The organism is Bacillus cereus group sp. BfR-BA-01380 (assembly GCF_022663535.1).
GTDB classification, from domain to species: Bacteria; Bacillota; Bacilli; order Bacillales; family Bacillaceae_G; genus Bacillus_A; species Bacillus_A cereus_BB.
Genome location: NZ_JAKUFS010000017.1, coordinates 1 through 57671 on the forward strand (window position 1 = coordinate 1; position 57671 = coordinate 57671).

The window sequence follows — 57671 nt, forward strand, 5'->3', positions numbered from 1 at the left end:
AAAAATGAAACCCATTAGGGTTTATTTCGTATGCGAATTTTTAAATAATCTACACCGATCCCTTATAAAAAGTAAAAAAACTCCCCTGGAAAATTCCTAATGAAGTCTTAGCTTGATAGCAATGTGGCGAGACCCCCCATAATGAAAATTTTGCTTTTTTAAGTTGTAGTCTTTTTAATTCTGGAAAAGCTGGCGTCTATTTTACAAGTTCAGGATTGTATTGGAAAAATAGTTTTTTATCTAATGGAAATATAAAGTGGGATCAATTATCTCGAGTACAAAAAATCGAGTGTACTAAGGGGACATTTCTTTCTTTTGACTCTCAAGAGATGTTTAGTATTGAGGGAAGTGACTATCCAATAACATTATTTAAAGAATTAATTGAGGCCATTAGAGATTCATTCCATCATTCAAAATGATTATGATATCCAGCCTATAATACCAGTCAATCATGTGAAAGAAACATGTATACTTTTTGAAACATATGGTGAATTATTAGAAGAAGATAATGGTTTATATATAAATAATCATATACCTTCAAAAAAACTTAAAAGTATTCTGGACAGGTATGTTCTTCCGAATGATGAAGAAACCATTGCTTTTTTAGATACCTCTCTATTGGGTAATTTTGGTAGGAGCGCGACTGGCATTCTGATATGTAAATCAGGAATAGATTTTAGAGAAGACTTTGTAAGCCTATACTTTCCTTGGCATATTTTCCGCAATATCCCTATTACCTTAATCTCATATGAATTAGAAATTGGAAAAGGGAATAGATTTCACATTAGAGATTGTGGCATGCCTAGTAAAGAAATTTTATTATTCCTCAAAAAATTACAACAACAAATTAACAATGTATGCGACAAGGGTACTAATCAATTGAATGCATAGTTCCTATTTTTAAAACATTAATACCTAAAGGCATAGTATCAGTGTTGTTGTAACCAGGAGCAAAGTAGAAAATCTGTTAGATATATATGTATTTTGTAGTAGTAAAAATATCTTCAATTAGTAATGTTACGAATTATTTTTGATACAGTATTCTGTTACAACGATTTCAACAATTATAAAAAACTGGTTGGCTAACAAAACAAGATTCCCTCTAAAATGAAAAAATACGCTATTCTTTCTATAGAATCATAGGAAAGGATGGCGTTTTTAGAGGAACATGGATACAAATTTATCTTGTTTTTAAGAGGATATATTACTACATCATAAAAAATAAATAAGGAAAAATTAATTTTCAAACGTCTTTTTTAATAAAATCCTCAGATTATTATTTATTTGTATAACACCCATAAATAAAATATATCCTATTGATGCACCTAACATATTAATGGTTATCCGTCCCACATCAAAGACATCTGATAAAGTTAATAAGTGTAAAACTTCCCAAACAATAAAGGTTATAATATACCACTTACAAGCTGTCTTATAGTTGGTTATTTTATTAAAAAATACTGGAATAAAGAATCCGAATGGAATCAAGAATATTATATGCTGTAAGACCATTAGCCAATATGTTGAATTGCCCCATGGGCCTGGATGTGAAATAAAGTCCTTAATTTCAAAAAGAGATATTCCAAAAAATTGTAACAAAGTGCCTACATCAGATATATGTAAAAATTGTGTCCAAAATTCCATGGGATGATAGACATTTCCGCCTACTAAACTACGAAGAGAGTCAAATGTAGATGCTGAAATAAAGGTTCCTACAAATACGGCGAAACACATAATTATATAGGGAATACATAGAATTTTTGATAGTATCTTTAACGATTTAGGAAATTCGTATACTGATTGATGAATTTCCAAACCAATTGTTTTCGATTCTCCAAAACTTTGAATTGCTTTATCGATTGCTTCTTTTTCAGTCATATCTTGCGCCATATATTCTTCTTTCAAGCTGGTCAAATGATCATAAATTTCTAGAAATAACTCATCATGTTCAATATTGTTAAGTTCTGAAAAAGATAAAATAGACCTGATATACTCGTCAAATTCACTCATAAATAACTCCTTTCTGGCATACTTGAATTAGTGACGTTACACGTTCCCAAGCATTAACTTTTTTCTGCAATTCCTTTTTCCCCTTATCTGTAATTGTATAAAATTTTCTTTTCATACCACTCTCAGATTCATTCCAATAGGATTGAAGAAGCTCTTTTTTTTCTAATCGTTTTAATGCAGGATACAAAGTACCCTGCCCCATGCTATACAAATCTTCACTTTCCTGTTTTAGACTTTGAGCTATTTCATATCCATATGTATCATGTTTTGCAATGATAGAAAGTAACAAAATATCTATACTCCCTTTTAAAATTTCTTTATCCACTATTATCACTCCTCTACATACATAGTATAACAACATATGTCGTAATGCAACACACAAAATAAGGTACTCCATAATCAGCACCTTAAGAAACAAATGATTATTCGACAAAAAATAAGCATTATTTTTTGTTTTGGGGGTATTTACATTTGTTAGCTTGATGGCGATGGGGTCCCGCCCACATTTTAACGAAAATATACGCTAAGCAAATTCCGACATAAAATGAGCCTATTTTGAGTTTAGAAGTCTATTCGTTAAAAAGAGTATATACAAAGTATTGCCCTATGTAGCCTGCTCACGCCTTCTTTTATCTCTTCATTTGTTAAATGTCCATAACCCAAAATAATTCGGTTATGATGTTTTCCTTTTTCAATGGTGTGGTCTTCCACAGGATATACTTTCACTCCAAGTTGTTGGATTTCCGCAAGTAATTCTTTTGTGAATTGAAACTGATTGAATTCAACAATCAGGTGTAACCCTGTAGAATAACCGAAAATATTGATCTTATTCGAGAATGCTGATTTTAATTGATGGATAAGGAAGTCTCTTCGATTTTTATAGATTTTCTTCATCTTCATAATATGCCGTTCCAAATAACCTTCGGCAATAAATTTAGCAAGGACAAGCTGATCTAAAGAAGGGGTATGTAGATCCGAAAACCATTTTAACCTGCGACATTTTTCAATAAGGTGTGAGGGAAGAACTAAATATCCCATTCTAAGGGCCGGTGATAAGATTTTACTAAATGAACCTATATATAACACACGCTCCGGGTCCAATCCCTGTAATGAACTTACAGGTGAGCCTTCATATCGAAACTCACTGTCATAATCATCCTCAACAAGATAACAATTTGTTTTTCTCGAGTAGTTAATCAATTGAACCCGTCGTTGAATCGGTAACGTTCCACCTAAAGGAAACTGATGAGAAGGAGTAATAAAGATGAGCTTTGGATTTTTATTTAAAGGCAGCAAAGATGTATCCATTCCATTATCATCAACTGGTATAGGATAAAGGAAGGCTCCTGAAGTTTTAAAAATCGTTTGAATGTCATTGGTGATAGGATCTTCCATTAGCACTTCGTCACCCGTTGACAAAAGCAACTTAGAAACAAGTGTTAAAGCTTGGGTTGCACCGGAAGTAATCACCAATTGTTCTGGATGACAAAAAACCCCTCTTGTTTTCAGTAAATAGCGTGATAAAACCTCTCTTAATTCCGGACGCCCTTCGGGAATATCGTATCCAAACGTAGAAGGAGACGTTTCATTCCATATGGTGTGAGACAACTTTGCCCATGCCTTACGTGGAAATAAGTCCAATGCTGGTATACCTGAACGAAAATTAATGATGTTACTGTCTTTGTTTGTTTTTTCGCACCAAGATAAAGAATCAAATAGCGGTGATTTTTTATGTTGTTCTAAATACGTTCCTTCGGCAATAAATGTCCCTGAACCCTGTCGAGCAACCAAAAAACCTTCGGAAAATAATTGATCATAAGCTTCTAAAATTACATTCCTAGACACGTTTAACTCAGAAGATAGTTCCCGTGTTGATGGTAGTTTTTCTCCGGATTGTAGCTCTCCATTTAATATTCGTTCCCGTATTTGGTGATAAACCTGTCGAATTAAAGATATATCTAACGACCGATCAATAGGTATCCAAAGCATATAAATGTTCCCTTCATCAAAAATGGTACCATAAAAGTTTGTATGAAATGGTACTGATACAAACTATTTTAGCATGCTACAGTTGGATCAAACAGTTCTAAAGGAGATGAAAATGTGATGACTAAACCAGAATTTCAAGTAGCTCAGGCACTTAAATCGATTGCACGAAATGAACATATAAAATCCTATGTACAACAATCCACTGAACTCTATGCGTTATTATTACAAGCTGCGAAACTTCAACTTGTAGAACAATTAGTTGAAACCAATCATCCTGTATCTATAGCTACACATGATGAAATTCTTATCAAAGAAATGGAGCAACATCAATATCTTAGTCAACCTAATATAGAAATAGAAATGCTATATGGAATTCGTCCGGATATGTTAAGTGATTTAAAAAATAAAGGATATAACTCTAGAGTATATTTGACTTACGGGAAGGAGTGGTACTTGTATTTATGTCATCGGATAGCTGAATATCCGGGAAATCTATATCATGCAGTGACAGATATAATACATTCATCTTCAGCAGAGCGGAGTAGGGAATATTGAATAAACATTTAATCCCAAATGTGAAAATTATTTTGGCTATGGTTATTGTGGGGAGTTCAGTCGTAGCAGGTAAGTTAATTATTCAAAGTTTTCCTGTATTCGTAGCATCCGAACTAAGATTTCTTGTCGCAACCCTTATTCTGATTCCCTTATTGATAAAATTTGAGGGGATTCCTCCTATTAGTAAAAGAGATTTTTTTATCCTTTTTTTACAGGCATTATTTGGTGTGTTTTTATTTAATATTTTTATGTTATATGGACTGAAATTAACCACAGCCATTGAAGGTGGAATTATTACAAGTATAATTCCGGCTGTCACTGGGGGGCTTGCCTTCCTTCTCCTTAAGGAAAAATTAACAAAAAACATCGGTATAGGAATTATGTTAGCCATTTTAGGGACATTAGCAATCAATGTTTTCGGATCATCTTCAAATGTGGCACGTGGTTCCTCTCACGTATTAGGGAATTTGCTCATTTTCGGTGCTGTTATTGGCGAAGCATTATTTATCATATTAGGGAAACTTGTAGCACAACAAGTGAGTTCTCTTGCCATTTCAACGATTGTCAGTGCTTTTGGTGCTGTGTTATTTTTACCGTTTTCTCTCTACGAGGGCAGTCGGTTTCATTTGGAAAAAGTATCTATTTCGGAGTGGGGACTGATATTCTATTTTAGTATCGTTGTAACGGTTATTGCTTTTATTCTTATGTACCAAGGCGTCTCAAAAGTTCCTGCAAGTACGGCTGGAGTATTAACAGGTGTTTTGCCAATTAGCAGTATTATTCTTTCTATACTCATATTAGGTGAAGAAATCTCCTTGTTCCACCTTGTAGGAATAGGATTGGTATTAATGGCCATTTATTTGATTTCAAAACAACCGTCAGAGAATACACAAACTCAAAGCTTAGGAAAAGAAGTTGAGGAAGAGATAAGGAAAGAGTATTGAGGTGAACATATTAAGTCGCGTTATTCGGTCTCAAAAATCTCCGTTTTTGAGACTTTTTGATGCTTTCCATTTGATATTGAAATAATGCTATGTTATCCGTCTCAAAACTTGTCTTAAAATCAAAATCTTATTATTCCTTTATTTTATGACTTTCTGAACGAGCAAAAAGCCGATACTTTCCTTAGCCTCAAGGAATTATCGGCTTGTCCATATTAGTTTAGCTTATTTTTATTGGAACCCTTTTCAATTTTAGTCCCATATCATGGGTCTTTCCAAACCAACCATTCGTAAGTATTGTAAAAATTGACCTGCATGGACCGCATCATGGTAAGCAATCCGTAAAAGCATATCGCCTAAATATCGCTGGTAACCAACATCACTTCTATCAATAAGTCTTGACTCTAAATCCTCTATGGTTAGGGATTGAACATACTCTATAAAATCACCAAAATATAATTCAGATAATTCTATCTCTTTTTCTATAGAAATGATAGGTTCTTGATCATATGGGGTAGTTATTTCTGTTTTAACAGATCCATTGTTTCTTAAGACCATATGATAATCGAAACTTGCACTCCATACATGACGGATCATTTCCCCGAAGGACAACGCCTCTTTGTCGGGTCTCCAAGTAATCCAGCTATCGGGAAGTGATTCCCACAATTTTATAGAGCGTCGACGAGTTTCTTTTAAGTTCAATATAGTAAGATCAATTGCATTCATAATTAATTCCTCCTTATTGTTAGATTCAAGGTAATTGTATCAATAATACATTTAGGGTATCATCGAAATATGAATGTATACCCGAATATCTCATATATTGCAAAACTAATTGCTGAACCAACAAGAGCAATAATCTTGGATTGTTTAATGAATGGTCAAGCGCTACCAGCTAGTGAATTAGCCTATATGGCAAAAGTTTCTCACCCAACCAACTTTTCTCTTCTTCAATCCAAAAGAAGGCAGTGCTTTCATCACACCAAGCAAGCTTCAATCCTAATTTCCGGTAAAATTCAATTGAATTTTGTAAATTACTAATTGGTAAGTAGGCTTCATACAATCCTTTAATCATATGGTTTCCCTCCTACTCTCTATTCTTGAATATTAACTATATACATATAAGTTAAAAAAACGACATAAAAACCCCTTTCTTTTTGGGAGGGCGAGAGGATCTGGCCGTGTATAGAAGCGGTCAGGGCCTTTTCCTGCCACATACGAAGTTTAAAACAAAAGGAGCAAGCGAGTACAGGTCATGTTGTATTCTGCATAGCAGCGACTTATATGTCGGAAAATTAAAATGTATTTATATATATCAATGTAAAAACAATATTAAATCCAACGAAAGTATTAACATTCTATATATCTTTAGAGATAATGTACTAGGGACATTCACCAATAATACAAATCTTGCATTCTAATAAAATGAAATCTCCATCAGCAGGGCTTCACCCCCACCCTTCCCCAAACATCCCATACTCCTTCAAAAACCGCAACTTCACCAATCCAACAGGTCCATTCCGATGCTTTGCCACATGAATTTCTGTAACATCCTTGTTCTCCGTCTCCTAATCATAATAATTCTCCTGATACATGAGCATAATCAAGTCCGCATCTTTCTCAACTTATACCGTTCCCCTATATGTCGAACCATCTGAAATGAACTGTAAAATATCTAGACAAAATCCCATATTGCATTCTCAAAACTAAAAAGGTACGGTAACAAATTTATCGTGAATTTGTTACCGTACCTTTTTACCACCAAATATTCTTTATAATTTACCTTTTTTTAGAGTACTAGTATCAATATGTCCAAGATTCAGAGATTAATTGCAATTATCTTGGGGTTTTTGCACCAAAACCAAGCGCTGCTTTTTCCTATTATTGGTGTTTATCGTATAAACATTGTATGAAAGTTTGTTATCCCTATTAAATAGAAACTTGCTATATAGAATAATTTTTTTATATGATAAAGTGGGCTTATGCTTAAATGAAAAAAGGAGAGTGACTCAGATGACAAACCAAAATGAAACGAACGCTTTACCGCCAAAAACATGTACGATTGAACGTCTCATCACAATTCAAGAGGACATTGAAAAAGTGCTTGCAGGACAGAAAACGGCTACTCGCCGCAACGGGAGATATGCGGATGTCGGGGAAGTGATGGAGCTTCAAGGTCACCAGTATGTTGTGGAGAAGGTCTATTCGCAGTCACTTGGCGAATTGACTGATGAGCATGCCCGTCAAGAAGGCTATGCGAATGTGGAGGAATATAAGCAATCTATCCTGTCTCTTCACCCTGGCATGCCATGGCTGCCAAATATGAGAGTTTGGGTTCATGAGTTCCGTCCCGTCGAAGGTTAATGTGATATAAGGATGGACATGTTGTATCGACTGCTTCTGTATGTACATATTTTCAGTGCAATCTTATCCATCGGCCCGTTTTTTGTATTGCTTCCGCTCATCAAAAAACTGCGGGCTTCAGAGGCCCACGCGCGGCAGGCTTATCTGGATGTATTCCGATTTTCGGTCAGGCTGGCCAAGCATGCCGGGCATGTGCTGGTTGCATCCGGGGTTCTGCTTGTACTGGCGGGCCCTTGGACTTGGAAGACCCCTTGGATAGTGATGACCCTTATTCTCATGGCGAGTTCATTATTTTTCCTAGCCCGCGCCTTTTCGCCAACCATTCGGAAATTCAGCGAAACGGGCCAAGACAAGGACGCCTTGATTCAATTGTTGCGGCGTTCTGTTTGGATTTACATTGTTCTTTTAATGGCGATGTTATGGTTCATGGTGACAAAGCCTGCGTTGTGGCAGGGGTGATAGATCTAAGGCGAATAACGACTTTGTATGATTGCCGTTTGAATTCGCCGGGCGGCATGGAACAAGGACAAGCCAAAACTGGCTTGTCCTTATTGTAGTTACGCTTTGAAGAGGTGATGGAATGGCCTTTTACGATCTGGGCCTATTATCCCAAAACGAAAAAATGAGCTTTTTTATTACAAGTTAGGACAAAATCTCGTTCTGGGGGAGGTGTATTTTTTTAGCTTGATAGCGATGTGGCGAGACCCCCCTAAAAAGAAAATTGTACGTTAAGAAATTGGTTGTCTGTAAAGATTGTATTCTATACGATATATAAGAACTAACGTTTGTGATAAACTAAGATATGAATAAAGGGGGAATTCGCATGAACAATTTTAATAATATAATCAAAAATTTAGATAATATAGTTTACAAACCTAATAACTTAATGATCACTAATCTAAAAGAAGAAAAACAAAATTCAGAATATGCAGGAGGAATATTCCAGTTAAATAACAAAACCATACGTTTTAGGGTATCAAAAATTACTCCTAATAAAATTGGCCAATTTGTTTCTTTTTGGGAGAAAAATGAAAACATGCAAAATCAAGCCTTCTCTTATGACTCTTCTCCTGACTTATTAGTTATCACTTGTATTGATGATAATAAACTAGGACAATTTATTTTCCCCAAAGAGATTCTTCTAAAAGAAAAAATATTGAAAACTCAAAGTCAAAAAGGAAAGATGGCTATGAGAATTTATCCTATTTGGGATAATCCTGTTAGCACTCAAGCTAAGAAGAGCCAGATGTGGCAACTTCAATATTTTGTTGATTTAAGTGAGACTAATAATTTATCCATAAATAAATTATTAAATTTATATTTGTAGCTTCTTGTTTTAGTTTTGTAAGTGGCTCCAAAAAGAAGGAATCGTTGTCGAACCCCAAAAACGCCATCCTTTCCCATGGTTCTACAGAAAGAATAGCGTATTTTTTCATTTTTTTGGGGAAATTGATTTGACTGGGCCTATTCATTAATAGAATCTTATCCTAAGTTCAGCTTACGTTCTTCAAAAATTCGTTTTGCTACAAAGATTGCATTAAGGACTCGTGGAAAGCCCGTGTAAGGGATGCAGTGCATGATTGCTTCTACTATCTCATCTGGTGAGAGACCAACATTAAGTGCTGCGTTAATGTGAACATTAAGCTGTGGTTCACAGCCACCCTGTGTAGTTAGTGATGCGATTGTAACTAATTGACGTTGTTTGATGTCTAATCCTTCTCGAGGATAGATATCACCAAAAGCGAATTCAACAACATATTTACCGAGATCAGGAGCAATATCTTTTAGTGAATCTATAACACGTTGCCCACCTTCTCCATCTACTTCCATTAGTTTTTTCCAGCCACGCTGATAACGTTCATTATTCATTGCATTTGCCTCCTAAGAATTTATCAATTTTAATTTTTTAATCATTTAGTACGTCTATGATGCGTAGTATCGATTGATTAAAAAGTACTCTTAACTAAACGTTACACCTTAGAGTGCGCTCTAAGGCAACCCCTTTTCTTTGTGTTATAATGAATTTTATGGAAAAGATATTTACTATTAAACAAATTTCAAAAGTAACAGGACTTACTGTGCACACTTTGCGTTACTACGAAAAAATTGGGTTACTTAACGAGGTGAACCGAGATATCAATGGCTATCGTCAATATTCGGAAGCTGATATTTCTTGGATCAATTTCTTAATCCGTTTAAGAGTAACAGGAATGCCAGTCACAGACATGAAACTTTTTTCTGATTTACGAAGTCAAGGTGAAACTACAATAAGTGCTAGACGAGAATTGTTAGAAATACATCAAAATAAAATCCTTAAAGAAATGAAAGATTTGAAGGATAATCTGGTGAAAATTGAAGAAAAGATTGATTACTATAAGAGGATGGAGGAACATAGGAAATAACCATTTTACATTATCATTTATGTCAAAAGTTTAAGGAAGTATCTACTGAAAAAACGCCATTCTTTTGAAAGAATGGCGTTTTTTTGTTTTAGGGTATTAATTTTTTCTTAGCTTGATAGCGATGTTGTGCTACCCCTACCGTAGTACACCCCCACTTACTAACGGGCCAGTTAACTATATCAAAAGTTTTTCCTTAACGTCAACTAAGTTGACAATAGTTTTTTATCGATGTATAGTTAACTTAGTTAACAATATATATCTGGAGTGATTAAATGTTTACTATTGGAGATTTAATTATTTATTCCACACATGGCATTTGCCGAGTTGATGATATTTGTGAAAAAACAGTTTCAGGTATTACAAGACCGTATTATGTGTTACATCCGATGGAAAATAATCATCAATTAACAATTAGTACTCCTGTTAATAATGATAAAGTGGTCATGCTTGCACTAATTCATCAAGAGGAAGCCAATGAAATCCTTGAATCGTTTAGATATCCAGGAATAAAATGGGATGACAATCATAACATACGTTTCAAGCTATATTCCGATATTATAAATACAGGTGATCGAAAAAAAATTGCTTTAGTTATAAATACACTGATGCGAAAAAAAATCAATGCTGAACTTCATGAAAAAAAACTTTATGAACAAGATCGTAAACTTTTGAACACTATACAAAATATACTTTTTAAAGATTTAGCTATTTCATTGAACACTACTTTTGAAGAAATAAATGAAAGGATAATAAGGTTGATAAATGGAACAAAATAAGATGCAGTTTTTATTCATAAAAAAAGAATGGCTCGGTTGAGATGAATTTTTCAACAATGCCATTCCTTTTATTTGTCATTATATTTTTATCAGTTAAAGTTATATTTCCCAATCTAACTTTAATAGATCTTTAAGAATCTTTACTTGCTCAACACCTATTTTTTCTGCAATTTTATTCTCAAGTTGGGCTTTAAGTGCCTCGTTTTTTTCGTAGCATTCTTCTCCCAAAGCTGTTAGCTGGATGCTCTTCTCTTTCTTGTTGTTTTCGACATTGTTGATTTCCACTAATCCTTTTGTATAAAGATTTTTGATGAACTTATGGATCGCCTGGCGAGAAATTTCTACATTTTTTGTAACATACGAAATGGTAGGTCGCTTTTTATAAATCTTAGCCATGATATACCATTCTGAATTTGAAATATAAATCTCACTGTTATAGTTCCATGCTTTCTCTGAAACTTTTCGGACCAAACTATGTCGCTCGCTTAATAAATCTATAAGATCCAAATTTTGTAATTCGGAGTTTAGAATCAAACAATTCACTCCAATCCTAATCTTCACTACTTAATATACAAAATCCGCAACTGGATGTCAATTTGAGATTCAGCCGAGATACGTGTAAAACTAGGTCATGCGGATACATTATTTACCAATAATATTTTCCGAGTATTACCAAATACAGTTTCATAACTTAAAAGTTGTGGAATAGTCTCTTTTCAATGGGGAGGTTGAAAAAGATGGTATTATAGAAAATAAAAAGGACTGAAGGAAATGCCAAAATACATATCAGAAAATTGTTTTAAAAATATTGAGTGACAGTCCGTTTATATAGAAAAAGCCAAAGTCGAAAACCATAATCTCTACTTAACATTTAAGAGCCTGGTAATTACAAAAGAACATCCCTTAAACCCATTTGACACTGAATGGGAAACAAATGAAGTTGTAGCGACATTTTGGCTCATCCATACACATAAAGCGACTAAATCTTTTGCTTGGTACTTACTAGTTCGTTGCACAAAACCAACATCTCTAGCAAGATCTCGTAAGGTATTTAGGGATAAGAAGCTTTGAATTTCTTAAGCAAATAGTTGTAATTCATCAAATATAGAAGTAGACATACAAAAACGCCATCCTTTCCTATGATTCTACAGAAAGAATAGCGCATTTTTCATTTTGGGAGCTTTATAAAATTCTTAAGTTGATGGATGTGTGTATCTCCTCTCTTCCAAGATATCATTTTCCTCATAAAAGTGTATGTTTGCAACCTATTAATATTTGAGAATCGAGTGTAACTAATCGCTTATCAATAACCTTTTCAAAGAAGGTAAAATGCCCCTTTTCTATCAGTTAAAAAATATTTATTTGTAATCAGCCCTTTAAAAATGATAGCAGTGCTTCATTAAATTCTTTGGCATGTGTTGCATTGAACCCATGTGGACCACCCTTTATTAAAGCCACCTTAGAATTAGGAATTGCTTCATGTGTTAGCTTTCCACTATATTCAAATGGAACAGTTGCATCTGAATCACCATGAATAACAAGGGTAGGTATATTAAACTTGGCTAAATCTCCTCTGAAGTCCGTTTTGCTGAAAGCAGCGATACAATCTAGTGTTCCTTTAGGCGATGCACCCGCTGCAATATCCCTATTGTAAAGTCGGAACGGTTCACTGACTAAGTCAGTTCGATCTCCAGCAGCAAAAAACCCTCTCATAAACTCATCAAGAAATGCTAGACGATCATTTTTCACTCCATTTTCAAACTCTTGAATTGCTGCATCATCTAATACTCCCTCAGGATGATCTGCTGACTTGTAAAGGAATGGTGGTACAGCTCCTGCAAATACAGCCTTCTCTACTCTATTTGTTCCGTAGATTCCGATATAGCGAGCTACTTCTCCACCCCCCATTGAAAATCCGACCAGTGTCACATTTTGGAGATCCAAATGCTCTAGTAACAGATGTAAATCAGTAGCGAATGTATCATAATCGTAACCATTCCATGGCTGAGAAGAGTTTCCGAACCCTCGACGGTCATAAGTTATGACTCTGTATCCAGCCTCAACGAGAGCAGGAACTTGGTATTCCCAAGATCGACCACTTAATGGCCAACCGTGAATGAATACTACTGGCTTCCCTGTGCCATGATCCTCATAATATAGCTCAATGGGTGCTTGATTTTCGGTTCCTACAGTAATTTTTGCCATTCTTCTACCTCCAAAAAACATTCTAATATATCCTTTTCTTCAATAATCCGGATGAATCTCGTAACCTATTTATGCACGTCTATGTTGTGGACTCTAAGCATGAAACTCTATTGTTCCGCTGAATTCATTTTCTGTTTTTGTAACAATTCCCCATCTAATACCTTTTTCATCATGAAATAATTGCTGAACATTCCTCATATTTAATTCTAATAACAAAAATAGGCGACTATCAATATTGTTCTATCTATAGAATGTATAGGTAAAACCAATTAATTTTATGGTAAAAATAACTATAGTTACCATCTATGCAAATTATAGATAATTTAGAATTGATTAATGAACTGGTTTTCAAATACTATAAATTTGTATAGCGCTTCATGTTCTGTGAATGCTGCTATAACTAATATAACGAAACTAGGAATTTATGATAATGTTCCACTGTTTAAACTTTCTTCGACTACTTAATTTTTAGGAGGAATACATAATGTCTGATCTCTATTCTCGTATTAACAAAGATGATGCTGTCGTTCTTTTAGTGGATCATCAAACTGGCCTTATGTCCGGACTAGTACGTGACTATGGTGTTGATGAATTCAAGAACAATGTTTTAGCTCTTGCTCACACTGCTAAGTTTTTTGATTTACCAGTTATTTTAACAACAAGCTTTGAACACGGACCTAACGGACCTTTAATGCAAGAATTGGTTGATCTATTTCCTCACGCACCAAAAATAGCTCGACCTGGACAAATTAACGCATGGGATAATGATGATTTTGTAAAAGCAATCGAAGAAACTGAAAAAAAACAACTTATCATCGCGGGCGTAGTTACGGATGTTTGCGTTGCTTTCCCGGCACTTTCCGCTATAAAAGCTGGGTATGAAGTATTTGCTGTTACTGATGCTTCAGGAACTTTCAGTAAACAAGTTGCAGATGCTGCCAATACGCGTATGGCACATAGTGGCGTGCAACTTATGAACTGGTTTAGCGTAGCGTGCGAATTACAGCGCGATTGGCGCAACGATGTCGAAGGTTTTGGCAATTTGCTTGCTAGTAATCTTCCAGGTTATCAAAATATAATTGGAAGCTATATGGGAGCTCAGCGAGATCTTAGTAAACAAAATGCATAAATTTATTCCTAAGAAATAGCTATAAATCACTTTTTTTAAAAGTGGATAGCATAAATTTAGTGCTGGCTAAATCAGCGCTCCTTTTTAAATTAAGAAGTATAGCAAAGCTTTTATTTTTACGATTACAGCTAAAACTAATAGAAAATATAATTGTTTCAAAAAACTTTATTTGAAACAATTTTAAAAAAGGAGAGTTTTATTATGAGTAATTTAGAATTGTTAACTCCGGAGAACAGTGCATTAATTTTGATCGATTTTCAGCCTCAAATGACTTTTGGAGTTGCAAGCATTGACAGACAAACATTGATTAATAACGTTATGCTGCTTGCTAAATCAGCAAAAGCTTTTAACGTACCTACTATTCTTACTACAGTTGAAACACGCAGCTTTTCTGGTTATTTTTGGCCACAAATTCTTGATATATTCCCAAACCATGAAATTATAGAACGTAGTTCAATGAACTCTTGGGAAGATTCAAAATTTGTTGAGGCAGTTAAGGCAACAGGTAGAAAGAAATTGATATTTGCAGCACTTTGGACTGAAGTTTGCCTTGCATTCCCTGTGCTTGAAGCAATTAAAGCTGGCTATGAAGTTTATGCAGTTGATGATGCTTCAGGTGGTACTAGTTTGACAGCACATAACGCCGCTATGCGTCGTGTAGAACAAGCTGGAGCAATTCCAGTGACAGCAATTCAAGTTTTACTTGAATACCAACGTGACTGGGCACGCAAAGACACTTATGATGCTGTTATGGAAATTGTAAAAGAACACACTGGCGCTTATGGTCAAGGCGTGGAATACGCATATACTATGGTACATGGCGCGCTTCCAAGCAGGAAAATATGAAACAAGAAAGAGTAACTGCCGGAGAAACTCATACAGGAAACACGATGAATGCTGGCGGTCCAGTAACAACGATTGTTACATGGGAAATTCAAGAAGGTAGAGAAAAACAGTTTGAAACATGGAGACATGAAATCGAAGCTGCCTCTACTAAATTCCCAGGGCATTTAGGCGTAAATCTAATAGTCCCCAATAACGGATCCAGAGAGTATACTGTTATTTTTCGCTTTGATACGTATGAGCATCTACGTACTTGGCAAGAATCAGATATTCGTCGAGATTTGTTAAAAAAGGCAGAACAATTTCAAGCTACTAATCCAACTTACAAAACTGAAAGCAGTTTGGCTTATTGGTTTGTTACTCCTAAAACGCCAGTTCCACCGCCAAAATGGAAAATGTCTATTGTTACCGTTCTTGGTGTATGGCCTCTTAGCATGTTGGTTCCTAAAGTGATAGGACCTATTATTAAAAATATGAATCCTATTATTTCAGCTTTTTTTGTTTCTGTATGTATAGTGTCCTTGCTATCATGGGTAGTAATGCCGATTCTCGGTAAAATATTTCATCCATGGTTACAGAATAATAGGAAGTAGACGAGGTGTGAACATGAATTTACCGGATATGATCTTATATAACGGAAAAATCACTACCCTTGACCCATCTCAACCTGAGGTATCGGCTATCGCCATAACTGAAGGTTTAGTCACTGCAGTAGGTGGAGATGAACTTCTTGATAGTGCCACAGAAAAAACCAAAAAAATAGACCTTAAAAGAAAGAGAGCTATTCCGGGCTTGAATGACTCTCATATACACGTTATTCGTGGCGGTCTTCATTATAATATGGAATTGCGATGGGAAGGTGTGCCATCACTTGCTATTGCTCTGGAAATGCTTAGAGAGCAGGCAAGGCGTACACCTGCTCCTCAGTGGGTAAGAGTAGTTGGAGGTTGGTCTGAATTTCAATTTAAAGAGAGACGGATGCCAACTTTGGAAGAGATTAATGCTGTTTCTGAATACACGCCTGTCTTTGTGCTACATCTTTACGATAGAGCACTTGTAAATCGTGCAGGGCTGCGTGCACTGGGATACACAAAAGATACTCCAGACCCTCCGGGCTGTTTAATTGAGCGGGATAAACGAGGTAATCCAACGGGTCTTTTAATTGCCAATCCTAACGCTTCTATTCTTTATTCAAGTTTGGGTAGAGCTCCAGTACTTGATTTTGACGACCAGATTAACTCAACTCGCCATTTTATGCGCGAATTAAATAGGTTAGGTATCACAAGTGCCATTGACGCAGGTGGTGGATTCCAAAATTATCCTGATGATTACAAAGTTGTTGAACATTTAGCCGAGAAGGATCAATTAACTTTGCGTATTGCGTATAATCTATTTACGCAAAATCCAAACCATGAATATGAAGACTTTGCTTCATGGGCAAAAATTGTTTCTCCGGGTCAAGGAAATGATAAGTATAAAATGAATGGTGCCGGAGAAATGTTAGTATTCTCGGCAGCCGATTTTGAAAAATTTCAAATGCCGCGACCCGAACTAGCTACGGTGATGGAAGCTGACTTAAAGAAAGTAATTTCTCTATTGGTGGAAAACCGTTGGCCATTCCGTTTACATGCAACTTATGACGAGTCAATAACACATTTCTTAAATGTTTTTGAGGAAGTCAACAGAGAAATTCCTTTTAATGGTCTACGCTGGTGGTTTGACCATGCAGAAACAATCTCAGATCGTAGTATGGAACGTGTTAAGGCTTTAAATGGCGGTATTGCCATCCAAGACCGCATGGCTTTCCAAGGTGAATACTTTGTTGATTTATACGGAAAGGAAGCTGCAAAGCATACTCCTCCGATTTATCGTATGCTAGACCTGGGTATACCTGTTGGCGCCGGTAGTGATGCAACCAGGGTTTCCAGCTATAACCCTTGGGTTGCTCTTTACTGGATGGTTGCCGGAAAAACCATTGGTGGTCTTTCGATATACGATGAAAAGAATAGACTTGACAGAAAAGTAGCCCTGGAACTATATTCCAAAGGAAGTGCGTGGTTCTCTGGTGATGAAGGTAAAAAGGGAACCCTTGCAGTAGGTCAGTTTGCTGATATTGCTGTATTGTCTGCTGACTACTTTACTGTGTCAGAAGAAGAAATCAAGGACCTTGAATCATTACTCACCATTATGGGTGGGCAGGTTGTTTATGGAAATGATGAATTTAAAAATTTATCACCTGAATTGCCGCCAGCATCACCTGACTGGACACCGACGGGAGTTTATGGTTATGGTGGTGCCAACCTAGCCCACAATATACTTTCTCACGATGCTCATGATCACAAGTTACATAGTTGCAGTAACCCTCTCCATCAACATACTCATACCGTAATAGGAAAAGATGGAACTAAATGGGGTATTGGTTGTACTTGCTTTGCTTTCTAAGTCAGAACCACCGGTCTAATGCCGGTGGTTTTCTTTCTACAATAAGGGTTTGGGGCCGAGGACGGACCCAAATAGTAATGGTATTAAGATCATAATGGTAATATGGGTTCTGGTGCAAATAATATGTAGATCCGAAATAGCAGTGTATCCCTAACGGAATCTATTACTATGCGGTAAGACCGAAGAGTTGATTGATTAACTTGATTTGTTTTTTGACAGACTTCTCTCCTTGCAAAGTCTGTCCTTTTTATATCCACTATCTTAATCGCCTATTTTATACCAAGGGATGCAAATAAGAAACCTGAAGGATCTGTTTTCTCTTGTTTTATTAAAATTGGAGTAATATTTAATAAAAAAGACTTACCTATTTGCTATATTATTCCCTCTTCCAATCACCATATATTTCCAGTGTGCTATTAACTATAAGGAGGGAGTGCAGAAATGGAAGAAAAGAAAGTGACGTGGTTAGAACTCTTTTATGATTTGTTATTTGTGGCGGCGGTGACGGCTGCGACTCATGTTTTACTTCATGTTGAAGATGGTCATATCCATGCAGAGTATTTAGTAAAGTTTGTCTTAATTTTTATTCCGATCTGGTGGGCTTGGGTAGGGCAAACCATCTTTGTTAACCGGTTTGGAAAGAATTTATTTCATCAACGAATCTTTTTGATCCTGCAAATGTTTTTTGTCCTAATAATGACATCAAGCTTATCAGCTGATTTTGATCCTTATTATCTTTCTTTTTTAATTGGCTATATTGGCTTAAGGGCCGTGACTGCAATCCAATATCTTGTTGTCCAGCGTATAGAAGAGGGAGCTCGAAAAAAAGCAGCACTCTTTTTAGGAAGATATTTTTTGGATTGGAGTCGTTATTTCATTATTATCCGTCTTTTTTGATTCTTGGATTCGATATGCTGCGTTGTATTTGGGAATTCTTATCGATATTATTGTCCCACTGCTTGGAAGAAAGTGTTTAGAAAAGGTTCCGACAAATACAGCCCACTTGTTAGAGAGATCTGGTCTATTTTCCATTATTCTCTTTGGGGAAGCTCTTATAAGCACTCTTGTGGTCATTCAACCTAAACAAGGAAATTGGGATTCAATAAGCTTTGCGATCATTTCATTTATCCTCATTATTTCGATGTGGTGGCAATATTTCGATAACATGGAGAAGAAACTCGACAAGTCTAGACAAACTTCCGGTCAAATTATTATTTACGGTCATCTGTTTATTTTAATGTCTTTGAGTATGGTTGCAGCATCCATTAGACTATTATTTTTACATGAGGTCTATTATTCTTTTATCCTATATTTTGTTTTTGGTTCTGTATTGCTCTATTTCCTGTCAACTACAATTGTTTTTCATCAATACAGGTTTGAACAACACCGTTTGAAAATTTATCATTTATGCTTGTTTTTAGGGATTTTAGCATTCTTTTTTGTTATTAATTTGATTGTAGTAGTACCAAATATTGTGATAACAGGACAATTAACCCTATTTTTTATCATCTATGCTAAATTAACAACTACATAAATGGTTCTGGTGCAAAGATAAAATAAAAGAGAATATAGCTTATATATTTCTAGCTGGATTCTTATCGACTGTTATAACACGAGGCTTTGAAACATGAAAAGACCGCAAAGCTTTCTTGAAAAAGCGCTTTGCAGCCTTCTGGTCTCTTATTTTGCTTAGGAAAAAATCGATTGTGTTTCCTCTCGAATCAACAGTACGATACAGGTACATCCATTGACCTTTTACTTTAATATATGTTTTAGCGACCCCGCCCCCCTAAAGGGGATTGTACTTTATGCTGAAACCCCAACAATTGATGGATGAATGCTTTCTGATTTTGAACAGACTGATCTCGTAAATTAATCTGTTCTTTTTTGATCATATGCATGACTGCTAATCTCAAAATAATAGATGTAGCCGTGTCAAAAGACTTGAACCTTAACATTGGAAGGGCTCAGCTCTTAATAAAATGAGGAACAGGTGCATATGAAAAGATACTTGGCTGATTTGATTTTTCCATTTTTCCTTAAATAAAAAGTCAATGGTATTCCCTTTTGAATCGACTACACCACACATATAAATCCACTGCCCTTTGACTTTAATATAGGCCTCATCCCAAGACTTATAGATTATTTTCAATTTCCCTGAAATTTTTACACTAGAACCATTATTGTTTCTATTATACTGATACTTTTTCAGGATCATTTAATTTCTGCATAAAGATACGTGCTGCAAAACTTAAAAATTTATCATCAAAGTGAATAAGATTAATATCTTGACTTGGTGTTGGATCAACAATACGAACTATGCTCATGGAATCATTATTAACAAAATCAACCAGTGAGAGTGGTATTATGGCAACCCCATGTCCATTGCATACAAGACTCAATAGAGAAAATGAAGATTTTGTTTCTATATTTGCTTCAGATAAAGATAACCCTAAAGTTTCACAATATATCTTAATTGCTTCACGACAACTGCTTGAAACCATTATTCTACTCAGCCCTACTAATTCTCGAAAGGAAACAAATGATTTTTTATCCAAAGGATAATTTTTTGGAGTCACAAGGACGAGCTCTTCGCTATACAAAAGAGTACTTGTTAATGTGTCTGGAGTTTGCAAACTACGTGTGATCCCTATATCAATACTATTTTCAACTATTTGATTTACAGTAACTTCTGATTCTATGATTTTTACTAAGATGTTGGGATAATGCTGTTGAAACTGCATAATATAAGGTGTTAGATAGTTGAGGTCCTCTAATAACCCTCCTATAGTAATTACACCTCTTTTTGCACCCTTTAATTCGAAGATCTCATCATGAACCTCATCAAATAGCTGCATGATAAATTTACCTTTATCAAATAGTAACTTACCTGCTTCTGTAATTTTGATACCTCTTCCAATTCGATGAAATAAAGGTGTATCAAGTTCACCTTCTAACACACGTATTTGTTGACTTAAAGTTGGCTGTGAAATACCTAGAGCTTCCGCAGCTTTAGTAAAACTACCATTATTACAAACTTGAATAAAATACTCTAAATGACGTAATTCCATTCTTGATACCCACTCTCAGCTTTATGAAAGATTCACACTTAAAAGAACACTATGTATGCGTTGTTATAACAATTACCTTTTCTTCTTATACTAATTGTAATTCCATGATTTCTCCATTTTAGATACCATTAAATGTACTATATTTTTTGCTTTTACCCCCTCCTGTTTATTTACTTTTAATTAATTTATATTTAATTAGGATATTACTAATTCGAGATATTCATCAAAAAATTTATAGTTCTTGCGCATAATAGCCTAATTTTTTCAACTGTTCGATCATCATTTTTTTCTCACCAGAGTCCAAACCACCAAATATTTGTCGAATCGCCTGTTTATGCTTAGGGAAAATAGTATCCATCAATTCAATACCTTCTGAAGTAATTGACATATACGTGACACGGCGGTCTTTAGAACATGGTTTTCGTACTAAGAATTTCTTCTTTTCCAACTTATCAACTACATACGTAATACTGCTGCTTGCAAGTAATATTTTGTCTCCAATTTTTTGTATAGGCTGATCGCCTTTACTGTATAGTAACTCAAGAACTGCAAATTCAGTTGGATTAAGTCCATAACTTTTATATCTTCTTCAATACGCTTTGTAATTGACTGTACTGCTCGTGATAATATAACAAGTAACTTTAAAGATAAGTCCTCATCATTAATCAAACTTATAATTACCAATCTTTTACAAAATATCTCGAATTCAAGATTTATTATATGATTATCAAAATATTATGTCAATAATTCAGTTTAGTTTTATCAAACCACTTATAATTTATTTCTCAACATGAGACGTATGAAGGCGTAATAAATCAATTGGTAATATATGGACATCTCAATTGCGTTATTTCTTTTAAAGAGAGCTTGTTTTCTGACACAAGCTCTTTTTTTATCATAGCCTACATAGAATTCAGAAACATTTTACCTGGTGAGTTTTGTACCCTTACAGCGATAGAGACAAAAAATCTGGTTTTGGTGCAAAAACCTCAAAACAATTACAATTAATCTCTAAAGTTTGATTAAAGAACTATTTCTCTGTGGCAAAATAAAGCAGTGCTATGACCGGAAAAGCGATTCCCATCCATAATGCTGCACTCCATCCGCCTGAGGCGTATGCCCATCCTCCGATAGAGGATCCAACAGCACCCCCCAAAAAGAAAATAGCCATGAATAATCCGTTTAATCGACTACGAATTTCTGGCTCCAGAGAGAAAATCAAACGTTGACTAAGCACAAGGTTTGCGGATACTCCCATGTCCAACAGAATAGCTGCAACTACTAGAACAGCTATTCCGACAGGCGAACTACTCCGAATCATGAGTGGTAGTAATAAAGAAGCGATGACAATAGCGAGAGCTATCCCAGTGGCCATCCGAGTCCATCCACGATCAGCTAGACGTCCACCTATTGGCGCAGCTATCGCACCCGCAATCCCGACAAGTGCATATAATGCTATAGCTTTCTGAGAAAAATGAAAAGTAGGGCTAGACAATAATAACGGAACAGTAGTCCAGAATAAGCTGAAAGTCCCGAATACACACGCATGATAAATCGCGCGACGGCGTAAGATCGGAGTAGTTCGCAGCAGTTGCCACATTGAACCGAGTAAGGCGGTATAGTTTGTGTTTGCCATTAGCCTCCTAGTAGGAAGTACTTTTGATAATATAATCGCTAAGAGAACAATTACTACCGCAGACAAGGCAAATATTGCATTCCATCCCCAGATGTCAGCTACTAGGCTTGATATCGGACGAGAAAGCATGATGCCAAGTAACAGACCACTCATGACATTGCCAACTACGAGGCCGCGTGTAGCTTCTGATGCAAGGTATGATGCAAAAGGCACGAGCACTTGTGCTGCGACCGATCCCAACCCGATGAAGAATGAAGCCACTAAGAAAAGTATTCCGTGTTTCACAAATACTATGGCAGTCAGGGCGACTGCACTTAGAAGTAACGATATAACTACCAGCTTTCGGTTTTCAACAATATCTCCTAAAGGTACAAGAAATAGTAAACCGACAACATATCCAATCTGGGTTAGCGTTACAATCAACCCAGCACTACTAGCAGAAAGCCCAATTGCAGAACTAATTAACCCAACCAAAGGCTGTGCATAGTAAAGATTAGCTACAATGATACCACATGCAGTTGCTAGAAGTATGGTTAACCCTGCTGAAATATCTTTATCAATTGTTTGATTTTTTAAATTAGACATAGTTAACTCCTCCTATACCATTATCCCGAAGTTCTTGAATCATCTTGGCAAATGCTGCGGCGACATCAGTGGCCATTGTACTAAATTGAGTCTGAACTGCATCCCACTCTTCTTTCAAGACTTTCAATTGTGCCATCTCTTTCTTCTCCCTTTTCATGTATTTTTAGTAATAAGTTCTTGTAGAGTCTTAGGCTTAGTTGTATCAGTTAACATCGAAAAATTTCTTAACAATTAAATACTAAACGTTTAGTTCATTAATTAAAACAAATAATATACTAAACGTTCAGTTTTGTAAATAGGTTATTTTATTTTTTATTCAAATTAAGTATACTAAACGTATAGTTTATATTTTTGGAAGGAATGATTAATGTGCAAAGTAAAAGAGGTCGGCCGCGTAATGTCGAAACGCATAAGTCTATCCTTTCCGCATCCTATGAGTTATTGTTGGAAAATGGCTTTAAAGCGGTCACGGTCGATAAAATTGCAGATCGTGCTAAAGTTAGCAAGGCCACGATTTATAAATGGTGGCCTAACAAGGCAGCCGTGGTAATGGATGGTTTTCTGTCTGTTGCCGCTGCCAAATTGCCCGTGCCTGATACGGGCTCGGCATTGAATGATATTCTAATTCACGCCACAAGTTTAGCCAGGTTTTTGACAAGTCGGGAAGGGACCATTATTACAGAGTTAATAGGCGAAGGGCAGTTTGATTCAAAATTGGCGAAGGAATATCGTACCCGATATTTTCAGCCCCGTCGACTCCAAGCTAGGCATCTTCTGGAGAAGGGAATTCAGAGAGGAGAATTGAAAGAAACTCTCGATATTGAATTAAGCATCGATCTCATTTACGGGCCGATTTTCTATCGTTTGCTCGTAACTGGCGACAAGTTGGATGATTCCTATGTGCATCATTTGGTGATGAACGCATTTGAAGGAATCCGATTGACCTGAATAACATTCGAACAAAAATTTATTTACCACCGGAGCATCGAAGAGCACTTTTTAAATTTATACCTGACCGATAAACGGAGTTTCCAACCATATTGGATGGTGTGAATTTAGAGAATATTGAGGAGCATTATACGAATACAAATTTATCTTAAGTTGATGGGCATGGGGCGGTACCCCATCTCCATCAACTTTAAATTTTATAGCACTTCCAAAAACAAAAAGCGCTCACTTTGAACAAAGATTGAGCAAAGCAACCTTTTAACTTCATGCATGAAATACACCTGTTTTCCAGAAAAAATAACCTCTTACGGATATCACATCCGAAGAGGTTATTTTTGATTAAACTTTATTTAAAATCCACATATTTAGCACTTGGTTTCACAGACAATACTATGCATCAGCATATTGAATAAAATCTATCATTTTCTCCTTTAATTCAGAAATAAATTCTGTACGTGTACTGAGATAAAATTGATTATTACTAGATAGATGTACACGTATAAGGTTTGCTGATCGCAATATCATAAGGTGATGATGGAGGTTCCCTTTAGCTCCGCCTATATAATTTAAAATATCCGTAAATTTATATTTATCTCTTGAAAGAAACTGAAGTATATCTAAACGTTTTTGATCTGCAAGGGCTTTTGAAATGTTACATATTTTTTCTCTTGATTCTTCAAAACTTACAGGATACCACACAAACATTTTTTCTTTAAAAATACTAAAAGTATGGAGCGGACAAAAGTGAAGAGAAGGAATTAGAACAACGTGCTTAATTGTTGGAATTTCTATTTTAAGGCCAGTCGCAAACTCTTCTACCAATTTTTCTGGTGAATATTTTTCAGCTTTTTTACTAAATTTTGAAGCCTCGTTAGCTATTTTTCTCTCTATATTCTCAAATTTAAAATACTGGTTATACCACTCCGACAAGAAATAAAAATAATTTTTTTTTTGATTTTCTAAATCAAGCAAAAGATGAGAATCCTCTTTTTTTAAGTGTGGCGTTAGTAATTCATACAATGTGGTTATTGATGCTTTCTGGAACCAATTTAAAAATGAATGAATGTCCCCTTTTTGAGGACATCCTTCAATTATTAAGCATAGCACATCCCCAAACGATACATCTTCAAATTGTTCAAGTTTATTTTTATATTGATCAGTTAGTTTAGCATTAACTGTTTCAATCCAACTAGTACCTTTATACAAATATTTTAGATTTTTCCTTCTTTTATATAATAAAAAACTTAAAAGTAATTCATAAACTAATGAATCATCCACTGCTACACGATATGACATTACATACCTCCTATTAGGCTATTATGTATAGAATATCAGAATATACAACATTCGAACAAGAATAATCATTCTGAATTTATTTGCATTTTTATATTTTTCTGATAATATTGAACTGTAATTTAGTTCTTAATTTGAAGAACTAATACTATAATACTATTGGAGGTTGTATTTATGAATCAAATTCCTCATAAACCTACACGCTGGGACTTACAAAGATTATATCCAAATGAATGTGATCAAACTTTATCTAATGAATTAAATGAAATTAAAATTTTAATTCATTATTTAAAAGAAGAGACGTATTCAAAATTTAACACTGAAAGTTTTATTGATAAAAAAATGCTGCAGAACTTCTCCGATGTCCGCAGTAGGCTTAAAAAAGCGGAATACTATTGTTACTGTCTTATGTCCGAATCAAAAGATTATTCTACTCCTACTTCATTACATAACAAGATAACTTCCCTCAAAGATGAAGCTCATTCTTTATTATCAGATTGGCAAAAATATATAAATAAACTTCCTGCTGAAATCCAAAAGGAATGGTATAGCCTTCCTTTTGTGCAACCCTTTATTTCTGATTTATCTACTAACATTTATACTGGTATTGAAGAACAAATGATAAACTTTACAAGAAATGAATTGAATCATTGGAAAGACATGTACACTCAGCTTAAAAACAAATTAGAGATTGAATTTATTGATGATGGTAATAAAAAAGTAGTTTCTTTTAGTGAAGTGAATGATTTAGCTATGAATCATGATGATTCTATCAAAAGAATGAAAGCGTTTAAGCTTCTAACAAGTAAATTGGATAAGGAAAAGGATCTTTTTGGTACCGTTTTTAATAACTTTGCACGATTACGATTGTCTCAAAACTGTGCCCTACAAAAAGACGATATATTATCAGATTCTCTTCATTCAAATGGAATTTCTCGAGAATCACTCTTTACAATGTGGGAGACAATAGATAAGAATTTAAAAGGTTTAACTTGTTTTCTAGACTTTAAAAAGAATAATGTAGAAAAAATAACATGGCATCAATTGATGACTTCTCAACAAAATGAGCAAAGTAAAATGCCTTTTTCAAAGGCCGTAGAAGAAATATTCAATTCATTTAAAATTATTGACGATGAAATTGCTCAATTTGCACTTCATGTAATAACAGATGGTTGGGTAGATGCAGAGCCAAGAACGAATAAACCTCCTGGAGGTTTTTGTGCTCCTTTTCTAAGTGAGGGGGAATCTAGAATTTCTTTACGATACGACGGAACGATAGAGAGTGCAAGGATACTAGCACATGAGATCGGACATGCATGGCATTTTAAACAGTTAAAAGATGCTCCTTCACTTTCTTTTTTAAAAGAACATTTTCCAATGAGTATCGCAGAGTGTTCATCTATTTTATTTGAATTAATTTTTGTGGATCATTTAATTACCGTTACGAGTGATTTGGAAGTTAAACAATCTTTGCTTAACTATAAAATACAAAGTAGCTTAAATTATTTAATGGCAGTTCGAGGATCATTTATATTTGAACAACTTTTCTATGAAAAAAGTAAAGGTAGTCCATTAAGTCCTATTCAGATAGAGGAATTATCAATCGAATCTCAGAAAAGAGCCTATGGCGATAGCTTAGAACAGTATCAACCTTTTGTTTGGATAAAATATGGGCATTTTTATGAACCTAACATTCCTTTTTATAATTATCCTTATACTTTTGGCTATCTATTAAGTTTAGGTCTGTTAGCCATTGCAAAACAGGATGGTAGTGAATTTAATTCGAAATATAAAAGGTTCTTAAGTGAAACTGGAAAAAAGCCAGTTGAAGAATTAGTATACCATTACTTTCATATTGATCTTTCTAATCCGAAATTTTGGCAGCAATCTGTTAATCAAATTATTAAGGATATAGAAGAATATATTCATCTTTCAAATAGTTAATTTAATCCAGTTCATTTCAAAGGCAGCATAATTTTTTTGTGCCCAAGATACCTTTAGTAAATTTCCAAGTTCCATAAACGGTCGTTTATGGAACTTTATTTATTTCTACTCAAATAAAGCGAAATGCTTCGCACGATTAAATACGAAAAGAGCATGTCCAATCGCTTCAACATATTTCGGATTCAGTGCATTCTTATAGATACGAATTGAAAAATATGCTTTTTTCATTGGACACACTCCTTTCTTGTTTTGTTTACACAAAGTATACCAAATAAGAACGTACGTTTCTATTTATATACCAAAAGAAAAGCGATTCATCCCCCACCTACCGTTGCGCTTGAGGTAGGGGTCTTCTCGCCAGATATGATAAATGTAACTTTTGTTCTTTTACATAAACTCAGTAAACAATCTAGCGTTTGAACAGGCATCGGTCCTAAGACTATGTCACCTCCAATTATAATCAAGTCTGGCTGTATTGTTTCGAGTTCATCAAGAACTGCTTTTAGTGCTGGAAAGTTACCGTGAATATCATAGAGCGCAGCAATTTTCATTTTTATGAACCCCCTTGTGCATTTATCCTATTAACCGAAAAAAGACACCCATACGAGTGCCTTTCTTTGACTTGAATCAATTTATTCGTATTTTCCCCTTTATATGTATAAACACACCATATAAAACAAAAACAATTATTTATACCAGGTTGTTATTATGCAAATACAAGGGATTTGAAATTATTGTTAGAGTGACGCCGCATTTCCTTATGAAATAACAATAATTGTAAAGACTTTTCTTTTTTTACAGGCGAACTTAATGATCCTCACGCCAAACCATAAACCAAGTATTAGTTCCGACTACTCCATCTGCTGTCAATCCATATTTACTTTGAAAATTTTTTACAGCTTGAGCTGTATTCGAGCCATATATGCCATCTTGCGATACGCCCACATGTGCTTGCAGTAATTTTACATCATTTCCACTCATGTATGGGGATGTTACCCTTAACGTTCTAAACCCAGCAGCCTCACGTAGTACTTTCCATGTATTCTCTCCAATAACTCCATCCACTGTCAATCCATATTTGCTTTGAAGATTTTTTACAGCCTGCGCTGTGCCCGGACCATATACACCATCTGCATTCACATTTAATAGTGTCTGTGCAAATTCAACATCATCTCCACTCATATAAGGTGACGTCAACTTTAGCACGCGAACAGGAGATGTTGCTATTGATTGACTTGCAGTAATTTTTGAATCTTGAGCATTCGTTTTTCCATCAAAGGTTGCGGCTTGAGTAAAACTCATAGGAGCTAATAACGTAAGGCCTAAACCAAGTGCTGCAGTACTCAACAACTGTTTCTTTACAATCCACTTTTTCATTTTTGTATTCCCCTTTTCATATTCAATTTTTATTTAAATTAGGTCAATATAATAACCTAGATAAAATATATAATTTGTAGTAGAAAATGGGTATTGAGAAATATTTGGAGTTGGAGTAGCGCCACATCGCTACAAAGTTGAGAAAATAGATAACCCCATAGCTATCAACCTAACAAAAATAAACTAGCCCCAAACGATAAAGGGAAACTTTAATCAGTGGGGGTTTTCTTCATCCCCCACTGATTATCAGCCCTCACCAATCGGGCTTTTACGGGCAGTTTATCTCCCAACTAACTTCTTAAGAAAAGCGGAAACGGCTCGTTCAGAATCGCAGGACGCCCACGCCCCTGTCAGAGAGGCGCTTTTTGCCTCGTCCGAGGGGGCGAAACGGCCGGAGATTCTAGCCGCTAGAGCTGGACAACAAAGAAATGTGGAAGTGGCTCGCCCAGAATGTGAGGGGGATGGAGCTTCTGACGTAGAGGTGTTTTTTACCTCGTAGGAAGAAGCGAGGCCACCGAACATTCTAGCCACTGGAACTGGACAATGCTTTCGCTGAATTTTGAGGTGGGAGTATTACTGCCCCCAAATAGCGGGATAAAATTGAGAAATTTTCATTTCTTGTTTCAGGATAATTCTGAATTCTCTAGTTAACGACAATGTGTTCTTCTACCTTAATTTTCGATTCTATCTTTTTCTCATCACCAATCCTTTATCATTTACAAGCAAGAATGCAGGAAATGGCTATTTCATAACGAAATGAAAAATGAAATAAAAGGAGGCAATATTTATGTACATTTATCATAACGGACTCATTATTCGTGAAGGAACGAAAGGAATCCCAGCTTCTTCTGTAAAAAGTTTATTTAAAGATGTGGATTTGAAGTAAAAGACCTTTCTCAAAATGGCGCTTGTGCATACAATGGATTTGCAGAAGCAAGAAAACAAGGACATCGATAAAAAATAAAGATGAATCGAAAGTTTACATACTGCATACCTTCGATTCATCTCCTACTTACAATTCCAAAAATAAATTTGAATTCATTCCGGTTCTTTTTCATTTTCTTAAAGCCTTCTTTTGTATCTATAATGAAACAAGTTTTCCCTACCCAACATCTCATATACGCCGATTCAAAATGAATTGGCTTTACAATACCACGCTTCTCCGTCTCAGTTCCATCATCATATTCTATTTCCGTTCTTACAATCCACTTATTTCCAATTCCAAATTCGATATACTTCAATTGTAATTCCCCTTATCAAAATATTTACCAGTTTTTACATTAACATAATTATATTATGTTAGCTTATATTTCTTATATTGTCTCTTTTGGCCATACTACTTGTTCTATGAATGGAATATAGAATCCTTCTTTTATTACTCATTTACAAACCATAATGGTTCCATTTTCCTAACAGAACAGGTTTTTACTCCCCGAAAATAAAAAACCCCTCAGACAAGCCGAGAAGTATCTTAAAATCAAAATCTGTGATTCTGTTAGTTCCTTTAATCATTTGTTATTATTCTTTAAAATAGGTCTAAAAGATCATCAAATTTCTCTATAACTTGATCATATTCACTTACATTTCCAAAACCGTACTTTGCGTAAACAAAAGGGATACCCGCATACCTGGCCGCCTTTAGATCACTCTCTGTGTCTCCAACATAAACAGGTTTTGAAAGGTTGTTTCTTTCAATTATTAATTTGATATTGTCTCCTTTTGCAAGACCCGTTCTACTGGGATTTTCATAATCTAAAAAGTAATTCTCAAGTTTATGATACCGAAAAAACCCCTCAATATAACCCTGTTGACAATTGCTAACGATAAAAAGTTTATATTTCTTAGAAAGGTTACAAAGTACATCTTCTACGTTTTCAAAAAGAACTCCACCGTGTTCCTCTATATATTTACCTTCAATCTCAAAGCACTGTTTAATTATTTGTGTTCGAGTGTTTAAATCTAAGCTTGGAAATAACTTGCTACTTATGTCGTCCATTTGAAGTCCCATAGTACCTTCGAAGTCTCTTCTTGTTAATTTCTTTTCTACTTGCTGATTTTCCTCAACTATACTATTCCATGCAAGTAGTACAGTGTTTATAGAATCCCAAATAGTTCCATCCAAATCAAAAATTATGCTATCCATATGTATGTCCTCCCCATCATTTATAACATATATGTACGAAACTTAGCTAAATCATAACCACCTATCTTTCCCATATATGTAAATTATATCACAAACACAAATTTTTTAAATGAGGTAGAGGGAGCAATCGTAACGTAAAGTGCAAAGTAACTTACCAAAAATGTAATAATACAACCGATTCGCTATCATCCAAGCATTCATTGAGGTTTCGCCGCTTGTATTTTCATAAAAATGATACGGAATGCTGTTTTGCCCGAATCCGTATCCAGACGCAATTCGCCGCCATGTTTCATCACGGCATGTTTGGCGACGGACAAGCCGAGACCTGATCCACCGTCGCTATTTCTGGCTTGGTCTCCACGGAAGAACGGCTCAAAAATCAATGTTTTCTGATCATCGGGAATACCCGGTCCATCGTTTGCCACAACAAATTCGATGTGCGCCTCAGTCTCGAGCAGTTGAAGAATAATTTCCCCGCCTGCAGGCGTATATTTCAACGCGTTGGAAATCAGGTTGGAGACAGCCCGGTACATCAGCTTCGCATGAAATGGAAGCATCAAGCGTTCCGGTATGTCCAAATGCAAGGACAGCTGTTTTTCCTCAAACTGATCGTAATAAAGAGTTATAATTTCACGGATGAATTCTGCGAAATCGGCCTTCTCCACGGACATTGGATAATCGGGACTTTGCAGCTTGGACAATTCAAATACATCGTCGATTAGATCGGTGACCCGGTCAGCCTTGTTCATAATAAAGCATAAGTAACGCTGCCGTTTTTCTTCATCCTCGGCAAGACCAAGCTGCAAAGCTTTGGCATACCCCTGAATCGTCGTTATCGGCGTTTTTAAATCATGCGAGATGCCAACCAGCATGCGTCGTTTGCTTTCTTCCAAAATCGTTTTTTCTTGTTCTGCACGTCCCAGCTTTTCCGCCATCAGATTGAACATTTCCTGTATGCGCGCCAGTTCGTCATAGGCTTTGAAAGTGACCCGCGTACCGTATTCTCCATCCGCCATACGCTGCATGCCGGCAGCGATTTTGCCGAGCGGGTTCGTCATTTTAACCGCCAACCGCTTGCTATACAAATAAAGGTTAAGAGCAAAAAGCAGGAGGAAAGCGGCAACTGCTTGCAGCAATAGCACGACGATGGCATTTTTTTGAGTGGCTGGGGCTGTATTCACTTTCACGTCTTTCACAAGCTGGCCACCGGGAATCTGGATCAGACAGTAATATGTTTTTCCTTCGGCTGTTTGAAACGGCGCCAAAGAAGCGTAACGGGACGCGTCGTTCCTGTCGTAAAGCATCTCTACCAGTTCTTTGTCGAAATAACTGTCCTTTCGATCGGTGTTTTCACCCTTGATATATATAACATGAAGCCGTTCGTCAAGAATTTTGACCGAGCCGTGAAACATCTCGACGACATCGGTCGGAATGGTGGTATAATCCGGACGGACGATTTCACTTGCTTTTAATTTCGGAATGACTGGGTCAACGACTTTTGTTTTTGTTTGAACATAGAAAAAGGCGATGAGTACAAAGACGACAACGGCCAAGGTTAAAGAAAAAAATATATAATTTTTAATCAACGAATTCAATATACGATTCGATTTGTACAGGGTGGCTCAACCTCTTTTCGTCAGTTTGTAACCGAGTCCGCGAATCGTATGTAAGTAAATCGGCTGCCTCGGATTATCCTCGATTTTGTCCCTCAATCTACTGATATGAACCATAATGGTATTGTTGTCCTCCACATAGTAATCGGACCAGACATTTTCGAAAATTTGCCTTTTGGTAAAAACACGGCCGGGCCAATCCATGAACAGCTTCAATAACTTGTATTCCATGGAACTAAGAGAAATCGGCTGTCCTTGCTTGTACAAGATGCAGGCATGATGATTCAACGTTAAATCACCAACGATTGTCTGCACCGGCACGTCCGTCACAGACGTATTGTATTCGTAATACCGGCGAAGCTGCGCTTGAATTCGCGCGACCACTTCTAGCGGGTTGAACGGTTTTGCAATAAAATCGTCCGCACCAAGGCCGAGTCCGAGTATTTTATCCGCATCCTCATTTCTGGCGGACAAAATAATGACTGGCAAACGATGCTCGTCGCGAATTTTTTTGAGCAATTGAAACCCATCTAGCTGCGGCATCATGATGTCGATGACTACAAGGTCAATCTTCGCTGCTTGCAGAGAATGCCACGCATCCGCCCCATTAGAGCATTCCACCACATTGTATTGTTCCCTTTCAAGAAACAACTTTAACAGTTCCAAAATTTCCGGTTCGTCGTCCGCAATGAGAATCGTTTTTCGCATGTTGGCTCCTTTCATTGTTGTATCGATAATAAGCTTCTACCCATGATTGGAAAAATCCTGTATGTAAGGTTATTTTAAGATTCAGTTAAGAGATGGTTAATTGAGCTGGAATATGATGAACTCGAACCAAAATCAAGTTACAGGAGGAATGCAATATGCGTTGGATAGAGATAGTGGTTGTCGTAGCCAATCTCGTCATACTAGGCTGGATGATTGTACAACGAAACAAAACGATGAAGTTGCTCGTTCTGCTTTCATGTGCTTCTGCCGTGTTATTGATCGCTCAGTTGTTTGGCGAAGGGTACCGTTGGCAGATGGTGCCGGTATACGGGATTACCTTGATGTTGTTAGTTTCCATTTGGAAGCAGCATAAAGTACCCCGTGGCGCCGAAAAGGGTCAAAACTTTGGTAGGGTACTGACGATCGCCGGAATCGTCTTGTACGCGCTGATTGCAGCGGCGCTTCCTTTCGTTATGCCGGTTTTCGCTTTTGAAGCACCAACCGGCCCCTACGCCATCGGCACCGCAACATATCATTGGGTGGATTCGAACCGTAAGGAGATTTATACCAAAGATCCGGGCGATCATCGGGAACTTATGGTTCAACTATGGTACCCTACGCAACAAGGCGTGAGAGGAACGCCGGTTTCTTATTTGCCAGACTCGGAGCGCTACCGGAAGGCTATTTGCAAAGAATTCGGACTTCCTGATTTTGTGTTAAGCTATATGGATCTGGTGAAAACGCATGCTATTGCCGATATGCCCGTTGCCAGCGCAGAGAAGGCTTATCCGGTTATCATATTCTCTCCAAGCAATGGGGGAACCCGGTTTCAAAATACGTTCCAGGCGGAAGAGTTGGCCAGTCACGGTTATATCGTCGTTGGTGTCGAGCATACGTATCATTCGCTGGCCACTGTATTTCCCGATGGGCGCATAATCGGATTCTATCGCATGAACATGCTCAGCTTTCAAGTGATGGATCAAGATATGAAGCAAGTCATCGTCAAAGACATTCAATTTGTTCTGGACCAAATCGAACAGTTAAACCGAAACGATGTGTCCGGCCGTTTGACCGGAAAGTTCGATTTAAGCCGAATTGGTATGATGGGACATTCGTTTGGAGGAGCAGCGACGACGCAGATGTTGCTTCAGGATGCCCGGGTTAAGGCGGGCATCAATATGGACGGCACCTTTTTCGGAGACGTTCCGGAGATGGGCATAACAAAGCCGTTTATGCTGATGAGCTCTGAATCCTCAGAGAAATCAGAAAGCGAACAGCCAACGCAAGAACAATTGGACAAATACGAGTTTACTCGCCAGCAATTCGAACAAATTGTCAAGGAGGGTACGGCTCGCAAAAAGAACGCTTTGGCTAACGGCGGTTATCATGTTACGTTGAAACATACCGTACATTACAGCTATTCAGATTTTTATTTGTACTCGCCGATTGTTCAATGGATGGACGGAGTAGACCCGCGCAGGGCGCATCGCATTATCAACGACTACACGCTTGCATTTTTCAATCAATATTTGAAGGGAAATCCGTCTCCTTTGTTGAATGGAAAGACGGACAAATATGCACATGCCCCTTTCAAACATGATGAGGAGTAGCGCCCCATCGTCATTAAGATAAAGTGAAACTTCCATTAGTGGGGGATGAAGAAAACCCCCACTGATTAAAGTTTCACTTTATATCTCTACAGTTATTTATGAGAATTCAACTCGTTTTTTCGTTTTGGGGAAGAATGTATTTCTTAACTTGATGGTGATGCGGTACCCCTAATAAAAATATTTATTAGTTTTCTGATTAATATAATTATATTAACTTCTTTTGTTTCTTATATCGAGTTTCTCTTTTGGCCATACTACTTGTTCTATGAATTGAATATAGAATCCTTCTTTTATTGCTCATTATCAAACCTTTGTCACAAAGCTCATTTTATGACAAAATATAAATAACAGAAAATAAAGAATAATTTACATTTAAGTTAACTTTAAATATTTTAAGGAGATAAACATTATGCAGTACTCTATCACTAAAGACATACTACAAGAACTTGAAAGTAAAGGAATTATTGAACCTTTCGGCCACTACAAAAGTCTAAATGGCGGAAGCAGCAGTACAGTTGGTGTTATTACATATGACGACACTCCCTTATATGTAGTGAAAATGAACAAGCCTAATGTCCTACAAGCTGAATCACTGTTTCTAAATCACTACCGAGACCAGCATTGGTTTCCACAGCTCATGTATGCGGATCCTAATTACCGTTACATAGTTTATGAATATTTAACTGGTACAATAAACAATCGAAAAAGTGATAAACGTGCTGTACTCGCTTTCCTTTCATCACATATTATAAACTCTTATCATCCAATGTGTGATGCAAACAAATGGGGTTGGGTAGATGAACCAGAATCATCATGGGAATTATTTCTACATTCTCGTATTACCGAATCTCACGAAACCATTGAATCTCATTTAAAAACTGAAGATCATCAACTCATTCGTAACATTGTAACGAATCGGCTGAAAAGAAATACTACTGATACGCCTTACCTGATACACGGAGATTTTGGTTTTCATAATTTCCTTTTTAGCGATGAAGAATTAGTTGGCGTTATCGATCCTACTCCAATTGTAGGGCCTCCCATTTATGACCTTGTATACGCATTTTGTTCAACTCCAAACGATTTAGAATTGCATGTTATCCAACCAGCTCTTTCTCTTCTAGACAATTGGCAGCCTCAAAATGAAATAGATTTATATGAAGAAGTATTACTAGGTTTATATTGTCGCATCGCTACTTCCATTCGACATCATCCAGAGGATTTACCACAATACATTGTAGCGTGGAATAAATGGATGGCTGATATTACTTTGAAGTAAAGTCAAATATCAATTGAACGTGTATGTACGGTAAAACGAAAGAATCCATTTTGACATAGGATCAAAATGGATTCTCCCTTATCACATTTGAATATAATATTACAACAAACTAGCTTTTCTTCTAAAAAAATAGTATATGTTAACACATTCTACTCATCTTCTAAATCCTGCCCTTGTTTTACCCTTAAATTATATACATAGTAAACTGGTATAAAACCACAGATGAACAAAATAACTCCTAATAATAGACCATCTTTCCAACCAAAGTTGGGTGTAATGGAAGTAAGATATGCGACACCTGTCCCAATTATAGTTAGTACTGCCATGCTAATAATAAATGATTTCTTAGGATCTTTTATTTCCTTTTCATGTTCTACACTAATACTCATCGATAAATAGGCAGCTACAATAGAGGTTAACATAAATACCATCCAAAGGGGATTCTCACGTACCCTCTCTATTCCCCCTTGAATGAAATCATAACCAAGAATACATAACACCCCCATTGTTTGAACGATATACGTAATTTTAATATTTTGCAAATTCCTTACAATGAGTCTTTCATCTGTAATTTTTTTCATTCAAAATCCTCCTGATTCACCCAAAATATTTCATCTAATGTTGCATTTACGGCATAACAAATTTGTAAACATAGCTTTAGTGACGGATTATATTTACCTTTTTCAATAAGGCTAACAGTTTGCCTTGTAATACCGACCGCATCCGCAAGCTGTTGTTGTGTCAAGTCTGCTTTTACACGAGCAACCTTTACGTGATTTTTCATATAACACCCTCCATTTAAAATGTAATATATATATTGCTTTATGTAAAGTATAAATTACATTGAAATGACAGTTCCTTCATCGCGAGATAAGTGGAACTGTCATTTTGAATTGTATTAAATTCATAAATTTTTCCAAAACTAGGGAATAATCCCCATCAATCATTATAAATTGAAAAAAATAATATCTTTGGATACACCCTTATCTATTCACGGCCTCTTTTTATTCAAAATCTAACAAAGAAACCATTCGCTCACTCCCTACCGCCTGAATGAATAATGGCAATCGCGGACCAGTTGAACTATTCAAAACAAGCATATATACCATATGAAATAATAATTTTTGATTAGCTCTCATAATTTTCTTATCCTCGTCATGACAAATTGCATATATTTTTTCCATTAATTGATCTATCTGCTGACTATTACGAAGTATGTCACAAAATTCTTTTAACCACTTTTTCTGAATCTCATCTAATGTTTCATAGTATTCGATATCTTTCTTATCATTTATACGAATTATTTTTTGTGGATTCCAATTTTTAATCCAATATTCTACCCGATCGCTTATTTTCTTACTATCTGTTACGGTATATTCCTCATCTGTTTTACTAAGCACACTTTGTAATGCCTGCACATGAAAGTTTACTAATGGTAAGACACCTGCTACTTGGTTAAATTTCGGTAATATTTCATTTTCACCGTGAACTTTTGATAATTTAAGTGAAGAACATATATCTTTATCTTGTAACGTTCCATTTCGGTAACTGTCTCTAAATCTTTCATATTCAGAGTAATTTCTAATCACATCTTCATCTAAGCCAATATTGAAAGGTGCATTGGGCTTATACTTCGAAAACATAAATAGAATGATTTCAGGTAAGTATATGTTCAGTAGCTCATTTGGCGTTATAATATTTCCAGCTGAGCTAGACATTTTTTTATGATCCCCTTTTATTCCTATAAATTCATAAGCTACATAGCTAGGGGCTTCATAGTTAAAAATCCTCCTAGCAATTTCTTTTGATACGTTATAACTTCCTGTTTCTGATGAGTGATCTCTTCCTCCAGGTTCGAAAATGACATCTTCAACCATCCATCTCATTGGCCAATCTATTTTCCAATTCAGTTTCATATTATTTGCACTCATCACTGATAATATTGAATGGTTTCCACAACTACAAACATATTCAATCGTTTTATTTTCTTCATCAAACTTTTTTATTTCTGTATGATCTTTTCCGCAATTCTCACAATATAGTGCAATTGGGTAGAAATCATTTTTCTCTTCTTCTGAAATATCACTCGTTTTAAATTTCATGACTATGTCATATATTTCTTTTCTTTGTTGTAATGCATGAATAATGTGTTTGTTATATCTACCAGTTCTATATTCCTTACTCTGATATAGAAACTCCACTTCAATCCCAAAGGCTGCTAGAGACTTTTCAAATTCTTTTTCAAAGTGTTCTGCATACGACGTATGACACCCGAAAGGATCCGGAATATCTGAATACGGCAAACCAATATATTTTTCAAAAGAGGGATCAACATTTTTAGGAACTTTTCTAAAACGATCATAATCGTCCCAAGAAAAAATAAAACGTGTTTTCTTCCCTAAGTCTTGCAGCGCCTTCACTACAAAATGTGTTGTTACAATCTCCCGAAAGTTCCCTATATGAACTGATCCCGAAGGACTAATTCCTGACGCACACACAAAAGTATCTTTATTAGGATACGTATTAATTAATTCATTTGCTATTTTATATGCCCAGTGCATACTATCACCTCTTCATAAAATCATTGCAATTCTCTTTTGCCTTTTTCACAAATAAAAAAACTCCCACCCCCAAGACTATAAATCTTGAGGACGAGAGTTGTGCTCATCGTGGTACCACCTCAGTTTGTTGATATGTCACCATACCAACCTCTTCGGGTACGGCAAATTGCGTATACCCTATCTCTATAACGGGAGAATCCGTCGTATTATCCCTAATCAACTTAGTTCCATACGAAGCTCCAAGTCTTTTTTCATTAAGATCGCTATCTCTCCTTCTCAGCTACCGGAGTTCTCTGTTACATAACATTTCTTAATTACTCTTCTCTTCATTGCTGCTAATATTTTCATTTTTTTTAATTGCATTAATAATAATCAGAAAAATGATTATTGTCAATTATCTTTCTGATTATTATTTGTATCAGGTTGCATCGCTTCATCAGTGGCGTACTTAAGCTGAATCGTAAATCACGCACCAAATCTTGACAAAACAGAACTTATTCAATAAGCTTACACTAATACTAAACGTTTAGTATTAAATGTTTTCTATTTTGATGGAGGGATAATGATGACAAGATTAATGGTACTTGGTTTATTAATGCAGTATGGTCCTATGTCTGGCTACGAATTACAGCAAGTAATGCAATCTGCGCAAACTGATACGTGGGCAGGTGTTTTCCCGGCTTCCATTTACCACGCTTTAAAAAAAATGGACAAAGAAGGGTTAGTAAAACTAGATACTGTTGAAAAGACAGGAAATCGTTCCAAGGCAATATATAGTATCACACCAGCTGGAAAGGATGAATTTCACAAGCTAATGATTGAATCTTTTCAGCAATCTTCGGTAAGTTTCCCAACTCATCTATATACAGCACTAACTTTTTTCACAGCTGATACAGTTTCTATCGAGAAAATTATAGTTGCTTTGCAGGAGCAAAAAAGAGGAATTGTAGACATGTACGAAAATATGAAAGCAGGACAATCGATTAAAGAGAAAATGATTGACGTTCCTGAACATGTAACTCTTATCTTTGAAAATATTTATGAGCAATGTGAGATGCAGCTTCGTTTTATCGAAAAGCTAGAAAAGAAGTTATCTATATTAAAAGAAAATAACAGTGAGGAGGAGAAGTTATGGAATCTCAAATGAAAATGTCTCGAATACAAAAAGCTGCTTTATGGGTTGTAGCAGTAGCTGTCTTTACTGACATGCTTATATATGGAATCATCGTGCCCATCTTACCAAGCTACGCAAAAACACTTGGGGCCACGCAAGCTGAAATTGGCTTTTTATTCGGTAGCTATGCAATTACTTTACTTCTCGCTACCCCTATTTTAGGGGTGATCTCCGATAAAGTAGGAAGAAGGCTCCCTATGATTCTAGGTTTATTTGGGCTAGCAGCTGCAACTATGTTATTTGGATTTGCGAACAGTTTTTGGTTATTGGTTCTAGCACGAATGCTACAAGGTATATCAGCAGCTGCAACATGGACAGCTGGATTAGCCCTTCTTGCAGATGTATTCCCTCTACAAGAGCGCGGGAAAGCAATGGGGATCGCTCTATCTGGCCAAGCAATTGGAATGCTTTTAGGACCAACTATCGGCGGCTTTCTTTACCAATGGGGCGGCTATCACTTACCATTTATCTTCGCAGCAGTAATCGCACTTATTGATGGTATATTACGAATCACATTGCTTCATGATGAACCGAAACAGGATACAGAGCAACGCATTTCCTATCGCTCCATCATAAAGATGCACTCATTATTTATGATTATCGGAATTATTATACTTGGAGCTGCCTTGCCTAGCGCTTTAGAGCCCACTCTTCCTTTATATCTACATAATGTTTTACACGCAAGTTCAGGAACAATCGGACTTTTATTTGCTGTTCCCACTCTTGCTTATGGGTTTACTGCTCCAGTAATTGGGACACTTTCAAATAAGCTTGGCAGAAATCAAACAATGATTATTGGACTTATAATTGCTGCTCTATGTTTTCCATTCATAACACTCGTTCCTAATATGATCACTGAAATATTTGTTCTCGCTGTGCTAGGAATTAGTTTTAGTTTCTTACTAGCACCCGCTCTGCCAGAACTGACACACCTCGCGGACCAAAGCGGAATTCGTGCATACGGTACACTCTTTGCTATCTATAATACAGCGTACTCTATTGGCATGTTCTGCGGTCCGACGTTAAGCGGCAGTTTATCTGACTTATTCGGATTAACAAATGCATTGTACACCTTTAGTCTTATTCTCCTATGTTATCTTGGACTGTTTTTTTGGAAAATCAAAAAACAAGCGTGAATATCCTATAACGTATTTGTGAACTACCCTCCACCTACGCTTTGCTTAGAGGTGGGGGCTTCTAAGGTAATCGTACCTAACGATACGAAATTTACTTAGCTACCGAGCCTGTTCCATGCTCTGTACTTGATTATGTTAACAAATGCAATCCTTTCCTATGATTCTACAGAAAGAATAGTGCATTTTTTCATTTTAGGGGGTATTTTATTTTGTTAGCTTGATAGCGATGTGGTGCTACCCCATTATGAAGTCGATTACTTTAATCAATCTTTTTTCAAAAAGCGAAATTGTAATATGGCGTTAAATCAACGTTTATCACACATTTTTAATCAAACTTTCTTTTAAAGCAACACCTTTTCTATACCGATCACACAACTTTTTAGTCAATTACTCAAGTTTCGCAGAACGAAACTTGAGTTTTTAATTATAAAATTTAAGTGAGATAAATAGTTTTATATTCCCATTTTAATAAATAGTACGTACAGAATTAAGAAAAATTAATAAGTACTCCAATACGAATAGTTTTCATATTAAACCATAACTCACCAAAAATGTCTAATCTGATAAAATAGTATTTCTAGACAGAATCTTTATAGACTTTGTAAGTAATTGTTGATTGGAACATAAAGCGATTCGATACTTTTCATCAAGGTGAAAGAATCTAAAATGCCATCCATACTGAGGAATGCCTTGGGCATTTTTTAAAAGAATGCGACCACCCTTCCAACTTTCCATATCAAATCCAAACGAATTTAAAGAATAAGATAAACCTTGACCAATAGCCTTAACAAACGATTCTTTCAATGTCCATAACTCATAAAATAAAGATAACTGTTTTTCTGGATTAAGATTAAAAAGAACATCAAGCTCCTCCATTGTAAAACAATACTTAGCCACATCAAAATCAATCGGACGGATTTTCTCTATATCTATCCCTACTCTTCCTTCTCCTACCATTGCACATATCACCCATTCACCAGAATGAGAGACATTAAAATCTCCAAGCCAATTATTTTGACCTATCAGTTTTGGACGCCCTAGCTCATCTCTAAAAATTTGTAGACTATCAATAGGCTTGTCTAAATACTCAGAAAGTAATCTTCTTACCATTTTAGTTGCCAAAAAAGTATTCTGTCTATCTTCCCAACGCTGGTATCTCTTAATGCGTTCCTGTTCTTTTACTGGTAGTTTATTCATATACTTACCAGATAAACACTCTCCTCTTTGAATTGCGAATAGTTGAGGGGTATTTTTCAATTGAGATTTTTCTTCTATTAAACTGTAGTTATTCATACTCTTATTTCTCCAAAAATATAATTCAATTTATTTTTAGTGTGGATTAAAATGTAAATAGATGGACAATGTTTAAAATTGCTCAAAAATAATAAACCGAAATGTCCCTATCAAAAGTTAATTAAAAAATCGATAGGACATCAGTTTTTACATTGTCTTTACCTTTTGCCCTAACATCTTTTTGCTATTAGAGATTTACTAATTATGAAACCTCACAAATTTATCCTTATTTATAAACTACTAACAATTCTTAATGAAATATTTAACGTAATTCCGAAAGAAGTCCCCATCTTCAAGCGCGTGACGGGCGGAGCCCAGCGGTAAGGTGGGGATGAATTTTGGTTAGGCATCGCCTAACTGATTTGTAAGAACTGCCAATTGTTCGTATGGTGTATACGTTCTATCTCTGATCTCTTCACTTGTTTATAAGATTTAGCAGGATTTTGTATATATTGTCCATGTATATCTTGTACGTATACCATTTTTCCTGTAAAACCTGTCACAAATCCTATTTGACCAAATACTTTCACTTTATCACCCAAATAGGTTCCATCTATATGCGGTGTATTTTTGTTGTTCCGTTTTGCACTTGTATTCTTTGTTTTCCTTCCTTTTCTTACGGTTGCTTCATGTAGGGAACGTTTTTTCTTTCTAAATTGCTTGATGCGAAATTCACCACTTTGATCATATTCTTGCAAATGTTTGGGACTTGTAATCGCAATTGCGTCATTTATATGTGTTTTGCCTAATCCAAGTTCTTTTCTTTTTGGCGTGGTGTAACTGCCATACGTAATTTCACAATCTAAACGATTTATGATTTGCATACGCAATATATTCATAAAGGCGGTTTCTTTATATTGTTTTGGCTTCTTAAACTTGTATTTGATTTTCCCTTGATGGAATTTTTCATGACAGTCTTCATGTACCGTTACAAGGTTATCTGCCATATCAGAACCACCGTTGCATCGTTCGATGATATGATGCGTATGCAAAATGCCACCTTGTTTCTTACAAATTTGACAGGTGTAATCGTCTCTCGCAAATACATAATACCTCGTATTCCAAAAGCCAAAGGCATCTCCTTGTTGATATTCGGTTCCTTGTATGTCAGATTTTTTTATCTTTTGCACATCAAATTTCCCTACTTCGACAATCACTTTTGGTGAAGGAAAGAGTGACTTGAAAATTTCAATCCAATGAATTTGGTTATCCACTCTGCTTTGAATCGATGGAGGTAACCATCCTTCTTTCTTTTTCCGATTGAGAAAACGTGCTTTACGATACCTTGTTTTTCGTTGCCTTCTCCCTCTGCGTAATGTAGCTCTCAGTGTAAGGTTTTCTTTGACATCCTGACGTAACTGGGTGGTTCCTTTTGCTAGCACCTTATCTTCTGTAGTGATTGCAATACCCATATGCCTTGCACCGCTGTCAACGCCGATTGTAACAGGTTGTATCGTTTCTCCAGTAGCATATTGGAGTTGAATGGTAAAGGGGGTATATTTCACAATCTTAGCTTTTCCTTGTTTGAGAAGAAGCCGAGCCTTACGGTGACTACAAGGCATAAGTGGTTCTCCTCGTAAATTCTTAACAAATACACGCATGTTTTGTCCCTCCTAAGAGTTTGTTTCCCTTCGCCAATGTTTGTAGGTGTTGGCAACTTCTTATATAAGAAGGCATGTGGTTGACCGTTCCTTCCCAATCAGAACTGTTACAGAGCCACCATAGAGCCAAGAACTAGGGAATCATTCATGGGTATGCAACCTACGAACGGAGTCCACGAAAGACTGAGGCTAGACAACCAAGGCTTTTTTTAAGCCCCCACTTCAAAACGTGTTAGCGTTTAAGTGGTGGGTAGTTGACCACCTTCTTTATTATTTATTTCAAAAAAAACAAATTAACATTTCAGTATGACAATATTAAAAATAGGTATTACATGAATTATGCTTAAAATGCTAATGGAATCTTTTTACAAAACGTAGTATATTACTTCAAGATTAAAATTTCAATATTTTTCTAAAATTCCTTCAATTTATTTTATAATAAATCTGAAGATAACAAAAATACTGTTTATATACATGAATCGTTTGCAGAAAATCGTTCTATCTGCAAACTGGACAACTGCATCTAAAGTGACGGAATCACTAGAATTTCATACAGAGTTTCCTGAGCTGAAACAAGTTCATCGCATGATTCAAGATTTCCTATCCATTGTTCATGAAAAACGAGCTGAAAGCTTAGCAAATTGGCTTATAACATATAAAAATATACCTTAAGTTGATTGATGTGGGAAGGTACCCCAATTAAAGTTTTTTAAATCTAATTGGACTTACCATTAAGAAAGCGAGGATTAAGGTAATCCCTGCATTGCTATATGAAAACAACCCCATACCAGCCAATGGTAATCCAGAAGCTGGAATAGGTAATCCCTTAAAATATCCAATGGTTGGTTTAACACTAAATTTAGCTAATCTTAAAGCACCCATCGTTGGGAAAAGGATAAATGCCAAAGAAGTTAAAATAGATGGTGCCGCTATCGAATGAAATAAAAGTGCAGGAGCAACTCCGAAACTAACAATATCAGCTAAGGAATCCAATTCTACGCCAAACTCACTATTCACTTTTAACTTTCTTGCAATCCTTCCATCAAAAAGATCTAAAACAGCCGAAAAGAAAATAAAAATGGAGGATACTTCCAAAAAGCCATTCATATTCAAGGTAATTGAAAAAACACCGCACAATAAATTTCCGATCGTAAATAAATTAGGTACATTTTTTACTATCCAATTGAACAAAGTTGTCCCCCCCTAAGTTGATTAAACTTCCTATTTATGTAGCATTTTCTATATTTTCTTCCGTTATACTTAAAAATACGTGACCACTGTAAGCTAAACAAATATCGACAAGAAAAAAGTCGATTTCCTGTACGTTAAGGAAAATCGGACCAATTGTCATAAAAGCAGAATTGTCTATAGGAAGATCGAGCTTATTTCATTTTTTATCGTATTTTCATCATTAATGAAAACCTTCTTACTCTACTCACAGCTTCACTTACAACCATATGTTTCATTTTGTTTATAAACATCTGCTGCTAACTCTTGCAGTAAAGACTCGTCTATTACTTCGAAATAACTCCCCTTCTTTTCTAATACTCCTTTATCACAAAGAATATTTAACGTTCTCAGTAAATGTCGGTAACTTGTTCCTAATAACTCCGATATTTCCGTTAAATTCCCTTGAAATATCACGGTTTTTTCTTCATCTCCTACCCTTTCACCTGTCGCGAGAATGTAACTCGCTAATCGATTCTCAAGTGGATACAGTAAATTAATGGAACTATTTTGTGCAAGTCTAGCAAGTTTATGTGCTAAAGAATCACAAATAAAACTTAAAAAGGTTGCATCATGAAGTAAACGTGTTCTAATTTTTTCTAATGGGATTCCAATGCAATACGAGTCCTCTATCACTTGGACATTGGAAAACGTTTTTTGAGAACGAACTAATTCTACATCTCCCATGACTTCAAACCCATTATAAAAAGTTAACAATAACGATTTACCGTTACTTAAAGTCGTATACACCTTTGCTTTTCCCTCTACAAAAAAGTAAAGGTAATGAAGTGTTTCATTTTCCCTACATATGTATTCATTCTTTTTAAATAACAACAACTCCATCACTGGCTTTATGCCATGACTAAAAAAATCTTCAATATTATTCTTTTGAATATACTCATCTAACTTCTTCGAGTCATATATTTTTTTCATAAATTCTCCAAATCCCCTCTTTACTATGACATATGTCATAATACACGATACTTCAATCATGATAAAGTGAAACTTTAATCAGTGGGGGTTTTCTTCATCCCCCACTGATTATTAGTTGAACCAATCGGGCTTTTACGGGCAGTTTATCTCCCACCTAACTTCTTTGCTCTCGCCGAATTTTGAGGTGGAAGTATTACTGCCCGTTAATGCGGGATAAATTAACCTTAAAAATGCAAGGGGGAAACACTATGTATAAATTGCTTTCCGCACTTATCGGTGCTCTCATCGCACTGATGATTCCACTAAACGGCATCTTAGCAGAAGTTATAGGAAATTATAACGCTAGCGTTCTTATTCATATCGTTGGATTAATTGCGGTCATTATCATTTTACTAGTCGGTAAATTTAAAATTAAGATTCAGAAAGGAATTCCGCTTTACTTATATAGCGCAGGAGCTATCGGGGTGTTCACCGTACTCTTTACCAATATTAGCTTTTCAACACTCGGTGTATCCTTAACAATCGCTTTAGGTTTACTCGGTCAATCGATCACTTCTATTATTATCGACCATTTCGGATTATTAGGAATGCAAGTTGTGAAGTTTGAAAAAAAGAAAATGGTCGGTTTATTACTTATTGCTTCTGGAATTGTTGTTATGAATATTTTCTAATGGAGGAGAAATGATGTTCTATATATGTATTGCCATTTTAGCTGGCTGTTCTATCGTAATCGCAAGGGTAATTAACGCAAATTTAGCAACTCAAATTGGAATTTTCCAAGGTACTTTTTTCAACTATATTACTGGTCTCGCTTTTTCGTTGCTATTTTTAGTTTGTAGTAATGAATCTTTTAACATGTCCTACACGACATTGCAATCCATACCGTTTCTTGCTTATTTAGGTGGATTAGTAGGCGTTGTAGTAATTGGATTATCAAACTATATTATTCCTAAAATATCTTCCTTTTATTTGACATTACTTATTTTTATCGGTCAATTAAGTATGGGCATTATCATTGATTTTTTCAATTCACATGAAATATCGCTTGGTAAGATAGTGGGTGGTTTATTAGTATTAATGGGACTTACATATAATTTAATTATTGATCGGACGGATATACCTGTTCAAGATAAGAAACAAGCTTATTAACGCTTGTTTCTTATTCAATTATATGTATAATATTTTCTAAATCTAAACTGGATAATACCAACTGACCGTTATCCAAATTCTCTGTCCTCAATCGTTCTAAATTAGAACAATAACAGAGATGACCTTCAGCAATTTTGGTCACCTCATAAACCTCCTCTCCTTGCAAACCGTTTAATTTCCCCAAATGACTTGAACAATAATTGTTAAAGGAGAATTAAACCAGTATAAAAACTAACATCTTTTTTTACATATGCTAGAATTCTAATTAGAGATTCTAGTCAAATGCATTTATTTTCAGTACCGTTTCAGAAGGTAAAATATACTTTAAATTATAGGAGGACTACTATGAAACGTAGAGAGAAAGAGCAGTTTGTACAAATTAGTGGTTTCAAATTATTTACAAAGTTGTATGGGGAGAAAACAGACAAACCTACCATTATAATGGATTCTGGATATGGCGACTATTCTAAAGCCTGGAGTTCCATAATTACTGAAATTTCTATGCTAACGGAAGTACTCGTCTATGATAGAGCCGGATTAGGAAAAAGCGAGAAAAGTCCTAGTCCTAGAACGAGCCAAGAGATGGTAGAAGAATTGAACGAACTTTTAATAAAAATGAAGATACAACCCCCATACATATTAGTAGGTCATTCTTTTGGTGGTGTAAACATGCGGATATATGCTACAAAGTATCCTAACAACGTCGCTGCATTACTTTTGATTGATTCTACACCAGAAGATTATAAAGAAAGATTTCTTCCAACAATGTCAAAAGAATTTCAACAAGCATATAACAACCAATTTATTTATGAAAGTACATACGATGAATTTACTGCAAGTTTAAAACAGCTAAAACAAACAAAAAAACAATTAAATGTTCCCTTAATGGTTTTATCAGCAGGAAAAAAAGATTATTATTCTAAAAAATCTCAAGAATTATGGAATGAAATGCAAAAAGAGATTCTTGAGATATCTACAAAAAGTGAGCTTATAATTGCAGAAAATAGTGCCCACTATATACAAAACGATGAACCATTTGTGGTAATTGATGCAATAAAACGCTTAATTAATAACTGTTAAATTGAATTGGTTATGTTTTTTAATAATCTCTCAAGCTCTTTAGTTTAGTAAAAGGAGAACACATAGTAGATATGACTAATATACGCTCTCCTTTGTTTTTTCTAATAGAATTAGTATAGTCATATGGACACAACTTAGTTAAGTCCTTACAATGGGGTTCAAGGAGGAAGTATCCATATGACAACGCTTGTATCAAGTCATTTCATGCCATTTTAAAGAAAGAAAAAGTATATCGTACACAATATGTCACGTTTGAACAAGCAAACTTAGCATTATTTCAATACATCGAGGGATTTTATAACCGCAAGCGAGTCCATAGTAATATTGATTATAAAACTCCTCAAGCAATAGAAGATCTAGCTAAAGAAGTAGCCTGGATTTAACTTTTTTGTGTCCAAAATATTGACTTAAATCCAATATTGTAATTCCATTTGCTGCAGTAAAAACATCTATGATACTCTCCTCACCAATCCCTTACAGACCAATTATTATATAATAAATATAAGAAAGGAGTGATCCTTATGACCACTCCTTTCCACTTTATATTTTTCAAACTATGATTTTACTTATTTATTTCCAAATTTTATTTGCCCATTCAGGATGATCAATAAATGGATTCCGGTTATGTTGATACTTTGTATAGATTATTTCATTACGCTTTCGCTCAAGATCATCAACAGGATCTTGTTCATTCCATTTTAGTAAAACAGATAACTTTCCCATATAGGGAGCTTTGTTATTGTTTACTTTATCATTTAGTTCCAAATCTACTTCACCGTGATCCCCTTCATAACGAACAGCCATGTAAAATAACATTCTAGCAATATCACCTTTTACACTATCACGAGGTTCCCAGGAATCACTATCATATTTACATTCTGTTGCTTCTGGATGATTCACACCACCGTTATCAAAATCCAAATTTCCACGTGAGCTATTTACAGATACATCTGTAGCTCTTAAATGATGAAGATCCGTTCCAGGCCCTGCAGCCGTCCCGAAATCACCGTGAGATTTCGCCCAAACATGCTCTCGGTTCCAATTATCGACCCCTGAACCATTTGTAAATTTCCCTTGCGAACGCCCTGTATATAAGAGAAGTACATTATTTTTATTATTTGGATCTTCATCAGTATCTCTTAGCGCTTCCCAAACCGCACTGTATGATATCTTTGTATGATGATCAATAATATTATGAAGTTCCTTTTTTAACTCTAAGCCCGTTTTCCCCTTCATGCTATTATAATATGTATCATCATAATTAGTTGAAGTTACCCCTTGATTTACTTTTGAAGACGAAGAAGCTCCTTCACCATACACAGTATTTGTAAATGATAAGGATGAAGAACCTAAAATAAATAATGAAGAAATAGTAAAGATAGCAAGTTTTGTATTTCGGAACATCATATACACAAATCCCCTTTTAAATTTAATTTTCACTCATTAGCAAAAACGATTCTTTCTAAAAAAACGTAAACGGTTTCACATTTAAGTAAGAATACTCGTCTACATTACAAATATAGTTTAATAATAACCTATATTTTTTAATTTATTTATGCAATTATGCATATTTGACCACTATATAAATACAAATTAAAAAATCGACATAAAAACCCTCTTTCTTTTTAGGCGGACGAGAGCATCTGGCCATGCATAGAAGCGGTCAGGACCTTTTCCTGCCACATGCAAGGTTTAAAACAAAGGGAGCAAGCGAGCTATTCTGCATAGCAGTGACTTATAAAGAAAAGCGGAAGCGGCTCGCTCAGAACAAGAGGGGGATGGAGCTTCTGACATAGAGGCGCTTTTTGCCTCGTCGGAAGACGCGAAGCCACCGACTGTTCTAGCCGCTGGAGCTGGATCATAAAGAAAAGCGGAGCCGACTGTTTAGGCCCGTTGGCTAAGGTTCTTTCACACAGAAGGTGCTTTTTTACCTTCTCGTGTGGAAGGTTCTTAGACATGAGGGCTTAGGAGGCAGAGCTAGACAAAGATGTCGAAAAATTAAAGTGGACTTATATAGTTAAAAACCTACAGAGAAAACTACACAACAAAATGCTTAGCATCTAGAATCGAAATAAAGAAAATATTTCACCTCCTGTTTTCTTTATTTCCAGTGTTAATAAGAATTTGTGGAGGTAAACTTGAAAATCAAAATATTAAACCATTAAAACCATAGGGTGGCTAAGTAGTTACATTCCTTTCTGAAAATGAGTATAGTACTCATCAATTCGTGGTATCGATAATATCATAGTACCTTGCTAAACAAACTAGCTAATGGTATATTTGTAAATAATTAGATATCCATTAAGTGGAATTATTGTCAGAGATCCTATAAATAAACAATTTTAAAAGGTGTGTTAGAACTAATAGCTTCAGCAATACTAACTGAGAGTGCTTCATGTGGTTTATTCACTAGCTAAACGTATTTCTAACAAGATAGAAAGATCTGAAGGTTCTCTCTATCCTCTACTAAGAAGATTAGTTAATTTTAGCCATTTTACAAAGGTATTAATTAAGCAAAAAGGAGATGCGATTAAAATGAAAAAGCATGTTTTATATCTATTCATACCGCTCACTATTGTATGTATGTCTGCTTGTTCACACGATACACAATCTAATGAAGGAAACGATTCACGATATGATAAATTAAGCAATGTACAATCTATAAAAGATGTTGCTATTGAAATTCCAGAAAATATATTCAACTCTCAAAAAAAGAATGAAAATATTACTGAAGATGAAATGAAACAAAGTATTAAAAATTATTTGGATTCTAGTCATGCGTTAACTGAAAACATCGTTCCACTTTCTTCAACAACTTCTGATGAGAACTTTACTGAATCCGATCGAGAAAAATTACAAAAACTAATGGATCTAGCGAAAAAAAATGATGCGAATTTCCATGATTTTATTAGTAATAATAAGATACCTGATGATTATCAAAAACCTTCAAAGGAAATCTATGAATATATTTCGTCATCTACGGCACTTTTATTAGAAATGCAACAGGAAATAGATAAACTCTCGCAAAATGGTAACGTGTTAAAGACCGATTTTTCTTTTACAAAGCGCTTTACTAAAGTTAATGGTAGAAAACAAAAAGAAATCGAAAAGTTTTTGAACGAAAAAAATATTAAAACTACATTTTTCAATCAACAATAATATATACAAAAAGAAATTAAAGGATATATCATATACCCTTTAAAGTAGTCACAATAATTAAAAAACAAAGTTATTCAACAATCGAGCCCATTTATTATATAAAAAGTTCAAGGTGGTACATATTAGTCGCGGATAATATATACCACCCTTAATTTTTTATGGCTTTCTTGTAATTACTTATAATCAATCTTGCATAACTAAACCATTCGGACGAAAACGGCTCATCATAATTTCATCAACAAATTTACCGTTCGCCTTCAAACTCCCCTTCTTTATTCCTTCTTCTCGAAAGCCAAACTTTTCATATAACGCTTTCGCACCAGGATTTGTTTCAAGAACACCAAGTTCCACTCTTTCAAGCATTAACCAATTATCCGCAAGATCGAGTATTTTTGTAAGTAATGCTTTCCCAATTCCTTTATTATGATATTCACTATCTACACCCATAAATAGATCTCCTGAATGCGATCTTCGGCCTTGTCCTTGCGTTAAACCTACAAATCCAATTACATTACCATCAAGCTCTGCGACGAATTCAAATTGATTAGGTCCTAAGTTGCGAATTCTATTTTCCATAGCATCTACTCGCATACTTGGCAGAAAAACCATATATGGCAAAACTTCATCTTGTATACATATCCGATGAATTGCGCTAGCATTTTGTATTTGAACGGGACGAATAGTTACTTCCATTACAACATCTCCTTCAATAAAAAAATAAGATCATTTTGGAATATTCGACAAACTATATAAAGATTCCTAGCAAAAGCCATAAAACCATATTATAAATTACTATTTTCATTTTTATCAGCCCTAAAAGGTTTTCGTCATAAATTGAAGTATAAAAATATCTATCCTATTAAATTGTTCATCAAAACGAAAGAAATCTTGAGAAAAAAATTATTTGAATTTTCAGTATTCTAATAATAGAAACTTAATGTTACTATAAATTTATTCTTTTTAAAATTTTTGTTAGGGGGAAAAGAATGATGAAGAAAAAAAGTCTAGCGTTCATATTAGCGACTGGAATGGCAGTGACAACGTTCGGGGGGACAAGCTCTGCCTTTGCAGATTCAAAGAACGTACTTTCCACAAAGAAATACAATGAGACTATTCAGTCTCCAGAGTTTGTATCAGGAAACCTAACAAGCGAATCAGGAAAGAAAGCTGAATCTGTTGTATTTGATTATTTAAACACTGCTAAAAAAGATTATAAACTAGGCGAAAAAAGTGCAGAGGAATCTTTTAAAGTACAAAAAGTTGTAAAAGATCCTGTTGCAGAAGCGACAGTTATACGCTTACAGCAAATGTATGAAGGTGTACCAGTGTGGGGTTCTACTCAAGTAGCTCATGTTGGGAAAGATGGTGTATTAAAAGTTGTATCAGGAACAGTTGCGCCTGATTTAGATAAGAAAGAGAAGCTGAAAAATAAAAATAAAATTGACGGAAAAGAAGCAATTACAGCCGCACAAAAAGATTTGGGGCTGAATCCAAAATATGAAGTAGAGCCGTCGGCAGACTTATTTGTATATCAAAATGGTGGAGAAACAACATACGCATATGTTGTGAAATTAAATTTCTTAGATCCAGAGCCAGGAAACTATTATTATTTCATTGAAGCTGATAATGGGAAAGTACTAAATAAATACAATACAATTCATAATGCGAATACGGAGAATAATGCACCGGTTAAACCTGTAACAGGAACAAATAAAGTGGGAACAGGTAAAGGGGTATTAGGAGATACAAAGTCTATTAATACAACATTATCTGGATCTAATTATTATTTACAAGATAATACACACGGTGCAAAAATTTACACATATGATGCAAAGAATCGTACGACTCTTCCAGGAACGTTATGGGCAGATGCAGATAATATCTTTAATGCTACCCGTGATGCAGCAGCGGTAGATGCACATTACTATGCAGGTGTAACATATGATTATTATAAGAAAACATTTAACCGCAACTCTTATAACGATGCTGGTGCACCGTTAAAATCCACAGTTCATTATGGAAGAAATTATAACAATGCCTTCTGGAATGGATCACAAATGGTGTATGGTGATGGAGATGGATATACATTCATTTCATTTTCCGGAGGGATTGATGTTGTTGGACATGAGTTAACGCATGCCGTTACAGAATATAGTTCAGACCTTATTTATCAAAATGAGTCTGGTGCATTAAATGAAGCAATTTCAGATATCTTTGGAACATTAATAGAATACTATGATAACCGTAATCCAGATTGGGAAGTTGGAGAAGATATTTATACACCTGGTACAGCTGGGGATGCACTTCGTTCGATGAGTGATCCAACAAAATATGGTGATCCAGATCATTACTCGAAACGTTATACAGGATCGAGTGATAATGGAGGCGTTCATACAAATAGCAGTATTATCAATAAAGCTGCGTACTTATTGGCAAATGGCGGTACACATTATGGTGTAACCGTAAATGGTATTGGTAAAGATAAAGTAGGCGCAATCTACTATCGCGCAAATACGCTATATCTCACGCAATCAACAACATTTAGTCAAGCGCGCGCTGGTTTAGTACAAGCCGCTGCAGATTTATACGGCGCAAACTCTGTAGAAGTGGCAGCCGTGAAACAGTCATATGATGCAGTTGGTGTAAAATAGGTTCCACTCCCCTTTATATAGTGAAAGAGGCTGATCCAAAAGTGAAACTTTTGGATCAGCCTCTTCCATCTCTAAGTACAAATTTAATGATACCAGGATTCTCACTTAATCGAAAATCCACAAGATAAACCTCTTTGCTTGTGTCAGGTAATTTAATTTATTCTAATAAAGTGAAACTTTAATCAGCGGGGGTTTTCTTCATCCCCCACTGATTATTAGCCCTCACCAATCGGGCTTTTACGGGCAGTTTATCTCCCACCTAACTTCTTAAAAAAGGCGGAAGCGGCTCGCTCAGAATCGCAGGACGTTGGAGCACCCGACAGAGAGGCGCTTTTTGCCTCGTCCGAGGGGGCGAAACGACCGGAGATTCTAGCCGCTAGAGCTGGACAATGCTTTCGCCGAAGTTTGAGGTGGGAGTATTATTGCCCGTTAATGCGGGACAAAATACAGTTTACTACTCCTTAATATAAAAATATTTTGTTTTTACAAATAATACTCAAACATTTTTGCAACCTTTTCTTTCATTTTTTCTTTTATAGATAATTGATTGACGTCAGAGGATGTTACTCGCTTTGAATTTTGTAAGTCTTCATTAATGACTGGCTTTATTTTCGAAATATAGACAGGGTCATGGATATAACAGTTCATTTCTTCATTTAAATGAAACGAGCGCGAATCAAAATTCACAGTCCCAACCATCAATACTTTTTCATCAATCAAAAATACTTTACCGTGTAACACCCCTTTTTTATAACCATATACTTCTATTCCCTGTTTTAATGCTTTTCGGATATATGGATACGCTGCTTCTTTAACTAACAGTGCATCCGAATGAGGTGAGAACAAAATTTTGACACGGACTCCCCTCTTTCTTGCATCTATTAATGCGTTCCAAATCGTTCTGTCATTTGGTATAAAATAAGGTGTTAATATAATGATGGACTCTTTTGCTTGTTGAAACAGCATTGCATAATCTTGCCCAAGTTTTTCTCCGCTATAATATGCAGTAAATCGATGCGAGGTTGCTCCCTTTTCATTTATCTCACTGTGTATCGGAATCGGTTTCTCCGAGTTTTTCTTCCAGTCTAACACAAATTGGTGTTCTAGATCTTGAACTCCTTCTCCTCGTATTTGAAGGTGATAATCTCTCCAGTAGCCAAGTTTTTCTTTTTCTCCTAAATACTTCTTGCCAATGTTAAATCCGCCAATGTACCCAATCTTTCCATCAATAACTGAAATACGACGATGATTCCGATGATCCAAAGAAGCAGAAAGATAAGGGAAAGCAGGCTTATTGTAATACGTAAAATGTACTCCTTTTTTAACTAATAATTCTCTTTCCTTTTTCTTTAGTAAAATTCCACCTAGCCTGTCCACTGCATAGTATACTTCTACACCTTCCTGACTTTTTTGCCCCAATAACTCTAGAAACTGATGACTTACTTTATCATCAGCAATAGAAAAAAAGTTAATATGCACGTAATGTTTTGCTTTCTTTATATCTGAGAATAATTGATTGTTTAACTGTTTCCCGTCTGTATACATAGTAATATCACTTTGACGAATAGGGTATTGGCTAGGCTGCTGGCCAAATCTCCCACTTTTTTCAGCTGCTGTTCTGTCAATTTCATCCCAAACAAACAAAACAAAACATCCGCCGATAAATACAAAGAGGAGTACCCGGAAAGTTTTTCCTATCTTTTTCAACATATTTAATCTCCTTTATATATTATCGTTTTCTTTCTGTTAGTTTTTGTTATCGGGACAAAACTATTCCATATCCATCCATGAAACTAATCTTTACCATAGAATATATAAATAAATTACGTTCTTACATGGTAGATTTTTCTTCTGAATATTCTATTCACGTTAAGTTAACATAACACCACTTAACGCTATTCCATGTAGCTATTAGCTAAAAAAATCCTCTTTCGAATAATTAACTGTAAAATTCCTCATTCACATAACCCTAAAATTGGAAATCGTACTATGATAACAAAATAGGCATTCTATATTTTGAAGTACATTTACAAGGAGGAAATACTATATGACAGTAAGTACTAAACTTAAACAAACTATCGCTGGATTAAAGAGTGCTCAAGCATGCCTAGAAGGATTTGTTCTTGATACTGATAACCAGCAAGCAAAACAATTATATAAAGGTGCAGCACAACAAACTCAAGAAATTATTGAATCTTTAAATCCTCGTCTTCAGCAAATTGAACAAGAAGAGCCTCAGTACAAGTAATAACATAATACCTTTCACATAGAATATCGTTCACACGAAAGAGTGCTTAGCTTAAATAACGATTATCAAAATGATGATTACAATTAAAGGGTCTCACCACATCACTATCAAGATAAGAAAAGCAAGTATCCCAAAACAAAAAAACGTACATTTTCATCTGGAGATGTACATTTTTTTGTTTTGGGTGTGTTATAAAATTCTTAAGTTAATGTTTTGAAGTGTTGTGGATTTAAAAGTAAACGTAAAAAAATATACAATAAAAGTTGATTTTGGAGTTAGTTTTTGTTTACTTCACTTTTTCCCCTTCTGTGATTCGGGTAAAGCTTTTAAGGCTTCATCAAACTTCCGTCTGGCATGCGCCCAACATCCCACAAGGGTGACATCCGGTACTTGATGATAACCACTATATCCATCTACCTGTAAATACCCTTGAAAACCAGTTAAAAAACATTTCGGATGTTCCCCTGCTCTTGTAGGTTGATAGTTATAGAGAACGATAGGGATATCTCCTGTACGATATAACCACAGTTTGCCGTGATAAGAAGATCCCCATTCATTCAAAATGCTTTTCCTGACGATAAAGAGGCAATCCTTCTACATATTTTTGTGTCATAATATACGCCATAATCGACGGGGAAGCGATACTTTTAGGAAAGGCTGCTACAATCGGCGTGGATATCTCATTCACACTTACGACAAGCGTATACATAAATGCTAATTTTCACTATGTATCCTACCTACTCTGTTATCAATAATAAAACCTTTTCTTGATTTTATCGGATACCTTCAAATGCATAAAAGGCCTGTATGTTATCCTTATCACAATTCATTTGTAACATCTCAAATAAAGACGGCATGAATTCCTTTACGGTTTCACTATTTGCCCATCTAACTTCAACAATATCATGATCTGGATCATTAATGTTTATTTCACCATCAATAATCTTTGCATAAAAAGTAATGATTAAAGCATGATGACCTCGTTCTTCAAAGAGCATTTCCCTAACAGAATGTAATCTATCCACAGCAATATTATATCCTGTCTCCTCTTTTACTTCGCGAATTACAGCTTGTTCTAAAGTCTCATTTCCCTCAACTGCCCCTCCAGGAAGACCCCAATAAAAAGAATCACCCTTTATGTTTTTAACGATTAATATATTTTCATTATTATCATAAATTAAAGCTGAAACTACATTCACTCTTTTCAAAAATAACCCCTCCGTTAGAATTTATTTCATAATATCAACTAAATTGATTATACTAGAAGCAAAATTAAGAATAAATAGATTATTTATTCAAAGAAGGATTAAATGATAATTAGACAAGCTATTTCAAGCGATATACTTGAGTTAGCAGATTAAATGGAACAACTAGGTTATCCAACTTCTATCGAACAAATGAAAGTTAGATTTACAGTATTCAAGCTATTACTAGTCACTATACTCCCAGTTATAACGAAAAGGTTATCGGAATGATTGGATTTCATACCGATTTCCTTTATACACAAAACGAAATTTATGCTGGTGGAATTGCTTTTATAGTTGACGCCAACTATCGCAATAAAGGGATTGGAAGGCTTTTGCTAACTGATTATTG

At 35.5% G+C, this 57671-nt stretch carries 53 protein-coding genes, 15 pseudogenes and 1 other annotated feature (1 of these 69 running past the window's edge); of the genes and pseudogenes, 31 read left to right on the top strand and 37 right to left on the bottom strand.

The genetic code is table 11. The annotated features are described in order from the left end of the window. Nucleotides 1-152: 152 nt before the first annotated feature. Nucleotides 153-891 (top strand): annotated as a pseudogene (locus MR076_RS15905) (hypothetical protein); the annotation flags it as partial. Between the two features lie 345 nt (nucleotides 892-1236). Here MR076_RS15905 and MR076_RS15910 read toward each other — a convergent pair. The 3 genes from MR076_RS15910 to pdxR form a co-directional block, all read right to left on the bottom strand. Beyond that, nucleotides 1237-2010 (bottom strand): VanZ family protein, encoded by a 774-nt coding sequence (locus MR076_RS15910; protein ID WP_242222190.1) that lies wholly within the window; start codon nucleotides 2008-2010, stop codon nucleotides 1237-1239. Beyond that, nucleotides 2003-2335, bottom strand: coding sequence for a PadR family transcriptional regulator (locus tag MR076_RS15915; protein WP_242222192.1), 333 nt, complete (start codon nucleotides 2333-2335; stop codon nucleotides 2003-2005). The genes MR076_RS15910 and MR076_RS15915 overlap by 8 nt, the downstream gene beginning before the upstream one ends. Nucleotides 2336-2586: 251 nt before the next feature. Further along, on the bottom strand, nucleotides 2587-3999 hold the full coding sequence (gene pdxR / locus MR076_RS15920) for a MocR-like pyridoxine biosynthesis transcription factor PdxR (protein ID WP_242222193.1): 1413 nt from the start codon (nucleotides 3997-3999) through the stop codon (nucleotides 2587-2589). Nucleotides 4000-4236: 237 nt separating this feature from the next. On the opposite strand from pdxR, the pseudogene MR076_RS15925 reads away from it, so the two are divergent. Both MR076_RS15925 and MR076_RS15930 read left to right on the top strand, forming a co-directional pair. Further along, nucleotides 4237-4554: pseudogene (locus MR076_RS15925) on the top strand (proline dehydrogenase family protein); the annotation flags it as partial. Next, nucleotides 4551-5498 (top strand): DMT family transporter, encoded by a 948-nt coding sequence (locus MR076_RS15930; RefSeq protein WP_242222195.1) that lies wholly within the window; start codon nucleotides 4551-4553, stop codon nucleotides 5496-5498. The pseudogene MR076_RS15925 and the gene MR076_RS15930, both read left to right, overlap by 4 nt. A gap of 249 nt (nucleotides 5499-5747) precedes the next feature. Here the strand turns inward: MR076_RS15930 and MR076_RS15935 are convergent, their stop codons facing one another. Beyond that, nucleotides 5748-6221 carry a DinB family protein gene (locus tag MR076_RS15935; RefSeq protein WP_242222196.1) on the bottom strand — a complete coding sequence of 158 codons (474 nt, stop codon included), beginning with the start codon at nucleotides 6219-6221 and terminating at the stop codon, nucleotides 5748-5750. 69 nt (nucleotides 6222-6290) lie between these two features. Here MR076_RS15935 and MR076_RS15940 point away from each other — a divergent pair. Continuing rightward, nucleotides 6291-6431, top strand: a pseudogene (locus tag MR076_RS15940) (winged helix-turn-helix domain-containing protein); the annotation flags it as partial. Here the strand turns inward: MR076_RS15940 and MR076_RS15945 are convergent. Together MR076_RS15945 and MR076_RS15950 are read right to left on the bottom strand one after the other, a co-directional pair. Next, nucleotides 6424-6570, bottom strand: a pseudogene (locus MR076_RS15945) (VOC family protein); the annotation flags it as partial. The pseudogenes MR076_RS15940 and MR076_RS15945 sit on opposite strands and share 8 nt — an antisense overlap. A 373-nt stretch (nucleotides 6571-6943) precedes the next feature. Next, nucleotides 6944-7120, bottom strand: a pseudogene (locus tag MR076_RS15950) (DnaB-like helicase C-terminal domain-containing protein); the annotation flags it as partial. Nucleotides 7121-7508: 388 nt separating this feature from the next. On the opposite strand from MR076_RS15950, the gene MR076_RS15955 reads away from it, so the two are divergent. From MR076_RS15955 to MR076_RS15965, 3 genes are all read left to right on the top strand, one after another. Beyond that, entirely contained in the window at nucleotides 7509-7859 is a 351-nt protein-coding gene (locus MR076_RS15955) for an ASCH domain-containing protein (protein ID WP_242222312.1), read from the top strand. 18 nt (nucleotides 7860-7877) lie between these two features. Next, a complete protein-coding gene (locus tag MR076_RS15960) occupies nucleotides 7878-8318 on the top strand; it encodes a DUF2269 family protein (RefSeq protein WP_242222313.1) in 441 nt (146 codons plus the stop codon). 364 nt (nucleotides 8319-8682) lie between these two features. After that, nucleotides 8683-9186, top strand: a complete 504-nt coding sequence (locus MR076_RS15965) for a MepB family protein (protein ID WP_242222197.1) — start codon at nucleotides 8683-8685, stop codon at nucleotides 9184-9186. A 155-nt stretch (nucleotides 9187-9341) separates the two neighbouring features. Here MR076_RS15965 and MR076_RS15970 read toward each other — a convergent pair whose 3' ends face one another. Further along, nucleotides 9342-9728: a carboxymuconolactone decarboxylase family protein gene (locus tag MR076_RS15970; RefSeq protein WP_242222198.1), complete on the bottom strand. Its 387-nt coding sequence runs from the start codon at nucleotides 9726-9728 to the stop codon at nucleotides 9342-9344. Nucleotides 9729-9886: 158 nt separating this feature from the next. On the opposite strand from MR076_RS15970, the gene MR076_RS15975 reads away from it, so the two are divergent. Both MR076_RS15975 and MR076_RS15980 read left to right on the top strand, forming a co-directional pair. After that, nucleotides 9887-10261: a MerR family transcriptional regulator gene (locus MR076_RS15975; RefSeq protein ID WP_242222199.1), complete on the top strand. Its 375-nt coding sequence runs from the start codon at nucleotides 9887-9889 to the stop codon at nucleotides 10259-10261. Nucleotides 10262-10533: 272 nt separating this feature from the next. Continuing rightward, nucleotides 10534-11037: a CarD family transcriptional regulator gene (locus MR076_RS15980; RefSeq protein ID WP_242222200.1), complete on the top strand. Its 504-nt coding sequence runs from the start codon at nucleotides 10534-10536 to the stop codon at nucleotides 11035-11037. A gap of 99 nt (nucleotides 11038-11136) precedes the next feature. Here MR076_RS15980 and MR076_RS15985 read toward each other — a convergent pair whose 3' ends face one another. The 3 genes and pseudogenes from MR076_RS15985 to MR076_RS15990 form a co-directional block, all read right to left on the bottom strand. Further along, nucleotides 11137-11571, bottom strand: coding sequence for a MarR family winged helix-turn-helix transcriptional regulator (locus MR076_RS15985; protein ID WP_242222201.1), 435 nt, complete (start codon nucleotides 11569-11571; stop codon nucleotides 11137-11139). Between the two features lie 386 nt (nucleotides 11572-11957). Beyond that, nucleotides 11958-12110: pseudogene (locus MR076_RS26820) on the bottom strand (IS4 family transposase); the annotation flags it as partial. A gap of 295 nt (nucleotides 12111-12405) precedes the next feature. Further along, a complete protein-coding gene (locus tag MR076_RS15990; RefSeq protein ID WP_242222202.1) occupies nucleotides 12406-13242 on the bottom strand; it encodes an alpha/beta fold hydrolase in 837 nt (278 codons plus the stop codon). A 484-nt stretch (nucleotides 13243-13726) separates the two neighbouring features. Between MR076_RS15990 and ycaC the strand changes: the two genes are divergently transcribed. The 4 genes from ycaC (at nucleotide 13727) to MR076_RS16010 (ending at nucleotide 17656) form a co-directional block, all read left to right on the top strand. Next, nucleotides 13727-14371 carry an isochorismate family cysteine hydrolase YcaC gene (gene ycaC / locus MR076_RS15995; RefSeq protein WP_090998886.1) on the top strand — a complete coding sequence of 215 codons (645 nt, stop codon included), beginning with the start codon at nucleotides 13727-13729 and terminating at the stop codon, nucleotides 14369-14371. A 201-nt stretch (nucleotides 14372-14572) separates the two neighbouring features. Continuing rightward, on the top strand, nucleotides 14573-15217 hold the full coding sequence (locus tag MR076_RS16000) for a hydrolase (RefSeq protein WP_017151636.1): 645 nt from the start codon (nucleotides 14573-14575) through the stop codon (nucleotides 15215-15217). After that, complete coding sequence (locus tag MR076_RS16005) at nucleotides 15214-15807, top strand: antibiotic biosynthesis monooxygenase (protein ID WP_242222203.1); 594 nt, start codon at nucleotides 15214-15216, stop codon at nucleotides 15805-15807. Before MR076_RS16000 ends, MR076_RS16005 begins: the two co-directional genes overlap by 4 nt. A 13-nt stretch (nucleotides 15808-15820) precedes the next feature. After that, nucleotides 15821-17656: an amidohydrolase gene (locus MR076_RS16010; RefSeq protein WP_242222205.1), complete on the top strand. Its 1836-nt coding sequence runs from the start codon at nucleotides 15821-15823 to the stop codon at nucleotides 17654-17656. Between the two features lie 166 nt (nucleotides 17657-17822). Here the strand turns inward: MR076_RS16010 and MR076_RS16015 are convergent. Then, nucleotides 17823-17903, bottom strand: a pseudogene (locus tag MR076_RS16015) (IS6 family transposase); the annotation flags it as partial. 194 nt (nucleotides 17904-18097) lie between these two features. Here MR076_RS16015 and MR076_RS16020 point away from each other — a divergent pair. Next, nucleotides 18098-19190 (top strand): annotated as a pseudogene (locus tag MR076_RS16020) (low temperature requirement protein A). A 51-nt stretch (nucleotides 19191-19241) separates the two neighbouring features. Here the strand turns inward: MR076_RS16020 and MR076_RS16025 are convergent. From MR076_RS16025 to MR076_RS16050, 6 genes and pseudogenes are all read right to left on the bottom strand, one after another. Further along, nucleotides 19242-19436, bottom strand: a pseudogene (locus MR076_RS16025) (DDE-type integrase/transposase/recombinase); the annotation flags it as partial. Next, a pseudogene (locus tag MR076_RS16030) lies at nucleotides 19429-19790 on the bottom strand (DDE-type integrase/transposase/recombinase); the annotation flags it as partial. The pseudogenes MR076_RS16030 and MR076_RS16025, both read right to left, overlap by 8 nt. A gap of 58 nt (nucleotides 19791-19848) precedes the next feature. After that, nucleotides 19849-20727, bottom strand: coding sequence for a LysR family transcriptional regulator (locus MR076_RS16035; RefSeq protein ID WP_242222206.1), 879 nt, complete (start codon nucleotides 20725-20727; stop codon nucleotides 19849-19851). A gap of 232 nt (nucleotides 20728-20959) precedes the next feature. Continuing rightward, nucleotides 20960-21402: pseudogene (locus tag MR076_RS16040) on the bottom strand (MarR family winged helix-turn-helix transcriptional regulator). A 355-nt stretch (nucleotides 21403-21757) separates the two neighbouring features. After that, nucleotides 21758-22948 (bottom strand): MFS transporter, encoded by a 1191-nt coding sequence (locus MR076_RS16045; protein ID WP_242222207.1) that lies wholly within the window; start codon nucleotides 22946-22948, stop codon nucleotides 21758-21760. Next, nucleotides 22941-23084, bottom strand: a complete 144-nt coding sequence (locus tag MR076_RS16050) for a hypothetical protein (RefSeq protein ID WP_242222208.1) — start codon at nucleotides 23082-23084, stop codon at nucleotides 22941-22943. Before MR076_RS16050 ends, MR076_RS16045 begins: the two co-directional genes overlap by 8 nt. Nucleotides 23085-23317: 233 nt before the next feature. On the opposite strand from MR076_RS16050, the gene MR076_RS16055 reads away from it, so the two are divergent. Further along, nucleotides 23318-23896, top strand: coding sequence for a TetR/AcrR family transcriptional regulator (locus MR076_RS16055; protein WP_242222314.1), 579 nt, complete (start codon nucleotides 23318-23320; stop codon nucleotides 23894-23896). Nucleotides 23897-24286: 390 nt separating this feature from the next. Here MR076_RS16055 and MR076_RS16060 read toward each other — a convergent pair whose 3' ends face one another. After that, a complete protein-coding gene (locus MR076_RS16060) occupies nucleotides 24287-25192 on the bottom strand; it encodes a winged helix-turn-helix domain-containing protein (RefSeq protein ID WP_242222209.1) in 906 nt (301 codons plus the stop codon). 171 nt (nucleotides 25193-25363) lie between these two features. Between MR076_RS16060 and MR076_RS16065 the strand changes: the two genes are divergently transcribed. Next, entirely contained in the window at nucleotides 25364-27133 is a 1770-nt protein-coding gene (locus tag MR076_RS16065) for a M3 family metallopeptidase (RefSeq protein ID WP_242222210.1), read from the top strand. A gap of 105 nt (nucleotides 27134-27238) precedes the next feature. On the opposite strand, the gene MR076_RS26400 is transcribed toward MR076_RS16065, so the two are convergent. From MR076_RS26400 to MR076_RS16075, 3 genes are all read right to left on the bottom strand, one after another. Then, a complete protein-coding gene (locus MR076_RS26400; protein WP_277928507.1) occupies nucleotides 27239-27361 on the bottom strand; it encodes a hypothetical protein in 123 nt (40 codons plus the stop codon). Between the two features lie 86 nt (nucleotides 27362-27447). Next, on the bottom strand, nucleotides 27448-27684 hold the full coding sequence (locus MR076_RS16070) for a metallophosphoesterase family protein (RefSeq protein WP_242222211.1): 237 nt from the start codon (nucleotides 27682-27684) through the stop codon (nucleotides 27448-27450). Nucleotides 27685-27940: 256 nt separating this feature from the next. Beyond that, nucleotides 27941-28510, bottom strand: coding sequence for a peptidoglycan-binding domain-containing protein (locus tag MR076_RS16075; RefSeq protein ID WP_242222212.1), 570 nt, complete (start codon nucleotides 28508-28510; stop codon nucleotides 27941-27943). A 787-nt stretch (nucleotides 28511-29297) separates the two neighbouring features. Between MR076_RS16075 and MR076_RS26825 the strand changes: the two are divergent. Further along, nucleotides 29298-29381, top strand: a pseudogene (locus tag MR076_RS26825) (GNAT family N-acetyltransferase); the annotation flags it as partial. A gap of 130 nt (nucleotides 29382-29511) precedes the next feature. Here MR076_RS26825 and MR076_RS16080 read toward each other — a convergent pair. The 4 genes from MR076_RS16080 to MR076_RS16095 all read right to left on the bottom strand — a co-directional run bounded on the left by MR076_RS16080 (nucleotide 29512) and on the right by MR076_RS16095 (nucleotide 32974). Next, nucleotides 29512-29751 (bottom strand): DUF3977 family protein, encoded by a 240-nt coding sequence (locus tag MR076_RS16080; protein WP_242222213.1) that lies wholly within the window; start codon nucleotides 29749-29751, stop codon nucleotides 29512-29514. A gap of 284 nt (nucleotides 29752-30035) precedes the next feature. Then, nucleotides 30036-30653 (bottom strand): HAD family hydrolase, encoded by a 618-nt coding sequence (locus MR076_RS16085; protein ID WP_242222214.1) that lies wholly within the window; start codon nucleotides 30651-30653, stop codon nucleotides 30036-30038. Between the two features lie 197 nt (nucleotides 30654-30850). After that, nucleotides 30851-32248, bottom strand: a complete 1398-nt coding sequence (locus tag MR076_RS16090) for a sensor histidine kinase (RefSeq protein ID WP_242222216.1) — start codon at nucleotides 32246-32248, stop codon at nucleotides 30851-30853. Nucleotides 32249-32275: 27 nt separating this feature from the next. Beyond that, complete coding sequence (locus MR076_RS16095) at nucleotides 32276-32974, bottom strand: response regulator transcription factor (protein WP_242222217.1); 699 nt, start codon at nucleotides 32972-32974, stop codon at nucleotides 32276-32278. Between the two features lie 155 nt (nucleotides 32975-33129). On the opposite strand from MR076_RS16095, the gene MR076_RS16100 reads away from it, so the two are divergent. Together MR076_RS16100 and MR076_RS16105 are read left to right on the top strand one after the other, a co-directional pair. After that, complete coding sequence (locus tag MR076_RS16100; RefSeq protein WP_242222218.1) at nucleotides 33130-34584, top strand: alpha/beta hydrolase family protein; 1455 nt, start codon at nucleotides 33130-33132, stop codon at nucleotides 34582-34584. A gap of 409 nt (nucleotides 34585-34993) precedes the next feature. After that, nucleotides 34994-35863, top strand: a complete 870-nt coding sequence (locus tag MR076_RS16105) for a phosphotransferase (protein WP_242222219.1) — start codon at nucleotides 34994-34996, stop codon at nucleotides 35861-35863. A gap of 149 nt (nucleotides 35864-36012) precedes the next feature. Here the strand turns inward: MR076_RS16105 and MR076_RS16110 are convergent, their stop codons facing one another. From MR076_RS16110 to lysS, 3 genes are all read right to left on the bottom strand, one after another. Next, nucleotides 36013-36444, bottom strand: coding sequence for a hypothetical protein (locus MR076_RS16110; protein ID WP_242222220.1), 432 nt, complete (start codon nucleotides 36442-36444; stop codon nucleotides 36013-36015). Then, nucleotides 36441-36647 (bottom strand): helix-turn-helix transcriptional regulator, encoded by a 207-nt coding sequence (locus MR076_RS16115; RefSeq protein ID WP_242222221.1) that lies wholly within the window; start codon nucleotides 36645-36647, stop codon nucleotides 36441-36443. Before MR076_RS16115 ends, MR076_RS16110 begins: the two co-directional genes overlap by 4 nt. Before the next feature lie 220 nt (nucleotides 36648-36867). Continuing rightward, complete coding sequence (lysS, locus tag MR076_RS16120) at nucleotides 36868-38424, bottom strand: lysine--tRNA ligase (RefSeq protein WP_242222222.1); 1557 nt, start codon at nucleotides 38422-38424, stop codon at nucleotides 36868-36870. Nucleotides 38425-38507: 83 nt separating this feature from the next. After that, nucleotides 38508-38763: a binding site (T-box leader), on the bottom strand. Nucleotides 38764-38989: 226 nt separating this feature from the next. Here lysS and MR076_RS16125 point away from each other — a divergent pair. Both MR076_RS16125 and MR076_RS16130 read left to right on the top strand, forming a co-directional pair. Then, nucleotides 38990-39571 carry a PadR family transcriptional regulator gene (locus tag MR076_RS16125; protein ID WP_242222224.1) on the top strand — a complete coding sequence of 194 codons (582 nt, stop codon included), beginning with the start codon at nucleotides 38990-38992 and terminating at the stop codon, nucleotides 39569-39571. After that, a complete protein-coding gene (locus MR076_RS16130) occupies nucleotides 39556-40734 on the top strand; it encodes an MFS transporter (RefSeq protein WP_242222225.1) in 1179 nt (392 codons plus the stop codon). Before MR076_RS16125 ends, MR076_RS16130 begins: the two co-directional genes overlap by 16 nt. A gap of 555 nt (nucleotides 40735-41289) precedes the next feature. On the opposite strand, the gene MR076_RS16135 is transcribed toward MR076_RS16130, so the two are convergent. Together MR076_RS16135 and iscB are read right to left on the bottom strand one after the other, a co-directional pair. Further along, complete coding sequence (locus MR076_RS16135; protein WP_242222227.1) at nucleotides 41290-42027, bottom strand: 4'-phosphopantetheinyl transferase family protein; 738 nt, start codon at nucleotides 42025-42027, stop codon at nucleotides 41290-41292. Nucleotides 42028-42380: 353 nt separating this feature from the next. Next, on the bottom strand, nucleotides 42381-43628 hold the full coding sequence (gene iscB, locus MR076_RS16140) for an RNA-guided endonuclease IscB (protein WP_242222230.1): 1248 nt from the start codon (nucleotides 43626-43628) through the stop codon (nucleotides 42381-42383). A gap of 474 nt (nucleotides 43629-44102) precedes the next feature. Between iscB and MR076_RS16145 the strand changes: the two genes are divergently transcribed. Then, nucleotides 44103-44300: a hypothetical protein gene (locus MR076_RS16145; RefSeq protein ID WP_242222233.1), complete on the top strand. Its 198-nt coding sequence runs from the start codon at nucleotides 44103-44105 to the stop codon at nucleotides 44298-44300. Nucleotides 44301-44327: 27 nt separating this feature from the next. On the opposite strand, the gene pssA is transcribed toward MR076_RS16145, so the two are convergent. Both pssA and yeiL read right to left on the bottom strand, forming a co-directional pair. Further along, on the bottom strand, nucleotides 44328-44819 hold the full coding sequence (gene pssA, locus MR076_RS16150) for a CDP-diacylglycerol--serine O-phosphatidyltransferase (protein ID WP_242222236.1): 492 nt from the start codon (nucleotides 44817-44819) through the stop codon (nucleotides 44328-44330). Nucleotides 44820-45071: 252 nt separating this feature from the next. After that, nucleotides 45072-45788 carry a transcriptional regulator YeiL gene (yeiL, locus tag MR076_RS16155; protein ID WP_242222238.1) on the bottom strand — a complete coding sequence of 239 codons (717 nt, stop codon included), beginning with the start codon at nucleotides 45786-45788 and terminating at the stop codon, nucleotides 45072-45074. A gap of 248 nt (nucleotides 45789-46036) precedes the next feature. Between yeiL and MR076_RS16160 the strand changes: the two genes are divergently transcribed. The 5 genes and pseudogenes from MR076_RS16160 to MR076_RS16180 form a co-directional block, all read left to right on the top strand. Further along, nucleotides 46037-46459 carry a DMT family transporter gene (locus MR076_RS16160; protein ID WP_242222240.1) on the top strand — a complete coding sequence of 141 codons (423 nt, stop codon included), beginning with the start codon at nucleotides 46037-46039 and terminating at the stop codon, nucleotides 46457-46459. 13 nt (nucleotides 46460-46472) lie between these two features. Beyond that, nucleotides 46473-46937: a DMT family transporter gene (locus MR076_RS16165; RefSeq protein WP_242222315.1), complete on the top strand. Its 465-nt coding sequence runs from the start codon at nucleotides 46473-46475 to the stop codon at nucleotides 46935-46937. A 345-nt stretch (nucleotides 46938-47282) separates the two neighbouring features. Beyond that, nucleotides 47283-48017 (top strand): alpha/beta fold hydrolase, encoded by a 735-nt coding sequence (locus MR076_RS16170; RefSeq protein WP_242222243.1) that lies wholly within the window; start codon nucleotides 47283-47285, stop codon nucleotides 48015-48017. 158 nt (nucleotides 48018-48175) lie between these two features. Next, nucleotides 48176-48400 (top strand): annotated as a pseudogene (locus MR076_RS16175) (IS3 family transposase); the annotation flags it as partial. Nucleotides 48401-48432: 32 nt separating this feature from the next. Next, nucleotides 48433-48513, top strand: a pseudogene (locus MR076_RS16180) (Lrp/AsnC family transcriptional regulator); the annotation flags it as partial. Between the two features lie 74 nt (nucleotides 48514-48587). On the opposite strand, the gene MR076_RS16185 reads toward MR076_RS16180, so the two are convergent. Further along, the gene (locus MR076_RS16185; RefSeq protein WP_242222245.1) at nucleotides 48588-49424 is read right to left on the bottom strand and encodes an endonuclease I family protein; all 837 of its coding nucleotides are present in this window, start codon (nucleotides 49422-49424) and stop codon (nucleotides 48588-48590) included. A gap of 1128 nt (nucleotides 49425-50552) precedes the next feature. Between MR076_RS16185 and MR076_RS16190 the strand changes: the two genes are divergently transcribed. Beyond that, the gene (locus MR076_RS16190; RefSeq protein WP_242222316.1) at nucleotides 50553-51176 is read left to right on the top strand and encodes an NDxxF motif lipoprotein; all 624 of its coding nucleotides are present in this window, start codon (nucleotides 50553-50555) and stop codon (nucleotides 51174-51176) included. A 183-nt stretch (nucleotides 51177-51359) separates the two neighbouring features. Here the strand turns inward: MR076_RS16190 and MR076_RS16195 are convergent, their stop codons facing one another. Beyond that, nucleotides 51360-51869, bottom strand: coding sequence for a GNAT family N-acetyltransferase (locus tag MR076_RS16195; protein WP_242222247.1), 510 nt, complete (start codon nucleotides 51867-51869; stop codon nucleotides 51360-51362). A gap of 296 nt (nucleotides 51870-52165) precedes the next feature. On the opposite strand from MR076_RS16195, the gene MR076_RS16200 reads away from it, so the two are divergent. After that, nucleotides 52166-53827 carry a M4 family metallopeptidase gene (locus MR076_RS16200; protein ID WP_242222317.1) on the top strand — a complete coding sequence of 554 codons (1662 nt, stop codon included), beginning with the start codon at nucleotides 52166-52168 and terminating at the stop codon, nucleotides 53825-53827. Nucleotides 53828-54310: 483 nt separating this feature from the next. Here MR076_RS16200 and MR076_RS16205 read toward each other — a convergent pair whose 3' ends face one another. Beyond that, entirely contained in the window at nucleotides 54311-55537 is a 1227-nt protein-coding gene (locus tag MR076_RS16205; RefSeq protein WP_242222249.1) for a phospholipase D-like domain-containing protein, read from the bottom strand. 337 nt (nucleotides 55538-55874) lie between these two features. Between MR076_RS16205 and MR076_RS16210 the strand changes: the two genes are divergently transcribed. Continuing rightward, the gene (locus MR076_RS16210) at nucleotides 55875-56075 is read left to right on the top strand and encodes a DUF1657 domain-containing protein (protein WP_003198197.1); all 201 of its coding nucleotides are present in this window, start codon (nucleotides 55875-55877) and stop codon (nucleotides 56073-56075) included. Between the two features lie 300 nt (nucleotides 56076-56375). Here MR076_RS16210 and MR076_RS16215 read toward each other — a convergent pair. Next, a pseudogene (locus tag MR076_RS16215) lies at nucleotides 56376-56803 on the bottom strand (IS66 family transposase); the annotation flags it as partial. Between the two features lie 45 nt (nucleotides 56804-56848). Next, a complete protein-coding gene (locus tag MR076_RS16220; RefSeq protein WP_313897343.1) occupies nucleotides 56849-57274 on the bottom strand; it encodes an NUDIX hydrolase in 426 nt (141 codons plus the stop codon). A 272-nt stretch (nucleotides 57275-57546) separates the two neighbouring features. Here MR076_RS16220 and MR076_RS16225 point away from each other — a divergent pair, with 272 nt between their 5' ends. Further along, on the top strand, nucleotides 57547-57671 hold the 5' portion of the coding sequence (locus MR076_RS16225; RefSeq protein WP_242222252.1) for a GNAT family N-acetyltransferase. 22 nt of this gene lie beyond the right edge of the window; the window shows 125 of its 147 coding nt (coding positions 1-125); its start codon is at nucleotides 57547-57549; its stop codon lies off the right edge, out of view.

Bases quoted from the DNA above. Each gene is read 5' to 3' on its own strand.
- MR076_RS15910 (WP_242222190.1), bottom strand. From the start codon at position 2,010: ATGAGTGAATTTGACGAGTATATCAGGTCTATTTTATCTTTTTCAGAA.
- pdxR (WP_242222193.1), bottom strand. From the start codon at position 3,999: ATGCTTTGGATACCTATTGATCGGTCGTTAGATATATCTTTAATTCGA.
- MR076_RS15935 (WP_242222196.1), bottom strand. From the start codon at position 6,221: ATGAATGCAATTGATCTTACTATATTGAACTTAAAAGAAACTCGTCGA.
- MR076_RS15955 (WP_242222312.1), top strand. From the start codon at position 7,509: ATGACAAACCAAAATGAAACGAACGCTTTACCGCCAAAAACATGTACG.
- MR076_RS15960 (WP_242222313.1), top strand. From the start codon at position 7,878: ATGTTGTATCGACTGCTTCTGTATGTACATATTTTCAGTGCAATCTTA.
- MR076_RS15965 (WP_242222197.1), top strand. From the start codon at position 8,683: ATGAACAATTTTAATAATATAATCAAAAATTTAGATAATATAGTTTAC.
- MR076_RS15970 (WP_242222198.1), bottom strand. From the start codon at position 9,728: ATGAATAATGAACGTTATCAGCGTGGCTGGAAAAAACTAATGGAAGTA.
- MR076_RS15975 (WP_242222199.1), top strand. From the start codon at position 9,887: ATGGAAAAGATATTTACTATTAAACAAATTTCAAAAGTAACAGGACTT.
- MR076_RS15980 (WP_242222200.1), top strand. From the start codon at position 10,534: ATGTTTACTATTGGAGATTTAATTATTTATTCCACACATGGCATTTGC.
- MR076_RS15990 (WP_242222202.1), bottom strand. From the start codon at position 13,242: ATGGCAAAAATTACTGTAGGAACCGAAAATCAAGCACCCATTGAGCTA.
- ycaC (WP_090998886.1), top strand. From the start codon at position 13,727: ATGTCTGATCTCTATTCTCGTATTAACAAAGATGATGCTGTCGTTCTT.
- MR076_RS16000 (WP_017151636.1), top strand. From the start codon at position 14,573: ATGAGTAATTTAGAATTGTTAACTCCGGAGAACAGTGCATTAATTTTG.
- MR076_RS16005 (WP_242222203.1), top strand. From the start codon at position 15,214: ATGAAACAAGAAAGAGTAACTGCCGGAGAAACTCATACAGGAAACACG.
- MR076_RS16010 (WP_242222205.1), top strand. From the start codon at position 15,821: ATGAATTTACCGGATATGATCTTATATAACGGAAAAATCACTACCCTT.
- MR076_RS16035 (WP_242222206.1), bottom strand. From the start codon at position 20,727: ATGGAATTACGTCATTTAGAGTATTTTATTCAAGTTTGTAATAATGGT.
- MR076_RS16045 (WP_242222207.1), bottom strand. From the start codon at position 22,948: ATGTCTAATTTAAAAAATCAAACAATTGATAAAGATATTTCAGCAGGG.
- MR076_RS16050 (WP_242222208.1), bottom strand. From the start codon at position 23,084: ATGGCACAATTGAAAGTCTTGAAAGAAGAGTGGGATGCAGTTCAGACT.
- MR076_RS16060 (WP_242222209.1), bottom strand. From the start codon at position 25,192: ATGTCATATCGTGTAGCAGTGGATGATTCATTAGTTTATGAATTACTT.
- MR076_RS16065 (WP_242222210.1), top strand. From the start codon at position 25,364: ATGAATCAAATTCCTCATAAACCTACACGCTGGGACTTACAAAGATTA.
- MR076_RS26400 (WP_277928507.1), bottom strand. From the start codon at position 27,361: ATGAAAAAAGCATATTTTTCAATTCGTATCTATAAGAATGCACTGAAT.
- MR076_RS16070 (WP_242222211.1), bottom strand. From the start codon at position 27,684: ATGAAAATTGCTGCGCTCTATGATATTCACGGTAACTTTCCAGCACTA.
- MR076_RS16075 (WP_242222212.1), bottom strand. From the start codon at position 28,510: ATGAAAAAGTGGATTGTAAAGAAACAGTTGTTGAGTACTGCAGCACTT.
- MR076_RS16085 (WP_242222214.1), bottom strand. From the start codon at position 30,653: ATGGATAGCATAATTTTTGATTTGGATGGAACTATTTGGGATTCTATA.
- MR076_RS16095 (WP_242222217.1), bottom strand. From the start codon at position 32,974: ATGCGAAAAACGATTCTCATTGCGGACGACGAACCGGAAATTTTGGAA.
- MR076_RS16100 (WP_242222218.1), top strand. From the start codon at position 33,130: ATGCGTTGGATAGAGATAGTGGTTGTCGTAGCCAATCTCGTCATACTA.
- MR076_RS16105 (WP_242222219.1), top strand. From the start codon at position 34,994: ATGCAGTACTCTATCACTAAAGACATACTACAAGAACTTGAAAGTAAA.
- MR076_RS16110 (WP_242222220.1), bottom strand. From the start codon at position 36,444: ATGAAAAAAATTACAGATGAAAGACTCATTGTAAGGAATTTGCAAAAT.
- MR076_RS16115 (WP_242222221.1), bottom strand. From the start codon at position 36,647: ATGAAAAATCACGTAAAGGTTGCTCGTGTAAAAGCAGACTTGACACAA.
- lysS (WP_242222222.1), bottom strand. From the start codon at position 38,424: ATGCACTGGGCATATAAAATAGCAAATGAATTAATTAATACGTATCCT.
- MR076_RS16125 (WP_242222224.1), top strand. From the start codon at position 38,990: ATGACAAGATTAATGGTACTTGGTTTATTAATGCAGTATGGTCCTATG.
- MR076_RS16130 (WP_242222225.1), top strand. From the start codon at position 39,556: ATGGAATCTCAAATGAAAATGTCTCGAATACAAAAAGCTGCTTTATGG.
- MR076_RS16135 (WP_242222227.1), bottom strand. From the start codon at position 42,027: ATGAATAACTACAGTTTAATAGAAGAAAAATCTCAATTGAAAAATACC.
- iscB (WP_242222230.1), bottom strand. From the start codon at position 43,628: ATGCGTGTATTTGTTAAGAATTTACGAGGAGAACCACTTATGCCTTGT.
- MR076_RS16145 (WP_242222233.1), top strand. From the start codon at position 44,103: ATGAATCGTTTGCAGAAAATCGTTCTATCTGCAAACTGGACAACTGCA.
- yeiL (WP_242222238.1), bottom strand. From the start codon at position 45,788: ATGAAAAAAATATATGACTCGAAGAAGTTAGATGAGTATATTCAAAAG.
- MR076_RS16160 (WP_242222240.1), top strand. From the start codon at position 46,037: ATGTATAAATTGCTTTCCGCACTTATCGGTGCTCTCATCGCACTGATG.
- MR076_RS16165 (WP_242222315.1), top strand. From the start codon at position 46,473: ATGTTCTATATATGTATTGCCATTTTAGCTGGCTGTTCTATCGTAATC.
- MR076_RS16170 (WP_242222243.1), top strand. From the start codon at position 47,283: ATGAAACGTAGAGAGAAAGAGCAGTTTGTACAAATTAGTGGTTTCAAA.
- MR076_RS16185 (WP_242222245.1), bottom strand. From the start codon at position 49,424: ATGATGTTCCGAAATACAAAACTTGCTATCTTTACTATTTCTTCATTA.
- MR076_RS16190 (WP_242222316.1), top strand. From the start codon at position 50,553: ATGAAAAAGCATGTTTTATATCTATTCATACCGCTCACTATTGTATGT.
- MR076_RS16195 (WP_242222247.1), bottom strand. From the start codon at position 51,869: ATGGAAGTAACTATTCGTCCCGTTCAAATACAAAATGCTAGCGCAATT.
- MR076_RS16200 (WP_242222317.1), top strand. From the start codon at position 52,166: ATGAAGAAAAAAAGTCTAGCGTTCATATTAGCGACTGGAATGGCAGTG.
- MR076_RS16205 (WP_242222249.1), bottom strand. From the start codon at position 55,537: ATGTTGAAAAAGATAGGAAAAACTTTCCGGGTACTCCTCTTTGTATTT.
- MR076_RS16210 (WP_003198197.1), top strand. From the start codon at position 55,875: ATGACAGTAAGTACTAAACTTAAACAAACTATCGCTGGATTAAAGAGT.